The sequence below is a fragment of the Litorilinea aerophila genome (genome assembly GCF_006569185.2).
GTDB classification, from domain to species: Bacteria; Chloroflexota; Anaerolineae; order Caldilineales; family Caldilineaceae; genus Litorilinea; species Litorilinea aerophila.
The window spans coordinates 57,672-115,342 of the sequence record NZ_VIGC02000018.1 but is presented as its reverse complement, the minus strand read 5'-3'; the positions used below and the strand labels follow the sequence as shown (position 1 = coordinate 115,342).

Here is a 57,671-nt window from a genome sequence, read left to right as displayed (position 1 = left end):
CGCGCTGCCCTTTCCGGCCCACGATCTCTTCAAGATCGACCGCTATACCAACCTCCAGCCCCTCACCGACGGCCTGGATCCCCACGCCCGCAGCTTCACCATCCTGACCAGCCGGGGCTGCCCCTACAAGTGCACCTTCTGCTCCAAGCCGGTCACGGGGGATACCTGGCGGGCCCGCTCGGTGGAAAGTGTGGTCCAGGAGTGGAAGTGGCTGGTCAAGGGGCTGGGCGCCACGGAGATCGGCGTCACCGATGACATCTGGAACTTGAAGCTGCCCCGGGCCAAGGAGCTTTGCCGCCGGCTGGTGGAAGAGGGGCTGAACACCGTGCCCTGGGTGACGGTCCACGGCATGAAGGTCAACCACACCGACCTGGAGCTCTTCCAGCTCATGAAGGCCGCCGGCTGCAAGCGGGTTGGCTTCGGCGTGGAAAATGGCGATGAGCACATGCTGCGCAACGTGATCCGCAAGGGGCAGACCATTGACATGGTGCGGGAGGCCTTCGCCAACGCCAAGGCCGCCGGCCTGCAGACCATGGGCTTCTTCATCTTCGGCATGCCCGGCGACAACGAGGAGACCATGGAGAAGACCATCCAGCTGGCCCTGGAGCTGGACCCCAAGCTGGCCAATTTCCTGCTGGCTGCGCCCTTCCCCGGTACGGCCATGTACGACATGATCAAGGAGGGCGGCCAGATCTTCGCCGACAACTGGAGCGACTACGCCATCCACGAGCAGAAGGCCCGTTTCACCATGAACGAGGGCTACGATCCGGAGCTGGTGGTCCGCAAGTGGCGGGAGGCCTACCGCCGCTTCTACCTCTACCGCCCGGAGCGGGTCTTGGAGAAGATGATGTTCAAGGAGAACTGGACCAACCTGCCCAACACCCTGGCCCAGGTGAAGCGCTTCTTCATCGGCAGCAAGGACCAGACGGTCGATGCCATCGGTGCTTCCGAGAAGAAGGTGGTGGTGGGATAACACCCCATGATGTTGGGACTATTGCCGAAGTTGCCCCTCTATTGGGCCTTTCGTGCCTTTGGGTGGCCTAAGGTCAAGCCCTTCTCGGTGGTGATCAGCGTCAGCTTCCGCTGCAACAGCAAGTGCCGCACCTGTGATGTCTGGCGGAAGCCCAACGACGACCTGACCGTCGACGAGTGGGAGCGGGTTTTCGCCCACCTGGGCCGCGCGCCCTTCTACATGACCTTCACCGGCGGCGAGCCCTTCCTGCGCAAGGATCTGGACGAGCTGGTGGTCCGTGCCTACCGACACTGCCGGCCCGAAGTGATCACCATCCCCACCAACGGCATGCTGACCGAGCGGGTGCTCACCATGGTGGACCGCATCTGCCGGGAATGTCCCAAGTCCAGCATCGGCATCAACCTGAGCCTGGACGGCGTGGGCGAGGAGCACGATGACATCCGGGGCGTGGAGGGGAACTGGGAGCTGGCCATGGAAACCTGGCGCCAGCTCAAGGCGCTGCAGCAACAGCACAAAAATCTGGTGCTGACGGTGCACACGGTGATCAGCCGCTTCAACGTCCACCGCTTCAAGGAAATTTACGCGGGGCTTCAGCCGCTGGAGCCCGACAGCTACATCACTGAGGTGGCTGAGGAACGGGTGGAGCTGGACACGGTAGGCTGGGGCATCACCCCCCGGCCGGACGACTACGACGAGATCGCCGATTTTCTGAGCCAGCAGGCCCGGCAGGCGCCGGCCCGGGGTATCGCCCGCTTCACCCAGGCCTTTCGGGCCCAGTACTACCAGCTGGCCAAACGGGTGCTGCGGGAACGGGATCAGGTGATCCCCTGCTACGCAGGCTGGGCCAGCGCCCACATCGCCCCCAACGGCGACCTGTGGAGTTGCTGCATCCGCGCCGAGGCCGTGGGCAACCTGCGGGAACACGACTACGACATCACGCCCATCTGGCGCAGCCAGGCCATGGAAGCGCTGCGGGGGAGCATCAAGCGCAAAGAGTGCGCCTGCCCCATGGCCAATGCCAACTATGCCAACATGCTCCTCCATCCTCCCACGGTGACCAAAGTGCTGGCCGACGTGGTCAAGTAATCAATCCCCATCCAAGTTTCAGGCGGACCTCATGGAGGTCCGCCCGCTTCCTGACCCGTTTCGTGGCCATCCCGTAACCCTGGCGGAATGCGGGACGGATCGGCCACCAGGGCACAGAGCCGGCGCAGGTTCATCACATCCTCCGCCAGATCGTCCCCTTTGGGTGTCTCCAGCAACATGGCGATTCCGTCCCAGCGGGGATCGTTGAGGATGTGGGCGAAGCCCGCCTCGCCGATCTCCCCTTCGCCGATGTGGGTGTGTCGATCCACGTGGCTGCCCAGCTTCCCCTTGCTGTCGTTGAAGTGCCAGCACTTGAGCGCATCCAGCCCCACCTCCTGCTCCATCTCGGCCAGCATGGCCTCGTAGCCCTCGGGCGTGCGCAGGTCGTAGCCGGCCGCAAAGGCATGGCAGGTGTCCACGCAGATTCCCACCCGGCCTGGCTCTGCCAACAGTTCCATGATGGCCCGTAGCTCGGCAAAGGACTTGCCCAGGGTGCTACCCTGCCCGGCCATCAGCTCCAGCAGGGTGAGGGTGTCGGCACATTCAGGCGTCTCCCGGTGGATGCGGTTGAGGGCTGCGGCGATGCGGGCGATGCCTGCTTTCTCGCCGCTGCCGGTGTGGGCGCCGGGATGCAACACCACGTGGGGGATGGCGTAGGCATGGGCCCGCTGAAGTTCGTCCTTGTGGGCCCGCAGGCTCTTCTCCCACAGGGGATCCTTGGGGCTGGCCAGGTTGATTAGATAGCTGGCGTGGCTGACCGCGTATTGGATGCCCTGGGCGGCCATCTGCTCGTGCCAGCGGGCCACGTCTGCCTCGTCCACAGGCGGGCCGTTCCACTGGCGGTTGTTCTTGGTGAAGACCTGGACTGCGTTGCTGCCGATGGAAGCGGCCCGATCCAGCGCCTGGCTGACGCCGCCGGCGATGGACATGTGGGCGCCTAACATGAGTACTGCCATGGCTACTGCCCGGCCGGTACTCGTTGGCCACCGGCAGCCCGCTGACGGTCGCTGCGCATGTGGCAATTCTTGTACTTCTTGCCGCTGCCGCACCAGCAGGGGTCATTGCGGCCCAGCTCTGGCCCAGTCTTGCGCATCGTCTGGGGTTTGCCCGCGCCGTTGCCATCCCGGTTGGTGCGGATGTTGCGGGCGATGGGCGTGGGTGCCACTGGCTGGCGCTGGACCTGGAGGCTGAAGATGGCCTTGACGATGTCGCTGCGGATGTCATCCATCAGCTCGCCGTACATGCGGAAGGCCTCCCGCTTGTAGGCCACCAGCGGGTCGATCTGGGCGAAGGCCTGCAGGCCGATGCCTTCCCGCAGCCGGTCCAGGTCGGTCAGGTGGTGGATCCAGCGGTAGTCCACGGCCTGGAGCATGATCTGCTTCTCGATGCGGCGCATGAGCTCTTCGCCCAGCTCCGCCTCCTTGGCCGCGTAGGCCTCCAGGGCCAAGGCCACTGCCTGCTCTTCGATCTCCTCTGCCCGCAGCCCCTTCCACTGTTCGGCCGAGAAGTCCTGGGGCAGGGGGAAGAGGGCCCGCAGGGCCTGGACCAGCTCCTCCAGTTGCCACTCGTCTTCGTACTCGCTGGCCGTGAAGGTGTCCACCAGCTCGCCCACCTCCTCCTCGATCATGGCCACGATGGAATTCTTCATGGAGGGCTCGGTGAGGATGCGACGGCGCTGGTCGTAGATGCGGTTGCGCTGTTCGTTGACCACCTCGTCGTACTGAAGCACGTGCTTGCGGATGTCGAAGTTATGGCCCTCTACCTTGCTCTGGGCATTTTCGATGGCTTTGCTCACCAGGCCGGCCTCGATGGGCATGTCGTCTTCCACGCCCAGGCGGTTCATCAGATTGGCGATGCGGTCGCCGCCAAAACGGCGCATCAGGTCGTCTTCCAGGCTCAGGTAGAAGCGGCTGCTGCCGGGGTCGCCCAGACGGCCAGAGCGGCCACGGAGCTGGTTGTCGATGCGTCGGGCCTCGTGCCGCTCCGTACCCACCACGTGGAGGCCGCCCAACTGCTTCACCAGCTCCCGGTCCCGGGCCACTTCCTCATACTTCTGCTTGAGGACCTCGGCCCACCGGGTGTTGTAGACCCGCAGGGGATCCTGGCCGTGTTTCAGCATCTCCAGGCAGGCGTTCCAATCCGCCTGGGAGATCTCGTTGAGGTCGAAGCCTTCTTTGCGCAACTGCTCCCGGGCCAGGCCCTCGGGGTTGCCGCCCAGGAGGATGTCCACACCACGGCCGGCCATGTTGGTGGCAATGGTGACCGCGCCAGGGCGGCCGGCCTGGGCGATGATGGTGGCCTCCCGTTCATGGTTCTTGGCATTGAGCACCTCGTGGGGGATGCCCCGGCGCTTGAGCATGGCGCTGACCAGCTCACTGGTTTCGATGGCCACCGTGCCCACCAGCACCGGCTGCCCCCGCTTGTGGGCCTCCTCGATGTCCGCCAACACCGCCTTGAACTTGGCCTCCTGGGTCCGGTAGACCAGGTCGGGCAGGTCCTGGCGGATGATGGGCTTGTAGGTGGGGATCACCACCACATCCAGGTTGTAGATACGCTGGAACTCTTCTTCTTCCGTCTTGGCCGTGCCGGTCATGCCGGCCAGCTTGTTGTACATGCGGAAGAAGTTCTGGAAGGTGATGGTGGCCAGGGTCATGGATTCCTTCTGGACCTTGACCCCTTCCTTGGCCTCGATGGCCTGGTGCAGCCCCTCGCTGTAGCGTCGGCCTTCCATCAGGCGGCCGGTGAACTCGTCCACGATGACGACCTCGTTGTTGCGGACGATGTAGTCCCGGTCCCGCTTGTAGAGGGCGTGGGCCCGCAGCGCGTTGTCCAGGTATGGGATCATCTCGAAGTGTTCCGGGCTGTAGAGATTCTCGATGCCCAGCCGCTGCTCGATGTACGAGATGCCTTCCTCGGTCAGGGTGGCCACCCGCTCCTTCTCGTTGACCACGTAGTGGACCTCGGGACGCAGGTGCTTGACCAGGTTGGCGAACTCCACATAGTAGTTGGAGCTTTCCCGGGCCTCCCCGGAGATGATGAGGGGGGTGCGGGCCTCATCGATGAGGATGTTATCCACCTCGTCCACGATGGCGTAGTGGAGCTCCCGCTGGGTGAGCTGGGAGATATCCTGGACCATGTTGTCCCGCAGGTAGTCGAAGCCGAACTCGTTGTTGGTGCCGTAGGTGATGTCGGCCTGGTATGCTTCCCGCCGGGTGATGGGCCGCAGGGCCTGAAAGCGGTCGTCGGCCGACGGGTACTCGGGATCGTAGAGGAAGCTACCCTTGTCCGGGCTGCCGGCGCTGTTCTGGATCACAGCCGCGCTCAGCCCCAACAGGTGGTAGATGGGCCCCATGAGCTGGAGGCCCACCTTGGAGAGGTAGTCGTTGGGCGTGACCAGGTGAACGCCACGCCCTGCCAGCGCGTTGAGGTAGAGGGGCAGGGTGGCCACCAGGGTCTTACCTTCACCGGTCTTCATCTCTGCGATGGCGCCCGTGTGCAGCACGATCCCGCCCAGGAGTTGCACGTCGTAGTGGCGGAGGCCGATGGTGCGCTTGCTGGCCTCCCGGACGGCGGCGAAGGCCTCGGGCAGAATTTCCGTCAGTACCGAGTCTTCGATCTCCAGAATTTCCTTTTTGAGGCGATCCACTTCCAGGCGGGCAAATTTTTGCTGGTCGGTGCCCACCACGGCCAGGTATTCTTCTTCCGCGCGCGCCAGCTCCTCCTTCAAGGGGCGGACGGCCTCCTGGACCCGTTGGCGGAAGCGCTCGGTCATCTCCCGGAGTTCATCGTCGCTTTTGGCCTCGAAGGACTTTTCCAGCTCGTTGATGCGGTCCACCAGGGGCTGGTGGCGTTTTAAGATCTTCTCATTGGGATCGCCGGCAATGGCGTAATAAAGTTTCTTCAGCATGTCATTCCCTTATCGTTCAAACCAGTGCTTCCTGGCCGTATTTGCGGCAAACTGTTTACATTTTACCACGAGAATGCAAAAGTGGTCATGAAAGTTCCATGAGGGTCATCCCATTTTCCATGGCGCCCCATCCGCCCGGCCAGAAAATCAGGAGCCCTCCAGGTACAACGCCTGGAGGGCTCACGCCAAAGGAGGATGGACTATGGGGCAAAGAAATCGGGTTTGGGTTTACCGGGCCTGCACCTTGATCTGCTTGGGCCGGATGGATTCCGCCTTGGGCACGGTCAAGGTCAACAGGCCATTTTCAAAGGTCGCCTCGATGTGCTCCGCATCCACAGGCAGGTTGAAGCCCAGCCGCCGCTCGAAGGCCCCGTGGAAGAGCTCCTGTTTATAGTACTCGATCCGGTCCCCTTCCTGGCGAGGCGGGAACTGGCCCCGGATGATCAGCTCGTCGTTGTTCCAGGTGATCTCCACGTCCTCCGGCCGGATACCGGGCACGTAGGCCTGGATGTGGAAGGCGTCATCGGTGGCCCAGACATCCAGCGGCAGCCAGACAGTCCGACCCTGAACGGCGCTCTCGCCGGTGCTGCCACCATTGCGCTCGTAGTTGTAGGGCATCATGCGCCACTCGAACAGACGGTTCATGGTGTCAGCCAGGGTCGCGAAGTCACGAACCATGCTGTCGTAGATGGTGCTCCGCATGACTCATCCCTCCTTTCTGTGCCAGCATCTGAGTCAGAAATCAATGTCGGAAATTTGTGTCAGACACTGATGCATATGACAGGTATTTCATTGCATGCGTTTTGCCTAAAACGCTAAGCCGTCAACGTTAGATGGGCGCATGCATTCCGTTATCGTTCAGTCAGAACTGCGCTAAAATTTCGTTAGCGTTCACCCGGCCAGGAGCGGGCAGCCTGGCCGGCTACGCCTGTGGGCGACTGCCCGTTGGTCGGGCGCCCATCGTGGGCGCGGCCAATGCGCAGATGTGGATAGACCGGGCGACGGCCTGCCGCGCGCAGGGCAAGCTGGACAGCCAGGGCTCGTACCCGTTCATCCACAGCCCACCCCTCCAGGGTAATGCTGTCACGGCTGGCCACAATCTGGATCTGGGCCGTGGCGCCTCCCAGCAAGGGGTGGGCCGCCAGGGCGTCCCGCACCCGCCACGCCGTGGCTAAATCGCTTGCGCCATGCCCTACTCGGACCATGGTGGCTACTCCTGTCTTGCTGAAACCCTCGTCTCTGGTGCTACTACTATGGCACAGTGGCGTCAGAAAGGCACTAATGAACTGTTTGTACATTGTTTGAAGTCCATTTGACTCACCCGCCACTTTGTTCCCTCTCTGCCCGATGGTCTATACTAGCCCCTGTCATCCCAACCCGGATGGTGCGGGACTTCCTGCCTGGCGATGGAATCGAGGGTGGGAGAGAGGGAGGGCCGGGCGATGGACGAGCGGGAGACGAAAGGAGCGTGGAAAGACAGTGCGCGTCTTGTTGACGGGGATCGCCGGGTTTGCCGGCAGCCACCTGGCCGAATATTTGCTGCGGGAGCCACAGGCTACGGCGGACGTTCTGCCGCCAGGTGAGGCGCTGGAGATCCATGGCGTCATCCACCGTCACGACCGGCGCATCCAGCATCTGCGCAGCGCCCTGCACCTGCATCGGGGAGATCTGCGCAACGCCCTGTGGGTGAGCGAGCTCATTCAGCAGGTTCAGCCGGATCGGATCCTGCACCTGGCTGCCTGGAGCGACGTGGGGGGGAGCTGGGCCCAGCCGTGGACCACCTACGAGCTGAACATCCACTGCCAGCTCAACCTTCTGGAGGCGGTGCGGCGTTGGGCGCCGGACTGCCGCACCCTCATCGTCACTTCCAATGAAGTCTACGGCCTGGTCCAGCCCGAGGATCTGCCCATCGATGAAGAGACGCCCTTCCGCCCCAATAGCCCCTACGGCGTCAGCAAAGTAGCCCAGGACATGATGGGCCTGCAGTATTGGAACAGCCACCGGATCCCCACCATTCGAGCCAGAAGTTTCAACCATATTGGCCCGGGTCAGTCGGACGATTTTGTGGCCAGCGCCTTCGCCCGGCAGATTGCTGAAATTGAAGCGGGCCTGCGGGAACCGGTGGTGGCGGTGGGCAACCTGGAGGCTCAGCGGGATTTCACCGATGTGCGGGATGTGGTCCGCGCCTACTGGCTGGTCATCAACCGGGGTGAGCCCGGCCAGGTCTACAACATCGGGCGGGGGGAAGCCCGCCCTGTGCGCTGGCTGCTGGATACCCTGCTTCAGTTGACCCCTGCCCAGGTGTCGGTGACCCAGGATCCCACCCGTCTACGCCCCAGCGATGTGCCCATCAGCGTCTGTGATAACCGGCGCCTGGTGGCCGCCACCGGCTGGCAACCCCGGGTCACCTTACAGGATTCGTTGCGGGATCTGCTGGATAGCTGGCGGGAACAGCTACGCCGGGATCCCACGGGCGGGCCCGCGGGCAGGCCTACGTCCATCTCCGCCCGCGATTTTGAGGAATGACTCTGCTGCCAAACGGGCAGCTGTTTTCTGTCGAGACGGGAATGATTCAGAGGAGTGAAGAAAAATGCGTACCGCATTGATTACCGGCGTCACCGGTCAGGATGGTAGCTATCTGGCCGAGTTTCTGCTGGAAAAAGGATACCGGGTCATCGGCATGGTCCGTCGGACCAGCACCATCAACTTTGACCGCATCAAACACATCCAGGACCAGCTCGAGATCGTCCAGGGTGACCTGTTGGACCAGATGAGCCTGATCGGGATCCTCCAGGAGTATCGACCGCAGGAAGTCTACAACCTGGCCGCCCAGAGCTTCGTGCCCACCAGCTTCACCCAGCCGGTGTTGACCGGCGAATTCACGGCCCTGGGCGTCACCCGCATGCTGGAGGCCATCCGCATCGTGGATCCCAAGATCCGCTTCTATCAGGCCAGCAGCAGCGAAATGTTCGGCAAGGTGGTAGAGGTGCCCCAGCGGGAGACCACCCCCTTCCATCCCCGCAGTCCCTACGGCGTGGCCAAGGTCTACGGCCATTGGATCACAGTCAACTACCGGGAGAGCTACGGGATCTTTGGCTGTTCCGGTATCCTGTTCAACCACGAAAGCCCCCGCCGAGGCCTGGAATTCGTCACCCACAAGATCACCCATGGCGTGGCCCGTATCAAGCTGGGCCTGGCCAACGAGCTGCGCCTGGGCAATCTGGAGGCCCGGCGGGATTGGGGTTACGCCGCCGACTATGTGCGGGGCATGTGGCTCATGTTGCAACAGGACGAGCCCGACGACTACGTCCTGGCCACCGGCGAGACCCATAGTGTGCGAGAATTCGTGGAAGAGGCGTTCAGCTACGTGGACCTGGACTGGCGGGAATACGTGGTGCAGGATCCCAAGTTCTATCGCCCGGCTGAGGTGGACCTCCTGGTGGGCGATGCCAGCAAGGCCGGCAAGCGGCTGGGCTGGGAGCCCACCGTGGATTTCAAACAGCTGGTGCGCCTCATGGTGGATGCCGACCTGGCCGCGTTGCAGAAGGCCAACGGCTATCCACCCCAACAGCAGGAGATCCAGCAGCAGGAGATTCAGAAACAGCCGGACGCCCGGTAGGAACGGGCCCATCTGGTCGCGTCAGGACGGCTGGCCCAGCTCGTTCGAGGGGTCGGCCGTCGGTCGGATGTGGGTGCTGGTCTGAATCTGGAGGGCCAGCCCCAGGGCCACCATCCACCACCAGAGGAAATTGGTCTTGGCACCCATGGCCACCGCATCCAACTGGCTGTACAGGGTCTGGGCCAGCAGGCAGCCTAACAGCCCCAGCGCCCACACCCGCTGCTCCGCCGCCTCTTGACCTGCCCGGCGCCAGACTCCCACCAGCCCGGTCACCAGGAGCAAATAGATGGCCAACAGGGCAACCAGCCCGGGTAGGCCGAAGTCCAGGCCGGTCTGGATGAAAAAGTTGTGGGCGTGTCCCAGGTCATAGGTGGGGGAAATGCCCTGCATGGGATAGAGGAGGAAAACCACTTCCCGGAAGGTACCCAGCCCCATGCCAGTGAAGGCAAAGTCGTGGAGGCCCGTGATGGCGGCGCTCCAGACCGTCTGCCGGAAGCCCAGGCTGCTGGTTCCGCCCAGGGCTTCCACGGGGGGCGCATCGCTGATGAGGTCCACCAGGCTGGCGGGCAGGAAAGGGAAGGCCAGCACCAGGGCCACCACTCCTCCGGCCAGCGCCCAGCGCCCCCACCGCCAGGGCAAAAGCGCCATGGTCAACACCCCCACCGTCAGCCCCAGTAGGCCAGAGCGGGACTGGGTGAGCACCAATACCCCCAGCACAATCCCCGTACAGAGGAGAAAAAGCGCCCGCAGCGCCCTGTGACTCCAGGTGCGTTGTCCCCGGTTACCCAGGGCGCCCCACACCTGGGCGACGCTGAGAGCCAGCATCAGCGGCAGGGCGTGGAGCAGCGTGCCGGCTACCTGGTTGGGGTGGAACCCGCTCTCCGCCCCCTGGAAGACGCCCACCAGCGGCCCCGGAATGCGGCTCAGCACAGGCTGAAGCAAGGCGAACTTGTACAGCCAGTTCATGCCCAGGGGCGCCGCCAGGGCGATCCCCGTGGCGGCCAGGAAGAAGCCGGCTGCGACAGCCCGATAGAGACGCATGTCGCGGCTTCCGTGGGCCACCACCGCGGCGAAGAGGCAAAAATTCCAGAGCAAAATGTAGGCCCGGGGAATGGAGTGCGCCATCCGCAAAGGTTCGGGCGCGGCCCACAGGGAGATGGGCAGCATGAGACCCAATAAAAAAAAGAGCGGCCAATCGGCCGGCGTGGAGCGGCACCACAGGCCCAGCCGCCATCGTCGCCAGAGCCATCCCAGAGCCAAGAAAACCAGGCTCAAGGGAATGGTCCACGGTGGAAAGCGGGCCGGAAAGTAGAGGGAAGGCATTGCCAGCCCCAGCAGCAGCAGGTCGACGATGAGGGGAATGTCCCACCAGGCGCGCAAATACCTCATGGCCGCATGGTAGCACAGGCCGCATGGGGCCGCAAAACCGGCCATCCTCCATCAACGTTCCAGCAGGGAGAAGGGATCCACCTTTCGGCGCAGGATGGTGCGCATCATTTTTCGCAGCCACGCCTTCCAGAAGATGGGCTGCAGCGAGTTCCACGCGGCCATCAGCTGGCCATCTTCATCCACGGAAGACCGGAGGCTGCCGGACGTTCCCGGGCTGTGGCTGTTGCGGCTGAAGCGGTAGTGCACGTAGGAATGGATGATGGTGTGGATAGGCTCCCGGGCCACCGGTAGGGCCCGTTCCAGCTGGTGGGCCTGTTCGTAGGGCGTCTGGGTGGGAGGGAGAGACAGGCCCAGCCGCGCCGCCCATTGCTGGAGCCGCCCGAAGAAAATGGGAGGCAGGTCCGGGTCAAAGCGGTTGGGACCGGACAGCCGGGTCCGCCAGACCAGCCAGGCGCCTGCGCTCAGGACGCCCAAAAGCACCAGCGCGCCCAGCCATCGGCTCTGCCCCGCCAGCACTTCCGTGCCGCCCTCCATGGCAAATTCCTCGTTGAGCAGGCTCTCCGCCCCCATGTCCAGGCCAGGCGCAAAGGGATCCTCCTCCATGTAGGGGTCCAGGTTGGTATCCAGGGGGGCGCTGGCCATGTCCGCCGGGATGGGGTCGTTGCCCACGGGACGGTTCAGGGTGCTTTCTCCGGCGGTGGGCTCAAACTCGATCCAGCCCAGGCCCGGGAAGTAAACCTCAACCCAGGTGTGGGCGTCCCGCTCGGTGATGTAGAAGAGCCCCGTCTCTTCGTCGTAGGTGCCTTCGGCGTAGCCACTGACCACCCGGGCCGGGATGCCCAGGCTGCGCAGCATGACGGCCATAGCCGTGGCGTAGTAATCGCAATAGCCTTCCTTGATGTCGTAGAGGAAATATTCCACCGGATCCACATCCGGCGGCGGCGCGCTGATGGCGTCGTTGTAGGTGTAGCCCCGCAGGAAGGTCTCGATGGCCTTGGCTTTGTCGTACAGGGTCTCCTGGCCTGCCACCACGGTGCGGGCTGTCTCGGCCACCCGGGGCGAGAAGTTCTCCGGCAGCTGGAGATATTTTTCCAGGATCTCGGGGGGGAAGTCCGCTTCCACACTGCGCAGGGCACGCTGGGTGACCTCGGTGTAGTAGCTCACCACGGTGTAACTGTCCCCCGCTTCCAGGGGCGTCCGGGCGCGGGCCAGGGCGATCTCCACGGCGGTAGCTGCGGGCTCGCCGTCGGTGCCCGCAGGCCCGAAGAGGGAGGGCGCAGGCAGGGGCTGTACCAGCGCCTCGAAGGGGACGCTGGCCCGCACAATGTCCGGCGCGCCGAAAAGGATATTGCCCGTGGGTGACCGAAGGGTGATGGTCTGGGTCATGGGGCGCCGCAGGGCCCAACCGGCCACCGGAACCGCCTCCTGGGCATCGAAGTTTAGCTCTTCGTCGCTGGTGTTCAGCCACTGGCGGCCGGTGTAGGTGTCGTACACCACGGCTCGCCAGTATCGCCCCTGCGCGGTGTTGACCTGGAAGACGATGCTATTGCCCACGTTGCGCTCACCGCCCAGGGACAGGGTACGCCCAAAGGCCGCGGTGGTGGGCCGGGTCTGTCGGTTGAGCCCCTGGTAGAGCCGGTTCCAGCGTTCTGTGGTCTCCTGCCAGCGCTCATTCAGGGGGGCCATCACGTTGCGCACCTGGAAGCTGTGGCCAAGGCCCGGTGAGAGCCAGGCCAGGGTGATGATCAGCACGCTGAAGAGGAAGCCGTTGCGCAGGAAATCCAACGTGATATCCTGGCTAAAGTGGACTCGCTGTTCTCGCCACCGGATCTGCTGTTCCGCCAGGTGGGTGCGCACGAACAGGATCATGGCCACCAGGCAGAAGAAGATGAGAAAGCCCAGGATGGAGCGGGGCGCATAGTAGGTGTTGATGAGCAGCACCAGGCCCGCGGGGATGACCGCCCGCCAGGTGTAGCCATAGCGGAAGATGGCCCAGACGCCCAGGTAGGTCAGCCACCAGACCAGAAAGCTCATCTCGAAGATGAAAACGTAGTTATCCGCGCTGGCGGCATTGTTGAGGGCTGCGTCCACCCAGTTCAGCCAGCGTAGCAGGATGAAATAGGCTCGGGCCTGGAGCTCGGGGATGCCGTTGTTTTGAAAGGGCGCCAGCTCGGCTTCGCTCACCAGGCCGGTCATCAAATACAGGATCCAGGCCAGGCCGGTGAACATGCTGTGGGACAGGGCAAAGAAGCCGTCGAAACGGCTGTAGGCCATCAAAAAGCCCAGCAGCAGGGCGCCCAGGGTGACGGGCACCAGCAGGGTCATGTCCGAGACATAGCCGGCTGCATCCAGGGAAATGGCCAGGATCAGATAGAGCAGCGAAACGAGTATACCAGTGAAAAGCCGGCCGTCCTGGAAGTAGACGTTTTCACTGTACCGCCGGCCAGGGCGATCGGTTCGGGTGGAATCAAAGGTTCGGGTTGCCATGGTTAACCTCGATTGTCGCGCCAAAGTGCCACAGGCCCTGTGGGCTGACTTACATCTTGCCCCAAGGGTTGGCGACGTCTGGTACAGCCCTCCCGCTATACCTTACAGCAGCCGCCAGAGCATACCCGCCAGCAAGAACAAGCCAAAGAAACCGGCTGTTGCACTGAGGGCGGCTCGCCCCGGGTTCACCATCTGCCCATCGAAGGTGAGCATCTGGGAGGGGGTGGTGGCCGTCACAAGCCAGGATCGGCCCTGGCCGGATGTCCCCAACAAGCTGGAGCCGGCCTGCAATTCCACCAGCACCCAGCTCTCCTGCAGCAGGTCCCGCCACGCCTGGGCCGCGACTCGATAGTTGGCTGCCTGGACATGGGCCTGCAAGGCTGTTTCCAGACGGGCTACATCCTCCCAGACGTCCGGAGCTGCCTGGGCTTCAAATTGGGCTGCCTGCCGTTCCAGGTCTGTGGCCATCATGGCCCACTGATCGCCGGCCCGGCGCAGGTCCAGGGGCTGGCGTAGGCTCACCTGTTGCCACAGCAGATGGGAGCGGCGGGTTGTCTCCGGCCGGATCTGGAGGAGCAGCTCCCGCAGCAGGGCCCAGTCCGCCGTGGCGGGCAATGCCCGGGCCAGGGGAACCCCAGATGCGGTGTCAGGATAGGTGATGGTCAGGGTCAGCGATGTGGGTGTGGTGGCCTGGGGCGGTGTGGCAGCCAGGTTGATATCATAACCGGCTCGACCGTCCTGTGTCAATGCCGTCGACCACTGCTGGAGCAGACCCTCCAGGGCCGCGCGAGCATCAGCCTCCCGGCCAGGGGACGGCTCCCCGGTCAGCTTCAAGGTCGTCCCGGCCAGGCCGGTGGTGACGGTGACCTGCCAGCGGGCGAACAGGGGCTGAAATTGGGGGGGCGGCTGCAGTTGCAGGTCGCTCAGCTCCTCCGCGGCCAGGGCCATGGCGGCATCCCGCTGGCCCTGCTCCAGGAGATCCAACGCCTGTTGCACCCGGACGGTGCGTCGCATCTCGGCCAGGGTTTCCTGCTCCGCAGCCGTGGGGGACAGGCGGGCGATTTCTTCGATGAGCTGAAGGGCCTGGGGCCACTCCCGGCGTTGACGCGCGTCGCTCAGAAGCAGATAAAGCCCTTCCGTCTGCCAGCGCATCACCTCGGCCCGTCGCCGGTCGTCTGCCGGCAGGCCTTCCAGGGCAGCGGCGGCCTGCTCCACCAGGAGCCTGGCATAGGGCAGGGCCGCATTTCCGCCCACATCCGCCGCCCGGTTGCGGTAGAGGTCAGCCAGGCGCAGGTGCAATTCCGTAGCTGCCGCCGGCGGCAGCCCCTGGCGCTCGTGTTCGGTCAGGCCGTCGGTGTAGGCTGCCAGGGCCAGGGCATAGAAGCGGGCCCGGAGGCTCCCCTGGGTGGCCACATCCGCCGCCGCGTAAAGTTGCCGATAGAGGTCGCCAAGCTGCCGGAATGCGTCGGGCGGGGCGCCGCTGACAGCGGCCTGCCGGGCGGCCTGAAGCTGGCCCCAGGTGGACGGGGCCACGAACTGGAAGTGAAAGGGCTGGCGAGGGAGGCCGTTGTCGAACAGCCACTGGATGGCCGTCATCTCTGCTGGCGCTTCCAGCCCGTAGCGCCAGCCGTCCGGCGCGATGCCAAGCCAGCTCTCCGGCGGGATCGCCGGCGGGATCTGGACGGTGACCCGCACGCTGGGCGTACCCGACCAGCCCCGCAAAGGCGCAGGATCATAGCGCAACCCGGCCAGCGGCCCGGCCAGCCCGGTCACGGTGTAGCGCAGGCGGACGGTGCGCTGGGCTTCCGCCGCCAGCGAGAGGCTCAGGCCCAGGGCCTGGTTACCCTGGACCACCAGCGGCTGGAAGCTTAGCGCCTGGCCATCCACCGACGCCGAGAGATCGGGGAAAGCCGCCGCCTGCTCGGGCGCCAGGGGGCCGCTCCTTCCATCCAGGCGGGCGACCAGGTTTACCGTCTCCTGGGAGGGATTCTTCAGGCGAAACAGGAGCTCCACGCCCAGGGATGTGCGGCCGTCCGCCAGGGGCTGAAGCTGGAAAGTCGCCACATGGGTGTGCAGCACCACAACGGTAGCGTCCTGGGGAACCAGGTAGAGGGTGGGGCTGGTCGCCTGCACCCCAGGCGTGCCCTGTCGGGTCGGCGCTGCCAGGGCCTGCCTCGGGGCCAGGGGCCAGGCCGGAAACCAGGCGGCCAAAAGTGGCGGTAGCCACGTTCCCAGGAGGAAAGCCAGACACCCCGCCAGGAGCAGCCGATGCCACCGCTTCCTGGCAGATCCCGGCGGGTATCCACCGATGAGCCTGCCGGAGACTCCACAGATTTCACCGCTGAACACAGATCTTGCCAGAATTCTCTCTGGAAATCGTCTGCGACCCCGGTATCTCGGCGGCGCTGGGGCCCTTGAGCTATCTGGAGAGTACATGCCCAAAGTACGGCAGACGACTACAGTCTGGCGTAAATACCGCGGCAGACATTCCAGGTGCCCTCTGGGCGCGCTACCTCTGGTGGAATCTATCGGCGAATGTCTGCCGGGATTTACTACACCGGTGGGCCAACAGGAAGTTGCAATTCTCGATTCCTTCTGGTATCGTGGCATTATCGGGTGTTGTACACAGGCAAGAAAGGGTTGCGTTCCGGACCTATGATCAGACTTTTGATGCAATGGGATATCAAAATGGGGCGCGAGCAAGATTTCTCTGAATTCGTCGTGCGCGAGTTCGCCCCCCGTCTCATGCAGTTGGGCATCGAGCCCAACGAAGTCCTGTATACCATGTACGGCGAAGGTCCGCAAATGCTCACCATCGGCGCCGTCGAGAGCCCGGAACGGTTGCAGGACATCCTTCAGAGTCCGGGATGGAAGAAGTTGCACGACAAGCTGCTGACCTACGTCACCAACTATAGCCAGAAGGTCGTCCCGGACAACGGACGGAATTTCCAGCTGTAGTTTTTGGTAGTTGGAGTAGGTAGTCGGTAGTGGGGGCAGACGGGAAGGTCTGAAGCCCTGTTCTACAGTCCACCGGATGGCCCGGACGTGGGTGGATGGGCCCTGTCTCTTTGAGATCATGAGAAACCGGAGTAGTCTGCATGAATGATTCCAGCGCGCGCCAGAGCACACGCATCTGGCTCGGCGTGACTGTCCTTGGCCTGGTGACCATCGTGTTGGTGGCCTTCTGGGTGTTGAACAACCGTGCTGCCGCGCCGGAGGCGTCCACGCCGGCCCAATCCGAAGGCGCAGCCCCCGCACCAGAGACGGCCACGGCAGCCCCGGCTCAGACCGAAGCTCCCCAATCCGCCGGGCAGGCCGACAGCCAGGCGACAGGCGAGGAGAACGCGGAAGCGGCGGGCACGGAAAATGGGGAAAATACCCAGGCCAGCAATGCCCCGGCGGCGGAGGTCGCCGCCAGCGCTGCCCCATCTACCGAGACCTACAAGGGCATTCCGGTAGGATTCACCGAAGAGGGCTACCCCTATCGCGGTGCCCTGGATGCCCCCCTGGTGATGATGGAGTACAGCGATTATCAGTGCCCTTTCTGTAACCGCTATTTCGTCCAGACAGAGCCCGCCATCGACGAGTCCTACGTGCGCACCGGGCAGCTGCGGGTGATCTTCCGGGACTTCCCCCTGGCCGAGCTACACCCCAACGCGCCGGCCGCCCATGAGGCCTCCCTCTGCATCGCGGATCAGGGTTCGGCCGCCCTCTACTGGGAGATGCACGCCCAGCTCTTCCGTACGGTGGAGGAGTGGAGCCAGCTACCCGATCCCCAGTCCTTCTTCACCCGCCTGGCGGAAGAGATTGGCAGCGATGTGGAGGCTTTCCAGGCCTGTATGGAAGCTGGCACCCATGCACCAGAGGTGCAGGCCGGTGTGGCGGAGGCTCGACAGAAGGGCTTCTCGGGCACGCCCAGCTTCGAGTTCCTGCGGGTGGCCGACGGCGTCACCCATAAGCTGGTGGGCGCACAGCCTTTCGACCAGTTCGCCGGGGTGATCGAGGCGCTGTTGGCCGGTGAAACCCCTGCGCCCCCCGAGCAACAGGCCCAACAGCAGGGCGACGACCAGGGCATCCCCTACTGGGCCACGGCCGAAGGGCTCCAACCGGATCCAGAGCGGCCTGGCTACGACCTGGCCGGCGACCAGTACCGGGGCGACCCCAACGCCGCCGTCAAGGTCATCGAATTTTCCGACTTCCAGTGCCCCTACTGCCGTCGCCATGTCCAGCAGACCCAGCCCACCCTGGACGAGCAGTATGTGGAGACGGGCAAGGTGCAGTGGGTCTTCAAACACTTCCCCCTCAGCATCCATCCCCAGGCCCCGGCTGCCGGCGTGGCTTCTGAATGTGCCGCCGAGCAGGGGAAGTTCTGGGAAATGCACGACCTGATCTTCCAGAACGTAGAGGCATGGTCCATCAACGAGCCTAACCCGGTCTTCATCGATCTGGCCACCCAGCTAGAGCTGGATCCCGATGCCTTCGCCGCCTGTCTGGAGGATGAAGAGATGCATGCCCGGGTCCAGAGCGATATGAACGACGGCGCACCTTACGTTCGGGGCACGCCCACGTTTATCGTCCTGTACGGCAACCAGGGCACAGTCATCCCCGGCGCCCTGCCCGTGGAATCCTTTACCGAGATCCTGGATGAGGCCCTGTCCAACGCCCAGGCCAACTGAGATTTCTGCCATCCAGTCCCCATCCCATCCACGCATCGCACCCCAGGGACGGCCGTCAGGTCGTCCCTTTGTCTACTACACGGCAGTGCAAATCGGCCCGGCAGGGGCCGGAGCTGTGGCAGGGTGGGTGAATTTAACACTGCCTGCTCCTGCTGACCCCGGGCATGGGCATGGGAACCGGGTGGTCCCGGTGGACGTTTCAAGAGGTACGTTCTGTTGTGGGTCGTTCCGGCCTGGCGCTGTGCGTAGGGCGAGGTTCAAGCCGCCCTGGGGAAGCAGCGGCCACTTTTGCGGTGGCCTGCGGTCAGGTCGCGTTGGTCTTTTGGCTGTATAAAGCGAATGAATCGATTGAATACCCACGTACCAGCAGGTTGGCGTGTGGCCCTGATCGCCGCGCTGCTCTGGCTGGCCGGCGCAACAGGCGCCGATGCCGCCCCGGCTGCCGTCTCGTCTGCCCAGATCGCCCGTCCGCCGGCGGACACCCAGGGCCCGACCCAACCCATCGACGTGGTGGTGCTCCTGGACGATTCCGGCAGCATGGCCACCTGTTGGCCCTGGCCTCGGGAGGAGCCCCCCTTCTTCCCCCCCTGCCGTGCCCCCAGCTTTAACCCGCCCAGCGATCCCGAGGAGCTGCGCTACAGCGCCGCCCGCCTCCTCTTGGAACTGGCCGACCCGGACGACCGGTTGGCCGTGGTGCGCTTTGACAGCGGCGTGGAAGGCGTGGGCGCACTGGCCAGCCTGCAGCCCGTGGGTGATGGCACCAACCGGCGCCAGCTCAGCGGGACCCTGCAGCCGCCCAACGACTACTACCGGCGAGGCTACACCCGCATCGACCTGGGGCTGGAACGGACCATCGAGCTCTTGCAGCAGGCCCAGGAGCCGGGCCGCAATCAGTACGTGCTCCTGCTGACCGACGGTGAACCCAGCCAGCCCGACGGGGTGGGCAGCCAGCGGGACCGGATCCTGGCCCAGCTCCAGACCCTGCGGGACGGGGGCATCTTCGTGTTTCCCGTGGTGCTCTGCAATCCCAGCGCCGGCTGCGCGGGAGAATTCCTGCGGGAGCAATTTGCCGCCTATGGCGTCCGAGAGGCGGCCACCCCCCAGGATCTGCTCCAGGTCTTCGGCGCCATTTTCGCAGAGATGAAGCCGGATCGCTCCATCATCGCCCCCCGGGACGGCAGCACCATTCGCCTGACCACCCGGGATAGCCACGGCGTCCAACGGATCACCTTCGTGACTCCCCGCAACGGCCTGGGCGCCGTTCAGCGGGACGAGCAGCCCGTCCTGCCCCAGAACGTCCTCAACGATCCCAACATCGACGTCAACCAGGTGAGTACGGAGAATCTGGCCCCGGGGACATGGCGCGCCGAGATCGCGGGGGGAGGCGGCTTTGCCGTGGTCCAGGCAGCCAGCTACGTCCAGCTCCTCAACCCGCCGCCCAGCGTGGCCGACAGCCCGGCCTCGGTTCGCTACTACCCGGCGGGCCATCCGCCGCTGCTCATGGCACGCAGCGTCGGCCCTGGTGCCCAGGAGCCCATCATCTACAACGGCCAGGTTCCGCTGGAATCCTTTGGCCAGGGCAATACCCGGGCCCTGCTGCTCGACGAGGAGCCCGATCTGGTGCGCCTGCAGTTGGGCGAGGACACCCAGCCCCTGCAACTGGTGCGTACCTTCCGCCTGGAAGCCCGGCCGGATCTACCCCGGGCCCAGGTCCTCACGCCCGAGGGCGGCGCCGTGGTGGAAGGGGGCCCGGGCGGTGCCCGAGCCCGGTTGCAGGTGGGCTTCACCGGCGGCAACGTCCGGCAGCTGGCTGCCACGGCCTACGTCTTCACCCAGGATCAGGCCGGCAACAGCCAGCTGGTGCACCAGGTGGAAATGGACTGCACCGAGCGCCTCTGTACGGACGAATCCTTCCGGCCGGTGGATGGCCACAGCTACCGGATCTTCTACGTGATCCAGGGCCAGCTAGATGGTCTGCGCTTCAGCGATTGGGCCGAATCTCAACTGGTGCTGGAGCCGGCCGTGGTGGTGCAGGGGCTGCCCCTCACGGCCGACGGCAGCCTGGACCTGGGCCAGATGCCGCTGGATGGATGGCCGGTGGAGGTGAGCTCCAGCACCCTGGAGGAAATCGGCGGACTCTCTGCCGTGCTTCGGCTCACCGATGCCGAGAGCGGCGAACCCGTTCCTGGCGTGGGCCTGAACTTTCTGGTAGATGTGCCGGAGACTGGCTCCCAGCCGGCCCGGCTACAGGTGCAGGGGTTGGAGACCTTGCGCCCAGGCCAGTATGCCGGGGAGATTACCTGGCAGACCACGGACCCGGCCGGCCGCCCCATGGACGTGCGCATTCGCCCTGCGGCCACCCTGCCCGTCACCTACACTGTCCCCCGCCCCCTGGCCCGGGTCGAGGCCCAGACCCTGGACTTCGGCGAGGTGCTCTTTGACACCTCGCCCAATTTCCGGCTGGATCAGACGGTGGAGGTGCCCGTCCAGTTTGCTGACAAAGCCTTTCCGCTGGTCGTTACTCTGGAGGAGAGCACCTGTGCCCAGGTGGCCGTAGCCGCCGGCGACCTGATCCAGCGGGAGGGGCGAACGTTCCTCCCCCTGCGCCTGACCAGCCTGCAGCCGGTGCCGCCGGGAAGCTGCACCGGTACCCTCCGGCTGGCGGGGCCCGATGGCGACTACGACGTGGTGCCGGCCCAGGTGACCTGGCGGGCCCGGGTGGCCAACGTGGAGTGGTCGGTGGTCAGCGGGGAGCTTCCCCTGGGCGACTGGCAGGACGCGGGTAGCCGGGTCAACGCCACCCTGTTGATCCGCTTCACCGGCAAGCTGCCCTTTATCCTGCAGGTGGAGGATCTGACCGCCACCAGCAGCGAGGCGGGCGGCGCGTCCGAGGGCCAGCCCACCACCCTGAGTCTGGCCCAGATCGATGTGCCCCAGGTGGTGGTAGATGGCCCGCCCCAGGAGGATGGCCTCTACCAGGTACCCCTGACCCTGGTGGCCCGTCAGGCCATCCCCCATGATCCCTGGCGGGGCACCTTCTACAGCGGCCGGTTGACCCTGGGCATCGTGGGCCTGCCCGAACGGCAACAGGTCAGTTTCAACTTTCGCAGCCCCAGCCTGCCCCAGCGTTACCTGGCGCCCTATCTGGTGCCGGTTTACAGCATGCCGTGGGTGCTCTGCACCGGCCCCCTGACGGCGCTCCTGCTGCTGGTGGCTGTGGCCCGTATCCGGGGCCGGGGCATCGATGAGGAAGAGCTGGAGCAGGCCGCCATGGCCGCCACCCTGCAGATGCCCTTGGCGCCACCGGCCGCCGCGGATGCGTACCCGGAGCCGGTCGCGGAGGGCGCATCCGGGGCCTGGGACGACGCGGCGTGGGAGCAGGGCGAGTGGGGCAGCGTTTGGGACACCGGCCAGCCGGCCGGGGCGCGCACGCCGCAGGTGCCGCCCGCCAACGGCGCGGCTGCCGAGGATCCCTGGCGCTCCTCCTGGTGACATCTTTGGAATCGATGGACAGGGCATGAATCAATCAAACTGGACGCAACGATACGATAAACCGACCATCTATCCCACCCTGGTGGTGGGCGTGGGCGGCATGGGCACCAACACGGTGCGGGCGGTCAAACGCCGTTTCCGCAACGTGTGGGGCGGGGACCAGTTGCCGGGCATGATCCAGCTCCTGGCGCTGGACACCGAGCCCCTGGTCAACCGCCTGGACCAGGAGCCCCTCTTTGCCGATGAATTTGCCTACATGGGCAAGTTCGACGCCACCCGCCTGGTGGCCAACCTGGACCAACACCCCGAGATCGCGCGCTGGTGGCACTACCCCTCCATCCCCCTGGGCTACATCCACAACGGCGCCAAACAGCTCCGGCCCATCGGCCGCCTCTGCTTCTTCCGCAACTACGTCACCTTCAAGCAGTTGCTGGAGACCAAGCTGGCCAACCTGGATAAAATCCGGGATATGGAGGTGGCTCAAAATCGAGGGTTTCCGGTGGTGGGCAACTATCAGCTCATCTACGTGGTGAGCAGCCTTTGCGGCGGCACCGGAGCCGGCATGTTCCTGGACGTGGTCCACCGCATCCGGGCCCAGGTGCGCAACAACGCCCGCATCGTGGGCATCTTCTTCCTGCCCGATGTGCTGGAGGCGGAAATTTCCAGCGACCTGCAGCGTCGCCGCATTCGGGCCAACGCCTACGCGGCCCTCAAGGAACTCAACTACTTCCAGGAAACCCAGCAGTTCAAGGCCCTCTACCCCAGCGAACAGCGGGAACTGCCGGATACGCCCTACGCCCCCTTTGACTTCGTCTTTCTCCTGGGTCGGACCAACCGGGATGGCCGCAGCCTGGCCCGCAAGTCCGACGCAGAGAACATGGCCGCCCACTTGATTCAACTGACCGCCATCAGCCACCTGAGCAGCGAGATCCTGGGCCTGGAGGTCAACGTGGTGCGGGAGCGCATGTTCGACCTGGGCGACGGCGCTGGCGGGAGCTCCCGGGGGCCAGCCGGGGAGGTGACCGGGGAGCGGCGGGTGAAGCGGGGACACTTCCTGGTCTACAGCAGTTTCGCCACCTCTGCCCTGGTGGTTCCCCACGAATCCCTGGTGGACTTCTGGCAGCGGGCCTTCGTGGCCGACCTGATCCGCCGGTTTGCCGCCGGCCCCAGCCTCAGCGACCCGCGCGGCCCCCTGCCGCCGGCCGACCGCCAGCGCATCCTGAACCTGTGGCAGAACCTGCTCAACCGCCTGGCCAGCCGCTACGCCGCCCTGGCCAACGACCGCCTGGATGAAGTGCTGGAAGAGATCCAGGAAGGCCGGGGCGCCTGGGCCGGCTTCTGGGAGCCGGTGCAGCAGGCCATGGAGCAGGCGCTGATGGACGCGGGCATCCGGGGCGCGCTGGCCCTCTGTGATCTGCTGGCACCTGCTAACATCGCCACTGCCCCGCCCGAATCCCTGCCCCGCCAGCGCCTCTTTCTGGTGGACGGCCGCCCCGTCAGCGAGGACGACCGCCAGCGATGGCGCAAACTCCTGGCCCAACAGGGCGGCTGGGCTGAACAGCTTCAGCAACTGGCCGGCAGCCTGGGCGAGCTGCTGATGATGGCCTTCAGCCCCCGCCAGGCCCGGGAACGAGCCCGAGAGCTGGCTGCCCGCAAAGCCCGGGCCCGCCTCTACCAGAAGCGGGACGCGGTGGAAGTGGCCCTGGTGGATCAGATGGCCAAACAGGCCGCCGCGCTGCGGGAGACCCTGCGCAGCCAGATCGACGCCTGTGCCATGGCCCTGGCCCGGGCCAACCAGGAGGCCAGCCGCATGGCCGACCGCATCGACCCTCGCATCCCCGACGGCCGCCCCAGCACCAGCACCTACTACGAGCTGGAAACCGGCGCCGTGGGCCGGGACTACCTGCAGCATTTTTACCGCCGGGCCGGGGCCATGGTCATGGACGAGGACTGGCGCCAGGCGCTGGCCCCCCTCTTTGCCCGCCTGGTGCAGAGCGGCGGCGCGGGGAGCCCCGATGAACTCCTCGCCCGGCTCAACGCCGCCGTGGCCGCCAACAGCAGCCTCCTCGGCCGGGTGCGCCAGACGGTGGACATCAACCACATCATCACCGTCCAACATAGCGAAGAAGTGCAACAGACCCGCCAGCGGCCAGACAACCGCATCCACCAGTGGCTGGACCGCCTCAACCCCTACATCCGCTGGGACGCGGACCGCTTCAGCTTCCACGAGTCCAACCTGGAGCACATTCGGCTGGCCGCGGTGCCCACCAGCCGCCAGGATGACCCCAACCTGATGGCGGCCACCGTGGGCCAGGAAGACATCAAGTGGGTGCCCACCGGCGATCCCATGCGCATGGACGCCGTCTGGATCGTCCATGGGCTGCCCATCACCCTGCTGGAACGGTTGGACGAATTCCGGGCTCAGTACGAGAACAGCCTGGACTTCCCGGTGCGGGAGGAATTCCACCTGGATCCCCGCTGGGCCCAGTTGCCGGAAATCACGCCGGACAGCCGGACGCCGGGACCGTCCCGTGGCGAACGCCCGGCTGTCATCCCCCGTGTGGACAGGACGTTCAGGGCTGAATCGTGATTGCCAACTATTCCCAAAGCCGGGCTGCGATCCTCTGTTTTGGGGGCTGGGGCCTGCAGGTGATGCTACACCTGGCGCCCCGGCTTCAGGCTGCCCAGGAACAGCGGGCCGCACTGGACACGTCCGGTGGATTCCCGGATCTCAACCGCATCGTCCGCTACGGGGCCGTCCTGCCTGAGCCCCTGCTAGACGGCAGCGGCCAGGCCCGTTTTCACCTCCACACCCTGCGGATGGGAGAAGCCGGCACCGGGGCGCTGCCCCCGTTCTATGTTGAGCGGACTCTGGCCAGGGCCCCGGAGGCTGGACCGGGCAGCAGCCGGCGTTCCCTGCTCACCGCGGCGGAGCGCCGGGCTGCCTGGCTGCTGGAAGCCACGGCGGAGGCCCTGGCGCCCCTGACCTTTGGGGACGCGCCGGGCAGCCACGTCTTTTCAGCGCCGGGCACCGGCCTCGCATCCCTGGGAACGGCCGGCAGCCCAGCAGAGCCCGGTACCCGGCGGGCCACCCGGCTGGATCTCTTCCACGCCGCGCTGGCCCACGCCGATACCGTGGCCCGGCTGCTGGAGATCCACCTCTTTGATCCCATTCGCCAGGACCGGCTGGCCCCCGATGACCCCTTCGTCCAGACGACCCTCTATGTGGTGGCGCCCCTCTTCGAGCCTCTGGTGCCGGCGTTGATCTGGCCCCTGGTGGCCCAAACCCTGGCCCGCCTGGGCCGCCGCCACATCACCCAGGTGGTGGCCCTCTTTGCCACCGGCAGCTACGCCGACGACGTCACCCGCCAGATGGAGGATGCCAGTTGCTACGCGGCCCTGCGAGAGTTGGAGCTGCTGACCGGCCTGGCTGCCGATGACCAGGCCCAGGCCGCACTGGCCGAGTTGGTCCGCCGGGCGCCGGGTGTGGCTGCCGCCTCCCTGGCCCGGGAAGTGGGCCGCCCTCTCTTCGACCACATCTACCTCTTGGATCGGGAGAAGAGCAACCAGGGGCTGGCCCAGGACAGCCACGAGCTGGCCATCCTGGCAGGCAATGCGCTGGAAGCTTTTATCACCGGCAGCGGCGACCTGTACGTCCAGGAGCAAACCAACTTCTTCCCCCACGGCGCGGAGCCCCGGGCGGGCGCTGCCCAGTGGCGGCCATACAGCCTCCTGGGTGCAGCCGGGGACTACGTTCCCCTGCAGGCGGTCTTTCACGCGGTGAATCGGCAGGAGGAAAGCCGACTGGTGCGAGAGTGGGTGCTGCGCAACACGCCGGACGACGAACCCGCTCCACCCCGGGGCAGCCTGGCAGCCCGGCTGGCCGCGGCCCAGTCCTGGCCCACCCTGGCCGATCTAGGCTTTTCGCCGGCCCGGGCCCTGGCCCAGCTTCCCCTGCGCCTGCCCGACCTCTTCGCCCACCCGGAGCCCAAGGATCTGGCCCATCTCCAGGCCAGCCAGTCGTTCATTCTGCCGCCGGCCGCGGCCGAACGGCTGCGCCGGGTGCCGAGCTTCCCGGCCAGCCGCTGGATCCAGGCCTTTGAGACGCACCTGGACGAGGTCCGCGCCTACGTGGAGCTGGCCGCCGGCCCGGCCGCCATCGACGAGGCCTGGGGGCTGGATGTGGTCCCAGCCACAGAGGGGGTCGACCAGGAGGCCCACGCGCCCGGCTGGTTTTCCGACGTGCTGGAGAGCGATGACCGTCTCTTCCCCCGGACGTTGACCCGCATGCAGCAGCGGCTGTTGGATCTGCTGGCTGCTTCACCCACCGGGCTGCCCCGGGCGCGCCAACAGACCCGGCGCTGGCTTCAAGAGTGTGAAGAGACGCTGCACCAGCTGGAAGTGGCTTCCACACCCAGCACCCGCCAGCTCACCCAGGTTCGCCAGCGGCTGGCGCTCCAGGAGTGGCAGGTCCGCTACAGACGGGTGGTGGAGCGCCTGCCTTCCCTGGGTGGCGTGCTGGCGCGCGCCGGGCTGGCTACCCTGGCCGTGGGCCTGCTGGCCTGGGGATACCTCTGGCTGGTGCAACGGCCCTGGCAACCCATGGAGGATGGGCTGGCCCTGCTGGGCTTTGGCCTGGGCGCTTTGCTGGCCGGCGTCAGCACCTATCGCTTTGGCATTTCCCGGCGAAGTCGCCTGCGACGGGCCCGGGTCGCCCTGGCCCAGGCCGAGATCACAGCCCGGCTGCAGGAGGAGGCCCACGCCGGCCTGATGCGGGCCTACAGTCGGCTGGTCAGGGTCCTGCGGGCGTGGGAACAGCTGCTGGCCGAGGCCATGGCCGAGCTCCACGCGCTCAGCACCCCGCCGACCATGACCGCCGTGCCGCCGCCGGAAGTGCCCACCACTTACCTTTACCAGCCCCACCTCAACCAGGCCCTGTGGGATCGCTGCCTGGAATATCTGCGCAGTCACCTGGACAGTTTCGGCAAGCGGAGTGAAGAGCGGCTGGACATCCTGTGGGGAACCGCGGCCTGGCGGCAGGAGCTACGACGGATTTTGCGTGGAGAAGCCGGCAGCGCGGCGTCGAGTTCGGGGAGGGGGCGCCCGGGCCCGGCCCGGACCATCGCCGGCTTCATCCGCCAGACGGTGCGGGAGTCGGTGGCGCCGGTGGGCATCCAGGAGCCGAACCCGGTGCGGGCTGCCCTCATCCGCACCCTGGCGCCCCACTTCAACCTGGAGGAACTCCTGTGGCGGCAGCCGGCAGAGGCCGCGGCCCGGGCCCAGCGAGAACATCCGGGACGAAACGGCCAGGAAAACGGCGCGGCCGGCCAGGCCTTCTCCCGGCGGCGCTACCTGGAGGGACTCTGGAACCGGGCCAAACCCACGGCCAACTACGATGTGGTGGACCGGCTGGCCGTCCACGGTATCTCGGTCGATTTTGCCGCCGCCTGGGGCACGTCGGAGAGCGAACTCTCCTGGACCCTGCAGGAGGAGTTCAAGGTGGCCCTGCTGCCCACGGGGAACCCGTTCACCGCCCTCCTGGTGCGCACTGTCCATGGCCTGGCTCTGGAGGATCTGGCGTGCATGCGGCGCTATCAGACCGAGTTGAGCCAATTGTCCCCAGAGGCCCGCACCCTGGTCCAGCTGGACAACAGCCCCACGAGCCCGGCCTATCCGGCCACGTCGTCATCCTCCCCCGCCAACGGCGTGGCCACGCCGCCCTCCCGGGAGGAGCAGCAGGCGTAAAAGCCGCTTCTGGCCCTTTAGCTTCCCTGCCAGTTCCGTCCCCACTCCAGGGTAGGTTACAATGGAGAAGATGCCGGTTTCCCGCCCGCCGGGAGGCTGGTTCGTTCTTGTCAACCCACAGCGATCCACACGACAGAGGCAGGTACTATCATGAGCGAGCAGATTCGTTGGGGTATTCTGGGCACAGGCAACATCGCCCGGAAGTTCGCCCAGGGGCTTCAGGCGTTGGAGGACGCGGCCCTGGTGGCCGTGGGCTCCCGCAGCCAGGAGAGCGCCGACCGCTTTGGCGACCAGTTCCAGGTGCCCCGCCGCCATGCCAGCTACGAGGAGCTGGTGGCCGATCCCGAGGTGGATGTCATCTACATCGCCACGCCCCATTCCCTCCACAAAGAAAACATGCGCCTGTGCCTGGAAGCGGGCAAGGCAGTCCTCTGCGAGAAGCCCTTCACCATCAACGCCCGGGAAGCCCGGGAGGCCATCGAGCTGGCCCGAACCCGAGGCCTGTTTTTGATGGAGGCCATGTGGACCCGCTACATTCCCCTCATGGTCGAGCTGCGCCGCATGCTGGCCGACGGGGTGATCGGACCTGTGCGCATGATCACCGCGGACTTTGGCTACCGGGCCCGCTTCAATCCCCAGAGCCGCGCCTTTGACCCCGCGCTGGGCGGCGGCGGCCTGCTGGACGTGGGCGTCTACCCCATCTCCCTGGCCTCCATGATCCTGGGCACCCCCGACCGCATCGCCAGCCTGGCGGAAATCGGCCAGACGGGTGTGGACGAACAGGCCGGCATGGTCCTGGGGTATCCCGGCGGCGAGCTGGCTGTCCTGCACACCGCGGTGCGTACCACCACACCCCAGGAGGCCACCATCATGGGGACGGACGGCTGGATCCGCATTCACCCCCGCTGGTGGATTCCGGACACCATGACCATCCATCCGGCCGGCGGGGAGCCCCAAACCATCCAGGTGCCCTTCACCGGCAACGGCTACAACTACGAGGCCGCCGAGGTCCACCGTTGCCTGCGGGCAGGTCTCCTGGAAAGCGAGATCATGCCCCTGGATGAAACCCTGGCCATCATGGAGACCATGGACCGCATCCGGGCCCAGTGGGGCATGAAGTATCCCATGGAGTGAAGGGCAGAAAGCGGGAACAGTCTGCAGCGGATGTCGGATGAAGTGAACAGGCTGTCGGTTTTACAGCCGTGAGGAAGGGCTGCGCCCAGACAGATGGGCCGGCCCTTCCTCGCGTTTGGGGCGGGCGATGGATGGCGCTCGGGGGCGGGCTCAGCCCACGTCCAGCACGTCTTCGGCGTTGGCGCTGCGTACCAGGACGATGGAACCCACCTGCTGGACCAGGGAGTCCAGTGTTTCGCTGTAGGCGCTGTCCTGGGGTGGTTCTGGGAGCTGCAGCCCCAGGAAGGTCAGATCGGTCTCCCGGCTTTGCTCGGCCAGGATCTCGGCGATGGGCTGGCTTGGGCAGGTGCGCACGATCACCACGGGCTCGGCCACCACTCGCACCTCTTCCAGGATTTGGGTCATGTGGAGTTGGGTCTGGGTCCGGCCTTCTTCTCCGTCGATGACCCGCAACAGGCGGATGCGGGCGTTGGCCCAGGCTCGATGTTGGGTGATGAGGTGGGCGAAGAGGAGCATCAGATCCGCGTTGCCGCCGCGCCCGCGCCACCAGACGTCGATAACGGCCCGGCGTCCAAAGTCGTGGCCGTCCCGACAGTGGAGGAAGAGGACGGACTTGCCCAGGCTGGCCAGATCCCGGAGCAGTTTCATCTGGGCCATGCGTCCTTCTGCTGTGCGGCTCCAGCCCAGCAGGACGGTGTTGGGCTCCAGGCCGCCCACGCCGTGGGCCTGGGCCACGGCCAGCGCGCCACTGAGAAAGTCCTGAACGATATCCGCTTCCGCAAAAGCGGTCATGCGTCGGGATTGGATGTACTCTCGGATGTGCTTCTGTGCGGCTTCCCGCAGGTTGGCCTGGCTGAGCTTGTGCACGTCGCCCACCAGCAGCTGGGTGAAGGTCACGATCCCCCGGCCGGAGGTCAACCACTCAGCCATACGCACCAGGTTCTCCCGGTTGTGGGGCTGGCCTGTGAAGACCAGGATGTTGGGGCGCCAGTTCTTCACATGCCAGGGCACATTTTCCAGGTGAAGGAGCGCGTAGCGGGCCAGGGTAAACCAGAACCCGCTGCGGAGGTCTCCCCAGGTGCGGGTGAGGGAGCGCTGCTCCAGCAGGAAAAAGATGCCGTAGCTGATGACGATGGCGATCAGCGTGGCCGGCGCGTGGATCAGGAACATGGCTCCGTAGCAGCCCAGCGCCCCCAACAGAGAGGCCGCCCAGTGGATGTTGAAGCGGGGCCGATAGCTGGGGTTCCCCACCAGTTTCTCGATGCCCGCGGCCAGGTTTGTCATGCCGTAGGTGTTCAGGAAGAACATGCTGATGACCGGCGCCACGAAGTCCAGGTCGCCGGACCAGACCACCGCCACGGCGATGGCCGTGGTCAGGATCACGGCCATGCGGGGCTCGGTGGGGCTGCCCAGTTGGGCGCCCATCCAGGCGGGCACCACCCGGTCCAGGGCCAGGGCCTGGAGCACCCGGGGCGCGGCCATGACGCTGCCCAGCGCGGAGGAGAGGGTGGCCGCCCAGACGCCCAGGAAGATGAGGGCCGGCCAACGGGCGATGCGCTGCATGATCAGGGTGTCGTGGAGGAGTTCATCGGGCGTCCCGTGGACGGCCAGCCAGATGACCACGGCCACGTAGATGATGGCGGTGACCAGGATGGAGGCCAGGGTACCCTGGGGAATGCTCTTGCCCGGGTCCCGCAGGTCGCCGGACATGCTGGCGCCCACGGTGATGCCGGTCACCGCGGGGAAGAAGACGGCGAAGGCCACCCAGAAGTTGACGCCGGGCTGGTAGTTGGGGCCCAGGGCCGGCGGCGAGATGCTGTCCCACCCGCCCGCGAAGAAGGAGATCAGCGCGCCTGTGAGGGCGGCCAGTACCACAAACTGAATTTTTAAGGCGAAGTCGGCGCCGATATAGGCGATGAAACCGAAGAGCAGGACCAAAACCGTGGAGATCAGGCGGGGATCGTAGTCCGCGAAAAAGGGGATGGCCTGCAAAGATTCGGTAAACCCGATGATGTAGAATGCCACGGAGATGGCCTGGGAGAGATAGAGGGGAATGCCGATGGCGCCGCCGATTTCCAGCCCCAGGGAGCGGGAGATCAGGTAGTAGTTGCCTCCGGTGCGCACCTGCATGCTGGTGGCGATGGCCGACAGGGAGAGGCCGGTCAACAGCGTGATGCTGTTGGCCAGCAACACGATGATCAGCGCCTGGATCAGGCCGGCCTGGCCCACCACCCAGCCTGTCCGCAAGAAGAGGATCAGCCCCAGGATGGTGAGGACGTTGGGGGTGAAGACGCCGGCAAAGGTGCCGAAACGTCCCTTGCCGGTACGGGTAGGAAGCTGGACAGGGCTCGCGTCAGCGGTCATAGGCTCCGATGGGTATGGGTCGAGTCAATGTCAAAATCCACGTCAGGCATCGATGGAGGGCATCCGTGTCGGGATCGGCCCATCCATTAAGGCAGGCCCAGGTAGCGCCGCACATTTTCCGCGTGCTCTTCAAAGGTGTTGGCGAAGACATGGCGTCCGCTCCCGTCCGGCAGGGCGACGAAATAGAGGTAGTCATGCGCTTCCGGGTAGAGCACGGCCCGAACGCTGTCCAGGCCAGGGCTGGCAATGGGGCCGGGCGGCAGCCCCTCGTAGAGATAGGTATTGTAGGGGCTGTCCACGCCGGCGTATTCCTCCAGGAAGACCGGCGTTTTCCACCACTGGCCGGTCTCCGGCTGGTAGCCCATGGCGTATTGCACCGTGGGGTCGGCCTCCAGCTTCATCCCCGCGGCCAGCCGGTTGAGGTAGACCCCGGCGATGGCCGGGCGTTCCGCGGGCACCACCGCTTCCCGTTCCACAATGCTGGCCAGGGTCAGCACCTCGTAGAGAGCCAGGTCCGTGGCGCCGGCTGCCACTGCCTCTTCGTAGGCCGGGACCACCTGGGCAGCGAAGGTATCCAGTTGCCGGATGAGCAGGTCCTCCGCCCGGCCGTCCACAGCCGGGATCTCGTAGGTGTTGGGGAAGAGATACCCCTCCAGGCTGGCGCCGGCCGGCCGCCCCTGTAGGAAAGGGTAGCGGCTGGCGTCGAGGGTGGAGAGATCGCCGGTCGCGGCCAGCTGGCGGTAGCGTTCTGCCTCCTGGATGTTGTCGCCGAACAGTTGGGCTGCGGCCAGGTAGTCGGCCACCTGTTCCAGGCGCCACCCCTCCGGAATGGTGATGGTGACGCTGGCAGCTTCGGCGTGCTGCAGGATGGCCACGATCTCCTCCAGGGTCATGGAGGGCGCCAGGATGAAGGTGCCCGCCTCCAACTGATCGGCCAGGCCGTTCACCCGCACGTAGGCCTCGAAGAGCAGCTCGTCGCCGATCAGGCCTGCCTCTCGCAGGTTCTGGCCGATGACCCGGGCCGGTGTGCCCGGCTCCACCACGAAGCGGACAGGCCGGGAGTCCACGCTGTAGGGCTGGGAAACCTGGCTTTGGTTGGCGCGGAGGTAGGCGCGCAACATGGCCTCGCCCCCGCGGCTACACCCGGCGAGGACGGTCACCGCCAGAAGAAGCCAGGACAGACGGGCGATGGGGCGCAACAGGGCAGACAGGTTCATGACGACTGACCCGGATCGACCAGGGGCCGGGATGGCGAGGAGGGCTGAGGTGCAGGGCGGTGGCCAGGGCGGAAGAGGGGATCCTCCTCCAGCAGGCGACGCAGGCCCTGTCGCAGCCCCGTCCGGGGCCGGTATTTGAGCAACTGCCGGGCCTTGCTGACGTCGGCCACCAGCCTGGCTATGCCGCCGGACCCCTCCCGGTTGTACAGCACATTGGCCCGGGCACCTGTGATCTCGCTGATGTAGTCCACCAGCTGGTTGATGGAGGTCTCCTCCCCACTGCCCACGTTGATGATCTGGCGGTCCACGTGGGGGGCCTGGGCTGCGCTGATGAGCGCCTCCACCACATCGTCAATGTAGACAAAGTCCCGAGTCTGGGTGCCGTCTCCGAAGATGACCACCGAGCCCCGCCCCAGAATCTGGTGCATGAACTGGGGAATGACCGGCGGATGGGTGGGCGGAAGGGGCTGGCCCGGGCCGTAGGCGTTGAAGATGCGCAGGGCCACCGTTTCAAAGCCGCTGAGCTGGCCGATGGCGAAGAGGTAGTGCTCGGCCGCCACCTTGCTCACCGCGTAGGGCACAGCCGGCCGGGTCCCCATGGATTCAGTCACCGGCTGCACCTCGTGGTCGCCGTAGACCGTGGCGCTGCTGGCCAGGATCACCCGCCGGATGGAGCCCACGTCGCGGCAGGCCTCCAGCAGAGAGACGGTACCGCCCACGTTGACGTCGTTATATTCCCGGGGGTAGAGGACGGACGCGGGCACGCTGACCCGGGCGGCCAGGTGGTAGACCACGTCTACGCCCTGGAGCAGGGACCAGAGCTTGGGAATGTCCCGGACATCGCCCCGGTTAAAGTTGATGCCGGGCAGCAGGCGGGCCGGGTCGCCGCTGCTCAGGTCGTCCAACACCCGCACGTAGTGGCCCCGGCGATGGAGCTGGTTGGCCAGATGGGAGCCGATGAAACCGGCACCGCCGGTGATTAGAACTCGCATAGTTTCTCTACTTTTCCGCAAAATGCCGCCCCAAACCATTGAGCACCTCGACCCACACCTGGAGCCGGTCCGTCAGCACGAGCTGGCAGCTTGATGGGTGCACTTGACGGGTGAAATCGTCACGAGCGGAAGATGTCCCCATAATCGGTGGAGGGGTTGGTGGATGTGTCGGAGGAGTCCGACGGCGTGTTGAAGGGGCGCGGCCTTTCCCGGCTGGCCATCGGCCTGTCGTCCTGGGCCATCAGCGCGTTGTAGCTGCGGCAGGCCTCGATCAAATGTGCCGCGGAGAGGTGCCCCATGGTCCACCAGCGCAGGGGTGATTCGCCGTTGAAGAGGGCCGTGACCATTTCCGGTACGGTCATGCCGGCGGCGTCCAGCCGGGCGACGGCCCGGGTGAGTTGGAGCAGCAGGCCGATCTTTTCGTGTAGTTCCGGCAGCGGTGTCCGGCGTACATTGCCGCTGGCCGGGAAGAGCCGTTCTGGCCGCAGGCTGGCCAGGGTACGCAGGCTGCTGAGCACGGCGAACAGATCCGAGTCGGCCGGCCAGTGGCGTTCAGGCCCGCCGACGAAGGCATCGCCGCTGAAGATCCAGCGCTGGGTGGGTTCATACAGGCTGATGTGATCCCGGCTGTGGCCCGGCGTCTCCACCACCCGGAAGCAGTAGCTGGGTGTCCGCAGCACCTCATCCACTTCGTCCAGGCTGATCACATCCGGGACCGGTTTGGGGCGCCCCCACAACAGGCGACGGTAGAGCTGTATTGCCAGACGTGACGGCTCCCGAAGCAGGGGCACCGTGCGCCGGCTGGCATAGATGGGCACGTGGGGGTATCGGGCCCGCAGTGCCGGCAGGCCCCCCATGTGATCCTCGTGGGCGTGGGTGACGACAATGCTGTCGATGTGGAGTGGGTTCAACACCCGGAGCAACTGGCGCGCCGTACAGGGTGGACCGGCGTCGATCAGGAGCCCATCCACCCAGTAGGCGGTTGTCCAGTCGATGGGGCGGCCCAGGAACCCTCGCGCCATCCGAATGGCAATGACCGGGCCGTGATGTTCAACGTGAATCATGTTCGGTCAACCCACTACATCGTCACGCCTCTACCTTAGTAAATCCCGGCAGTAAATCCCGGCAGAAATTCGCCGATGGTTTCCACCAGAGGTAGTGCCGCCGAATTTCTGCCGTGGTATTTACGGCAGACTGTATTAGTATTGTAGCGTGGGGCCATGGATTTGTACAGAGCCAGATGGCGGCCTCATTCTTCCTGCCGGGCCAGGGCCGCCAGGCGCTGGGCGCCAGCCTGCAGACGTTCCACCACCTGGGGCGGAATTTTGGCCATGCGCCCGTCCAGGTCCACGCAAATGTGTTCGCTGCTGCCCGTGGCCAGCAGGGTCTCGTCCGCCGTGTTGTGGATGGCGTATTCGAAGCGGACAAAGCGGCTGCGCAGGCCGGCCAGCCAGGTGGTCACCCGGACAGTGTCGCCAAAGTGGGCGGCGGCCCGATACTCCGCGTGGATGCCGGTGACGGCGAAATGGTGGCCTGTGGCCGCGATCTCCGTGTAGGGCATGCCGGCGGCCTCCATCCAGGCCACCCGACCTGCCTCGAACCAGACGATGTAGGCCGCGTGGTGCACGACCCCCATCAGGTCCGTCTCTGCAAAGCGTACCGGAATCTCCAGGCTGGCCTTCGCCTGCTGCCAGCGTGGGTCGGTCTGTTTGTCCATGTTGTGGCTACCCATAAGATGTGGCTCCCCGTGATTCCATCGGGCCGGTCCATCCGCCAGGGCGCACACCATCGGGGCAGGCCCGGGGCGTGCGCCCTGGAACCGGCTCACATGTGAATGGGGTGGCCTTCTACCGCGTGAGCCGCCTCCATGATCACCTCGCTCAGGGTGGGGTGGGCATGGACGGTTCGGGCGATCTCCGCGGGGGTGATCTCCATGAACTGGGCCAGGCTCAGCTCAGGCAACAGCTCGGTCACGTCCGGCCCCACCAGGTGTGCGCCCAGGATCTCGCCGTATTTGGCGTCGGCGATGATCTTGACAAAGCCCACCTTGGCTTCCAGGGCCCGGGCCTTGCCGTTGGGCATGAAGGGGAACTTGCCCACCTTGATCTGGTACCCGGCTTCCTTGGCCTGGGCCTCGGTCATGCCCAGGCTGGCCACCTGGGGCTGGCAGTAGGTGCAGCGGGGCATGAAGATGTACTTTTCATGGGGGATGGGCAGCGTTTCCACCCCCGCGATGGTTTCGGCCGCGACGATGCCCTGGGCACTGGCCACGTGGGCCAGGGCCAGCTTGCCCGTGCAGTCGCCGATGGCGTAGATGTGGGGGACGTTGGTGCGCATCACCTCGTCGATCTGGATGTAGCCCCGCTGATCCAGCTCGACACCGGCGGCATCCAGGCCAGCCTTGTCCGTGTTGGGCTGGATGCCGATTGCCATGAGCACCTTGTCGGCGTTTAGTTCCTGGACCTCGTCGTTCTTGAGGTTGCGGACGGTCACCTTCACTCCCTGGTCGGTGATCTCTACCCCTTCGGTGCGGGTGCTCACCAGGGTTTTGATGCCCTTGCGGCGAAATTCCTTCTGGACCTCGGCAGAGACCTCCGGGTCTTCCAGGGGCAGGAGCTGATCCAGCATCTCCACCACGGTGACGTCCACGCCGTAGGTGTTGTAGAGGTAGCTGAACTCCATGCCGATGGCGCCGGAGCCCACCACCACCAGCTTCTCGGGCAGGTTCTCCATGACCAGCGCGTCCCGGTATTGGATGATGCGCTCGCCGTCGATTTCGATGCCCGGCAGCCCTCGGGCCCGGGCGCCCACGGCGACGATGAAGTGGGCGGCGGTCACATCCCGTTCACCGGCCTCGGGCTTGAACTCCGACGGCTCCACGTGGAGGGTGTGGGGATCCACAAAACGGCCGTGCCCTTCGATGACGTCGATTTTGTTCTTGCGCATGAGGAAGTTGACGCCCTTGGCCTGGCGGTCGGCGATGTCCCGGCTGCGTTTCACCGCGCTGGAAAAGTCTACCGTCAGGTTCTCGAAGGTAAAGCCAAAATCCTTGGCGCTGTGGAGGGTCTCCAGCACTTCGGCGTTGTGGATCAGGGCTTTGGTGGGGATGCAGCCCCAGTTGAGGCAGACGCCACCCAGGTTTTCCCGCTCCACCAGCGCGGTCTTCAGGCCCAGCTGGGCAGCCCGGATGGCCGCGACGTAGCCGCCGGGGCCGCTACCCAATACGATGACATCATAATCGTAGTTGTGATTGCTCATGCTCTCTCCTCAGCGGTGATAAGACCCTTCTTGCCGTAGAGTCATCTGCGGTTCATTCCCTGTTATGGTACATGAAATCGGCCCGTTTCCAGAATTTGGGACGGCCCACCACGCGGTCCAAGTCGTGGACATGGGGTTGGTTATGCCAGTTCCAGGGGCCACTCCTCCAGCGTCTCCTTGATGATCGCCACAAACCGGTCCGCCTGGGCGCCGTCCAGGATCCGATGATCGAAGGTGAAGCTGAGGTAACACATGGGGCGGATGACGATGGCATCGTCGGCGCTGGGCAGCAGCGAATCGTTGCCGCTGCGCACCACGGGTCGCTTGACAATGGCGCCGATGCCCAGGATGCCGGCCTGGGGCTGGTTGATGATGGGCGTGCCGATGAGGCTGCCGGAAACCCCATGGTTGGTGATGGTGAAGGTGCCGCCTCGGGTGGCGTCCGGTGGGAGGGTCCCCGCGCGGGCCTGGTCGGCCAGCTCGGCCACCGCCCGGGCCAACCCTTGCAGGCTTTTTTCATCCGCGTCTCGAATGACGGGAACGATGAGGCCATCGTCCAGGGCCACCGCCACGCCAATGTGGACCCGACGGCACAGGATGATGCCGCCCGGGTCGCCCTCCTGGAAGCGGGCGTTCACCTCGGGCACGGCCTTCAGCGCCCGGGCGGCGGCGGCCACAAAATAGGGCGTGAAGGTCAAACGCAGGCCTCTGGCCGCATACTGGGCCCGATGGGCCTCCCGGTGGCGCACCACCGCGGTCATATCGGCTTCGAAGATGGTGGTCACATGGGGGCTGGTCTGCTTGCTCTGCACCATGTGGCGGGCGATGGCGCGTCGCATGGCCGTGAGGGGCATGAGTACTTCGTCGGCCTGGGGCGGAAGGGGCGAAGGCCCCGCGGGCATGGCCGGCGACACAGGCGCGGCGGCCCGCCGCGCCGCCAGGAAACGCAGGACGTCCTGCTTGGTGATGCGCCCCCCCAGGCCGGAACCGGGGATCTCGGCCAGGTCCAGCCCATGTTCGTCGGCCATACGGGCCACCACCGGGCTGATGAAGGCCCGGCCACTGGGCTTCTCCGCCGGTCGCCCGGGTGGGGCGTCGCCGGGGGAGCTGGCCACTTCGACCGACGCCGACGGTTCCGGGCGGGCGGGATCCCCGGCTGCCTGCTCTGGCACTTTCTCGTCGGGCGCGCCGATATAGCCCAGGATGGTGCCGGCGGCTACGGTCTGGCCGGCCGGCACCTGGACCGCCAGGAGGACCCCTTCCGCCGGGGCTGGCACCTCCGTGTCGATCTTATCGGTGGTAATCTCCAACAGGGGTTCCAGCCGGGCCACCGGCTCGCCGGGGGCTTTCAGCCAGCGGGCGACTGTGCCTTCCACGACGCTTTCCCCCAGTTGGGGCATCTTGACGGGTGTTGGCATGGTTCTACTCACTCCACTCAACCGTTTATGGCTGCCCCGGTCAAGGGGCATGGGGCAGCAGGATGCGTTCAGCCAGTTGGGGTTCGTCCATGTCGGCGGCCATGAAGAGGTACTGCTTGCCCGGCACCGTGCTGAAGCCTGCATGTTCGCCGGTGGGCGTCATGGCCACGATGTTCATGTACTGGCCGGCGGCCTCAGGCAGGTAGGCCAGGTCGCGCAGGGCTTCCAGGCCGGCTTCTTGCAGGGAGAGGCCCATTTTCAGGTAGAGGACCACGCTACGGGCCGAGGAGACCCGGATGGCCAGTTCGCCCAGCCCGGTGCAGGCGGCCGCGCCGTAGCGGTTGTCGCAGTAGTTGCCCGCGCCGATGATGGGGCTGTCGCCCACTCGCCCCGGATATTTCCAGGCCATGCCGCTGGTGCTCACCCCAGAGGCCAGGTTGCCTTCCTGGTCCAGGGCCAGAAAGTTGACCGTGCCCAGGGTGTCGGGCTTGCCGGCGTGTTGGACCTGGGCCTGCAGGTTGAGGGGGCGGGTCAGGCGCGTGGCCAGGGCCCGCAGGGACCAGGTTGGCCGGTCCTCGTTCGGGGGAAGGGGGAGGCCATGTTCGGCAAACCGGGCCCGCCAGCGACTCATCCCCGCCGGGGTGCGCTGGTCGGCGGGGGGCTGGCCCAGCTCTGCGGCCAGGCGCTCTGCGCCATGCCCCACCAGCAACACGTGGGGCAACTCTTCCATCACCCGGCGAGCCAGGGTAATGGGATGGCCATACCCCCGGACGGCGGCCACGGCACCGATGCGCAGGGTGCGGCCATCCATGATGCTGGCATCCAGCTCAACCTCTCCCAGAACATTGGGAATGCCGCCGTAGCCGACGCTGTGGTCATTGGGGTCGTCCTCTGTTACCCGACAGGCCAGCTCCACGGCGTCCAGGGCAGAGCCGCCGCGACGCAGTAGCTCCATGGCGGCCAGGGCCCCGGCCCGGCCATTTTCGCTGGCAACGATGAGGGGCATTCGATGAGCAGACATAGCGTGACCTCTGGTAGTGCGGTGGTGGGCGGGCGATCATGGCCAGGAACCGCCGCCCGGCTGAGTCAATGGGTGAAGAATGCCACAATCCGCTGGCGGGCGGCTTCGGCCAGCGGCTCCCAGGGAACCTCCGGCCGCTTGTTGATGGTGATGAAGTCCCGGGCCATCAGGACGTTGTAGACGCCTTCCAGGGCGAACAGTTGGGCCGCCAGGGGATGCGCCTGGGCCGCTTCCGGGCTGCCGAAGTTCATGGACTGCTCGAAGCGGGGCTCGGGCAGTACGAATTTGCGGGCGTTGGGGTTCGGTGTCTGCTGGATCTGGACGTCCATGGGAGCTGTCAACCATTCGCTGATGAGTCCACTGTGAAAACCACAGATTTCACAGATTGGGCACAGATTATGCCAGAACTGCACCCCGTTGGATTCCTGGGGGATTTACGCCGTCCGGGTGTAGTATAGCAGCCGGCCCCATGCCCATCAAGAAGTGTGCGGGTTCGACATGTCGGCCCGGGGCGAGGACGTGGTTTCGGCCTCTGCACGATATTGGATTGCTAGCGGTTCATGGGGCGCTTCCCAGGGAGGCCAGGGCTGCCTCTGCCCGGCGGATCAGCTCGGGGTCGTCGGTTAACGCCAGGACCTGACGAAAGTCGGCAATGGCGGCTTCCACCTGGCCCAGGGCCTGATAGACGGAGCCCCGGCTGTCGTACGCGTAGGCGTCGGTGGGATCCAGGGCCAGGGACTGGTTGCAGTCAGCCAGGGCTTCCTGGTGGCGACCCAGCTCGTGGAGGGCGTAGCAGCGGTTGTTGTAGGTGCGGGCGTCGTTGGGGTCCAGTTCCAGGGCCCGGCTGTAGTCCGCCACCGCGGCGGGCAGGTCACCCAGATCGTAGAAGGTGTCCCCCCGCTCTCGATAGGCGACCACATCCCGCGGGTCCCGGGCGATGGCTGCGCTAAAGTCGGCGATGGCCTGCCGGTACTGCTGCTGGCTGCGATAGACGATGGCCCGGTTGAAGTAGTGAATCGGGTTGGCTGGCTCCAGTTGGATGGCACGGGTGTAGTCGGCCAGGGCGGCATCCGCCTGACCCAGGGCGAAGTAGGCGTTGCCCCGGTCGTTGTACAGAGTGGGGTTGTCGGCATCCAGTTTCAGGGCCCGGCTGTAGTCTGCTACCGCGGCGCTGTAATCTTCCAGGCGGTAGTAGAGCTCTGCCCGGGCCTGGTACACGTCCGGGTCGTTAGGGCTCAGGTCAACGGCCTGATCAAAATCGGCCAGGGCGGCGGGCCAATGTTGGAGGGCCACATGCACCTTCGCCCGTTGGAGGTAGGCATCCCCATTGGGCGGATCGAGCTGGATGGCCCTATCGAAATCGGCCAGCGCCTCCTCCAGTTGGCCCTGCTGGTAGTAGGCCAGCCCCCGGTTGTAGAGGATCACCGGGTCGTCGGGTTGGAGCACCAGCGCGGCCGAATAGTCGGCGATGGCGTCCGGGTAGCGGTCCAGGGTGTAGGCCGCTCGCCCCCGGTTGTGGAGGGCTGTGGCATCGGTCGGATCCAGATCCAGGGCCGCACTGAAGTCGGCGATGGCGGCGGGATAATCTTTCAGCTCCAGGTGGGCGAGGCCCCGGTTGGTCAGAAAAACCGACGTCTCGGGCAAGAGCTCAACCGCCCGGGTGAAGGCGTCCAGGGCAGCGGTGTAATCGCCCCGGTCAAAAAAGATCAGACCGCGGCCGTTGTGGGCTTCTGCGTTCGTCGGGTCGAGCTGCAGGGTTTTGTCGTAGTCGGCCAGGGCGGCGGTTTCCTGGCCCTGGGCCCGGAAGGCATCGCCCCGGCTGAGGTAGATGATGGGATCGGCGGGCATCATGGTCAGCGCCCGGTCAAAGTCGGCGATGGCCTTGTCATATTCGGCCAGGTCGATGTAGGCGAGGCCCCGGTTCAGATAGGCCAGGGCGTAGTCGGGATCCAATTCGATGGCCCGGGTGTAGTCCTCCACGGCGGCCAGTAGTTCGCCCAGATCGACCTGCAGGTTGCCTCGATTGTTGTAGGCGGCCGCATCATTGGGGTCCAAAGCCAGGGCCTGGTCATAGTCCGCCCGGGCGGCCTGGCCATCGCCCATCCGCCGGTGGATGATGCCCCGGTTGTTGTAGGCGGCTGCATCGTCCGGCACCAGTTCGATGGCCCGGGTGTAATCGTCCACGGCGGCGGCCAGATCCCCCAGTTCGTAATTGACGTAGGCCCGGTAAAAGTAGAGGTTGTATCCCTCGGCGGCCAGATCGAAGCCGGCGCCGGGGACACGGCCGTCGGCCTGTATCTGTTCCAGGGAGCGGAGGGCTTCCGATAGAAGCGGATGGGCCGCCAGGTAGTTGGCTTCTGTGTAGTAGATAAGGCCGATGGCGAATTGGGTCAAAAAGGTCAACTGGGCTGGCAGGTCCCGGTTGATGTAGAGGGCGAAGTCAGCCGGGGGCGAGGAGAGGCTGGCCAGATAATCCGCGGGGCCGGGCGGCACGTAGATCATGGACGCTTCCCGCAGGATGGTGAAGCGGGGATACATGCCGGCATCGTCGTAGTGGCCCCAGATCACGATGGCGGCGTTGTAGCGTTGTCCCAGGCTACGGACCTCTTCCAGCTCCCGACGCTGGAAGGAATCCGGGATGGCGGCCAGGCGCAGGTTGGGCAGGTCGTAGGCGGCCAGCGCCTGGCGCAGGGCCAGCTCGATGCTGCCGGCCGCATCGTAGTTGGCCTGCTGGCTCTCGTCGCGGAACTGGGCCAGGAGCACCAAAATTTCATGGGCGGCGGCCGTGGCAACCGGCAGTGGCGTGGGCGTGGGGGACGGCGTGGGTGCGGGGGTGGCCGTTGGGGTCGGGGTTGCCGTGGCCGTGGGCGTGGGGGTGCCCAACAGGGCAACCGCGATGAAGGCGCGGCTGGGGCGATTCCAGAAGGCGCTGCTCAGAACGAGCAGAAGGACGATCCCGGCGCCCATGGCCCAAAAGCGTAAGCGACCAAAGCGATATTCCGGCGGCGCCCCTTCCTGGTTTCCAGGCGTCCGGCTCAGGATGACGTACAGGCAGATGTAGAGCAGGGTCGCCAGGAGCAGAAAAGCGACCACGACCACCGCCAGGTGAAAGTTCTCCCGAAAGGAGATGATAAAGGCGATGATGGCCCCGATAAAGCCGATGGTGGCTTTGGTCCATCCAGGCAGGTTTTTAAACCACTCAAGTTGGTTGGATGGCTGTTGATCCATGGCGACCTGGGCAGTGCCTCCCCGGGAGCACCCATGGAAGGAGGATGCCCCATGGTGGTGCCGTCCGCAATTGGTTTCTGTGGCCGATTTGTCTGAGTATACATCTGTTTCGGGCGAAGATTCAACTGTTCTTCCATGGGCCCCATGGGTTTCCAGGAACCGCTGTCGCCCAGCCGTTCAACGGGTGTTCGTTCGAACCTGCAGGGAGCGCAGCCGGTTGAGGGCCGCGGCCAGCTCAAAGGGACGAAAGGCCGCCAGGTCACCCACCCGTCGGCTGTCCAGGATGTCCAGCCCTTCCCGGGCGATGTCCTCCAGGGTTCGCTGGATTGCCTGGGCCAGGGAACAGCGTCCGTCCAGGTAGCGAGCGCGGGCATACCAGAGCGCTGCTGCGATGGCCCGAGTCTGTCCCCGGGCCACCAGCTGTTCGACGGCCGTCAGGTCAATGGTTTCTGTGCCGAACAGGATGGTATGCAGGCCCTGGGTTTTGATGTGGACGTCCCGCCGACCGCGGGATGGATCGATGGAACGGGGGATGGGGATTCGCTCGTGTTGGAGGTGGAGCGGCCCGACGGCTTCGGGCTGACGGCCGGTGGGAAACTGCTTTGCCACGGCTCGGGCCCGTTCAGTGACATCGGCCGGCCGGAAGGCATCCATGGTGATCACCGTGTCGGCCACGTCCAGATAATCCCCGCTGCCGCCGATGACGAGAATGGAGCTGACGCCGTGCTCGCTGTAGAGCTGGCGGACCCGGTCGATGAAGGGGGTGATGGGTTCCCGCTCCTTGGGCACCAGCGCCTGCATGCGGCTGTCCCGGATCATGAAGTTGGTGGCTGCGGTGTCTTCGTCGATGAGCAGGCCCGTGGCACCCACTTCCAACGCCTCCATGATGGACGCAGCCTGGCTGGTGGAGCCGCTGGCGTTGGCTGTCTGGAAGGCGCGGGTGGATTGGCCCAGGGGCAAGTTGTCGATGAAGGGGGAAATGTCCACGCCGGCGACTGAGCGGCCATCCTCCGCCCGAATCTTGACCAGGCCCGCCTGGCTGACCACCCGTTCCCGTCCATCGCCCGGGCGGTGGTTGTAGACGCCTCGCTCAATGGCTCGCAACAGGGTGCTCTTGCCGTGGTAGCCTCCTCCCACAATCAAGGTAACCCCCGCGGGGATGCCCATGCCACTCACCTGGCCGGCATGGGGCAACTCTATTTGGACCCGCAGGGATGGCGGAGACTGGAAGGGGACGACCGTGTCATCCTGGAGGGGGCGGTCGTCGACTCCGGAGCGCCTGGGCAGGATGGCGCCGTCGGCCACGAAGGCCACCAGTCCCCTGTCTGCCAGGGCGTCCCGGAGAGCGTCGGCATCTTCGTTGGTGGCCACATGTTTCCAGACCAGGTCCGGGTCGTGGGCGGCTGCGAGCAGGCTTTCGTTGACCACAGCGGGCACATTTTCCAACAACAGGCGAGCCGCCTCATGGCCCAGGACGCGGCGTCCCTGGGCCGGCAACCCTACAGTGAACCGGGCCTCCACATTCCCCTCTGGGTCAATCTGGACCGCGGTCTGGGGTAACACTTCTTGCCCGGGGGCTTCCATGTGAATTTCGCCGCTCTTGCCGGTTCCCCGGCGTCGGCTATGGCGCCGGGCGGCAGCTGCAAAGGCTCGGGCCAGAAAAGCGGTCAGGCCCACGGCACGGCTGGTGTTGGCGTAGGTGGCCTGGGGAAAGGCGGCCACCGAGGCCGGGAGGGTGATGCGCACCCGGCTTGGCGAGGCGAAGGGATCGCCCTGCACGTGATCTACCCACAGGGTGAAGTTGGGGAAGGTCCACGCCCCCTGAATTTCCCGGTACGCGGGGTACCCACGTCCATCGATTCGGCGCAGGATATCTGCCAGTTTTTGTCGGTCCGATGCCATGATCCCGTTCTTTCCCTGATCGTCGGATAGTGTCTCGCACTTGAGGGCACACGGCAGCAGGCAGGGGAGATGCCGGTGGCTCTCCAGCTGTCCGCACTTCTGACCCTTTCAGGGTGCCATAGTGTAGCGAATTCCGTCCAATGATGCCAGTTTTGCCTTCCGGGCATCCGTTTGGGGACCAGGGCGCCAGGCAGTATAATTGAGTGGGCTGTTTTGCCCCCTCTGAGCCATAGGGTCGGACCTGGCGGTCTCCCAGACTACCGCCGGGCTCCGTAAGCCGTAACTGAAATCGCCATAGAAACGTATGATCAAAGAACATCCTCCATAAAGCAACAGCCGCTCCAGCCATGTATGTTGGAGAGGCAGCGTAACAGAACAGCCCATATCCACAGATTGACTGAGATAGATCCCTGACAGACACACCCATTCTGGTTGAATCGCTAAAATCGCAGTGCAAGAGCTTGGGGTTACCGGCGCCGCCACCCTCGACCGTTTTCCTTGTCGCCCGTGAGGCCGGTGTCCCACTCTGCTAACGTGCTTAACGATTGAACCAATCATCCGAGGATGACTATGTTCAAACGCTTTAGCACCAGTTAGACGATTTCATTTCCCTGCCAGACTGGGGACATCATCGCCCGACTGGCAGGCGTTTTCGCTTTTTGAAAAAAGCCCTGGTCCAGTGGCTATGCGATCACCGCGGGAACCACGGGTATGCTATAATGCCCGTTGTAGCCATATGCCGATCTTACCAGGATGGTGATGCCCTGCCTGGGCGGTCAACTTTAGCGGCCAGGGACTCCCCTCGAACACCCTGACCCATGGCGCGTTCGTCAGAATGACATTCACCGTTGAAGATTTTGCCGACCGGTATCGGCGGTTAGTCATGTAATTCACTCCATTCAACAGGAAAGAAGATGCCCATTCACTTTGGCACCGACGGCTGGCGTGCCGTCATTAGCGATGAATTTACCTTTGCCAACGTTCGCAAGGTGGCCCAGGCCATCGCTCAGGAAGTCCTGAGCACCGGTTCCACATCCCCCGCGATGGTCGTTGGCTTCGATACCCGCTTTCTCAGCGACCGCTATGCCATCGCCGTGGCGGAGGTCTTGGCCGCCCACGGCATCCGGGTCTGGCTGGCCCAGGCCGATGCTCCCACACCCATGATCAGCTATGCCATCGTGGAAAAGGGCGCGGACGGCGGCGTCATGATCACTGCCAGCCACAACCCGCCCCGCTACAACGGCATCAAGTTCAAGGCGGCCTATGGCGGCTCTGCCAGCCCTGAGGCAGCCCGCTCGGTGGAAAGACGCATCCGCCTCAATGAGGAAGCGGGCATCACGCCGCCCACCTTGCCCCTCCACGAAGCCCAGGTGCAGGGCCTGATCACCCGCTTCGATCCTTTTCCTGCCTACGAAAGCCACGTCCGCCAGCTGGTCAACTTCACCGTCATCCAGCAGCGTCCCCTGCCGGTGGCCGTGGACGCCATGTACGGGGCCGGCCGCATCTACCTGCGCCGTCTGCTGGAGGATGCGGGCTGCACCGTCACCGAGCTCCGCAGCGAAATGAACCCGGGCTTCAACGGCATCCACCCGGAGCCCATTGCCCGTCACCTCCACCCCCTGATCGAACTCATGCGGCGAGGCGAGCACCGGGTGGGGCTGGCCACCGACGGCGACGCCGACCGCATCGGCGCGGTGGATCCCAGCGGCCGCTTCATCGATCCCCACGGCATCATGGCCCTGCTGGTGGAACATCTGGTCCACGACCGGGGCCTGCGGGGTAGCGTGGTCAAGACAGTCAGCACCACCCAGATGCTCAATCGGCTGGCCCGGCGCTATGAGCTGCCCCTCCACGAAACGCCGGTGGGCTTTAACCACATCAGCGACTGGATGTTGCGGGAGAATGTGCTGCTGGGAGGCGAAGAGAGTGGCGGCATTAGCATGGCCGGCCACATCCCAGAGGGGGATGGCATCTTGATGGGGCTGTTGCTGGTGGAGATGGTGGCCAGCCGGGGGCGCACGCTGGCCGAGCTGCTGGATGAGCTCATGGCGGCGCCCGACATGGGCCGCTTCCACTACGCCCGCCTGGACCAGCCGGTGCGCCCTTTCGACAAGCGAGAATTACTCGCCGCCCTGCTGGCAGGCGCTCCAGACACCCTGGCAGGGGTGCCGGTGGCCCAGGTCAGTGACCGGGACGGGGTGAAGTTTATCCTGGCCGATGAAAGCTGGCTCCTGATCCGCCCCAGCGGCACGGAACCGGTGCTCCGTATCTATGCCGAGGGCCATAGCGACGAACAGGTCCAGGCTCTGCTGGCAGCGGGCATGGAGATGGCCCACGCCATGATCGCCGATCGAATCCAGGAATGACGTTATGACTCCCCTGCAAAAAGGGCATTTTTCAACGCAAAGGCGCAGAGGGCGCAAAGCCGCAAAGAAACGCAGGAGAGAATTGTTCTAATCAGCGTTTATCTGCGTGGGGCAGCGTCCAATTTGACCTTTTTGCAGTAGAGTCACGTTATAAATGGCGTTATAGTCAAGTCACCTGTTAGAACAGGATGCGCAGCAAGGAGAGGGCCAGGGCGGAGAGGCTGAGGAGGCCAGCCAGGAGGACCACAGCCGTGGGCACCAGCACGGCCACAATCACCTGGCCCAGGTGAAATCCAGTGAGCGCCCGGATGGCCTGCACGTAGAGGACCAGCGCCCACAGGTAGCCCACGGTGCGGGCGAGGCCGCCCAGACAGGGGATCGGGCTGAAGAAGGTCAGAACCAGCGGCACTGCAGCGTAGCTGGTGATGGCATAAAACCGTTGCAGGGTGGTCGTGGCCCCCTGGAGCTTGAGCACGACCAACACGCCCAGGCCATAGACAATCCAGAGGGTCAACCAGTGGAGCGGCTGGCTGAGCCAGAGGCCGAGGGCGCTCAGGCCGGCCGCCAGCCAGCCCGGGAAGAAGGCCGGCTCTAACCCCGCGATACGTTGCAGGGTTTCCGCCAGGACTCCCGTCCCCTGGCCTTCTGCAGCAGCCTGGGCCAGCCGCCACAGCGGAACCGTGGTGCCCGCCCGGGCAGCCGCGATCCAGTGCACCAGGAAGGGCAGGCTGCCCGCCACCAGGCCGGCGACGATCACCAGGCCCAATCCCTGGCGCATGCTGATGGCCGGCGCGCTGTCGGCCAGGTCCGCCGTTTCCCCCGTTCCCTCTTCAAAGCGGAGCTGGATGGCATTGCTCACCTGCTGGGGCGATGGCAGCCAATCGCGCCAGGCCACAGCAGATGTGCGGCTGTCGAGCACTTCCCCTGGCCACAGTCCATCGGCCTTCATCGTCCACCTCCCAAGATCAGGAAGAGGCCCAGCAGCGTACCTGCCACACCCGCCAGGAATATCACGGCGATCACTGGCGCCAGGGCTGCCACCACCGCCCGCTGCCAGGGCAGCTCGTGGGCCACCGCCACAGCTCGATAGAGGACCAGCAGGGCCCAGGTAGTCAGCAGCAGGTTGCTGACCGTGGTAAAGGGGACGATGTGTACCAGGCGGAGCACTTGGGGGGCTACCATCAAGGCGCTGGCCCCTAACATCTGGTTGAGGCTGCCCCGGCCATCCAGAGCCAGGGCCACCCCATGGCTCACCAGCCCGGCGAACACCCACTGGATCAGCAGGCCCAGGGGGACCGTGAGCAGGGCCAACAGGCGGAACCACCCGCTGCCGTACCCGGTCACCAGTGTTAACCAGCCCCAGGCTTCCTGCAGCCAGGCTTCCCCCACAGCCGGCTCCAGGTTCAGTTGACGCCACGCCTGCACCAGCTCCTGGAAGACGGCCTGGGCAGGTGGCAGGCTGGCCGCTGCCAGCAGACCGCCCACCAGGTGGGCTGCCCCTACTGCAACGCCCACCACAACGATCATGAAGAGACCCTCTACCCATGGGTTGTCATCGTCCACCATGACGATGAACGGATCCGCTTCCAGCATCAGGGCTTTGCCGATGAGTTCAGGATACGACCGAGGCTGCAGCATAAAAACTCCAATGGATGGTAGGCCATACAGGATGCGACGGCCCGGGGCACAGCACCGCCAGTCTTGCCGGCTGTCTTTAGATGGCATAATCATAGCATAGCGCCCTGGAGGGTGCAACGACCCCGAGCACGTAACTCAAAGCGATATTATTTGTCCACTTTATTTGACGAGAGCCCCAAAAGGTCTTAAGATGTGGCGCGTTTGTCGACGTATTTTCTTACCGTAGCGCCCACCGATGGACGGCGGGCCGGTCCGCACCGATGCAGGACCCGGCTGCCATCCAGCTGGATTCGTGGGGAGCCTACAGCCATTTAACGAAGGACCGGTCAGCAAAATGCGACTTATTCCACGCAAAATGTTCTTCACCCGTGGGGTCGGCGTCCACAAGGAGAAGCTCACCAGTTTTGAAATGGCCCTCCGGGAAGCCGGCATTGCTCACTTCAACCTGGTCCGCGTCTCCTCCATCTTCCCGCCCCGCTGCAAGATCGTCCCCAAGGAGGAGGGGCTGCCACTGCTCCAGGCAGGGGAGATCGTCTTCGCCGTCCTGGCGGAGATGTCCACCAACGAACCGGGGCGCCGCATCGCCGCCTCCATCGGCGTGGCCCGGCCTGCCGACCACGACAAGTACGGCTACCTGTCCGAGCACCACGCCTTTGGACAGACCGAAGCCGAGGCCGGCGACTACGCCGAAGATCTGGCGGCCACCATGCTGGCGACCACCCTGGGCATCCCCTTCGACGCCGACAAGGACTACAACGAGCGCAAGGAACAGTACCTGATGGGCGGCGAAATCGTGGAGACCACCAGCATCACCATGGCCGTGACGGCTGAACCGGGCGGTGTCTGGACCACTGTGGTGGCGGCGGCGATCCTGGTCTGATGATGACGCCCGATAACTTCCTCGGTCTGCCCGAGCCCTACGCCGGGGCATCCCATGCCCGGGTAGCGGTGCTTCCTATTCCCTTCGAGGCCACAGTGAGCTATGGCCACGGCACCGCCCACGGCCCCCAGGCCATCATCACCGCCTCCCAACAGGTGGAGCTCTACGACCGGGAGTTCGACCGGGAGCCGGCCCTGGAATACGGGATCCACACCCTGGCTCCCCTGGCCCTGGCCGATGAGCCCGAAGCTGCCGTGGCCCAGATCGCCGAGGCGGTGGCCCAGGTGGCCGGGCGAGTTCCCCTGGTGGTGGGCCTGGGAGGTGAACACACCGTGAGCCTGGGCTTCGGCCGGGGCCTGTTGGCTGCGTTGGACGGTCCCCTCACCGTGGTGCAGCTCGACGCCCACGCTGACCTGCGAGACAGCTACGACGATACGCCCTTCAGCCACGCCTGTGTGGCCCGTCGCCTGCTGGAGGAAGACGGCATCGAGCAGGTGTTGCAGCTGGGGATCCGCTCCATCTGCACCGAGGAGGTGGCCTTTGCCCGGGCCCATCCGGACCGGGTGCGCATCTGGTACCGGGAAGAGCTGCGGGGCGGCAACTGGCAGGAAGAATTACGGGAACGGCTGCAGGGGCGCCGGGTCTACCTTACCCTGGACGTGGATGGCCTGGACCCGGCCATTGTCCCGGCTACGGGCACGCCCGAGCCGGACGGCCTCACCTGGCCAGAGACGCTGGAGATACTGCGCACGGTGGCCGGAGCGGCCCCCATAGTCGCCCTGGACTGTGTCGAGCTGGCGCCTGTGGCCGGCCTGCACGCAGCCGATTTTGCGGTGGCCAAGTTGCTCTACAAGGCCATCACCTACGCCATGGAGTCACAGAACCATGCATGAAGCCAAAGCCATCAAGTCCTTCATCCGCCATCACTACCGCCATTTCAATGCCGGCGCCCTGGCGGATGCGGCCGAGGGGTACAGCCAGTTTCTCAAAAAAGGCGGCAAGATGTTCCTGGCCATGGCCGGCGCCATGAGCACCGCGGAGCTGGGCCTCTCCCTGGCCGAAATGATCCGCCGGGACAAGATCCACGCCATCAGCTGCACCGGCGCCAACCTGGAAGAGGACGTCTACAACCTGGTCGCCCACGACCACTACGTGCGCATTCCCAACTACCGGGACCTGACGCCCGAGGACGAACACGAGCTCCTCTCCCGGCACCTCAACCGGGTGACCGACACCTGCATCCCCGAAGAGGAAGCCATCCGCCGCATCGAACACGCCATCCTGGACGAGTGGGTCCAGGCCGACCGCAACGGCGAGCGCTACTTTCCCCACGAATTCCTCTATCGGATCCTGCGCAGCGGCCGCCTGGAACAGTACTACCAGATCGATCCCAAAGACAGCTGGCTCATGGCCGCGGCGGAGAAGAACCTCCCTATCTTCGTGCCGGGCTGGGAGGACTCCACCACCGGCAACATCTACGCGGCCCACTGCCTGCAGGGGGACATTCGCAACGTCCACACCGTGCGCACCGGCATTGAGTACATGATGGTTCTGGCGGAATGGTACCAGCAGGAATCGGCCCGGCAGCCCATCGGCTTCTTCCAGATCGGCGGCGGCATCGCCGGGGACTTCCCTATCTGTGTGGTGCCCATGCTGCGCCAGGACCTGGAGCGGGAGGACATTCCCCTCTGGGCCTACTTCTGCCAGATCAGTGATTCCACCACCAGCTACGGCTCCTACTCGGGCGCGGTGCCCAACGAGAAGATCACCTGGGAAAAGCTGGCCATCGACACGCCCAAGTACATGATCGAGTCCGACGCCACCATCGTCGCGCCCCTGATCTTTGCCTACGTCCTGGCCGACGACGAGGATTGAGCCTGAAGCGCCGCCCAGACCCGCTCCGGCGTGTAGGGCAGCCGGTCGATCCAGACGCCAATCGCGTCGTGGATGGCTGCGCCGATGGCCGGCGCAGTGGGGATGAAAGGCATCTCGGCCATGCCCCGCGCGCCCAGGGGCCCCTGGGGATCGGGTACTTCCAGAATGACGGGCTCGACAATTGTGGGCACGTCCAGCACGCCCGGGATGAGGTAGGTGCTCAGGTGCCGGGTGACGGTGCGACCCTTTTCCTGGATGAATTCCTCCATCAGGGTCCAGCCGATGGACTGGGCCACGGCGCCCTCGATCTGCCCTTCCACTTGTTGCGGGTTGATGGCCCTGCCCACATCATTGACACTCACCAGACGGGTCACCGTCACGTGGCCCGTCTCCAGATCCACTTCCACTTCCGCCACCTGGGCGCAGTAACCGTAGGTGATGTTGGGATCCGCCTCGCCGGTCTCCGGCGCGTAGGGCGTGGTGGGTCGGGGCCGGAAGATGTACTCTCCCCGGGCCGGCCGCTCTTCGCCCTGCCACTCCTCCAGGGCCCGCAGGGCCGCCCCGCGGATGGCGTTGCCGGCCATGAAGGTCATGCGGCTGGCTGACGCGCTGCCGCTGGAGGGGGCCACGTCGCTGTCGGCCACCTGCAGCTCCACCAGCGCCGGGTCGATCCCCAACACTTCCGCGGCCATCTGCATGAAGACCGTGTGCGCGCCCTGGCCCACGTCCGCGCCCACACAGCCGACGATGGCCCGCTCGATATGGGCGCCGCCGTGGAGCTCCACCCAGGCGGCACAGCTTTCGGGCGCCCCCAGACTGAACCCCACGTTCTTAAAACAGACGGCGATACCTTTGCCCCGGGCTACCCGGGAACGGGAGGCATCCAAAGAGGTGGCAAAGGGCCGTTCAGGACCTGACCCCGCCGTCGGCTGGTCCGCCCGGTGCCAGTGGCCGTCCTGGTCCTGGCGCCAGCCTCCCCGCCGTGCCGCCTCCTCCAACACCTGGGCTGCACTACAGCCGGCCGGCACCACGCTGCGGGTGGGCAGGATGGCGCCATCCCGCCAGATGTTGCGCAGGCGCAGCTCCACGGGATCCATGCCCAGGGCTTCGGCCAGCTTGTTCACCTGCATCTCCGCGGCGAAGTGCCCCTGCGGCCCGCCGAAGCCCCGAAACGCGCCGCTGGGGCAGTTGTTGGTGTAGACGGTACGGGATTCCACCAGCACGTTGGGGATCTGGTACGGGCCCAGGCAGGCCATGGTGGCGTTGCCCAGGACCTTGGTGCTGGTGTAGGCGTAGGCGCCGGCGTCGCTGGTGACATCCACCTGCGCGGCTACGATGCGGCCATCTCGGGTGGCGCCCCATTTGGCCCGGAAGATGAAGGGGTGGCGCTTGTGGTGGCCGATGATGCTCTCTTCTCGGCTCCAGACGATCTTCACCGGCCGGCCGGTCTTCCAGGTGGCCAGGGCCAATGCGATCTGGACGGAGAGATCCTCCCGGCCGCCAAAGGCGCCGCCGATGGCCGGGTAGCGCACCACGATCTGCTCCTCCGGCAGGCCCAGGGCATGGGCGATCTGGCGGCGGTCTTCGTGCATCCACTGGCCGGCACAGATCACCTCGATGCGGCCGTCGGGCCGGGTGAAGGCCAGCCCCGCTTCTGGCTGCAGATAGGCGTGCTCCTGGGCATGGGTGCGGTAGGTGCCTTCCACGATCACATCGGCCTGGGCAAAGCCGGCGTCCACGTCCCCCCGCTGGATGCGGTAGGAAAGCAGGACGTTGGAATCCAGCGGGCGCTGGCCGTAGGGGTAGCCGTTGAATTCGTGGGGGTGGAGGATGGGCGCACCCGGCTTCATGGCTTCCAGCGGGTCGGTCACCACCGGGAGCGGCTCATAGTCCACCTGGACCAGCCTGGCCGCGGCGGCTGCCTGGGCCGGCGTCTCGGCCACTACCAGGGCCACGTGGTCTGCTTCCCAGCGGACCCGCTCTGCCTGGGGGGTGCTGCCCAGGCCGCAGAGCACCGGCTGGTCGGCCATGATCAGGCCGTACTCGTTGACCGGGACATCGGCGGCGGTCAGCACGGCCAGCACGCCCGGCGCGGCCCGGGCTGCGCTCACATCCATCCGGCGGATGCGGGCGTGGGGAACGCCGGCAAAGACGATTTTGAGCCACGCCTGCCCCGGCAGATCCAGGTCACCGGGGTAAGCCGCCAGGCCGGTCACCTTTTCCACGGCATCGACCCGGGGCAGGCTGCTACCGACTGCACGCATGGTTGCTCCTTCACCAAACTCCTTCACCAAACGCTTTGACCAGGAGGGGTTCATGGGGCGCCGGGCTTTAGCGGGCCAGCATGGGGCCCAGGGGGCGACCGCCGATGAGGTGCATGTGCAGGTGGTAGACCTCCTGCCCGCCGTGGCGGCCGCAGTTCACCAACAGGCGATAGCCATCGTCCGCGATCCCCTCCTGGCGGGCCAGTTTGGCTGCCACGGTGAACATCCGGCCCAGCGCTGGCTCATCTTCCGGCGTCACGTCGTTGGCTGTGGGGATGGGACGATTGGGCACGATGAGGATGTGGGTGGGCGCCTGGGGGCGGATGTCCCGAAAGGCGGTCACCAGTTCGTCCTGGTAGAGGATGTCCGCCGGCGCCTCGCCCCGAATGATCTTGCTGAAAATGGTTTCTTCGGCCATGGTTTCCTGTGCTCTGATGGGTTGAATGGAACGGCTCGGTTTTTCATGGCAGACTATAGCGCGGCCAGGGCCGATTGACAAATCTCCCAATCGAAATCCGCCCATCGGAGAACGAGCCATTTTCATGCCTCATCCATCTGGCCGATGGATGTGCCACGGTTGAACGGGGTCCTGCCTCGAAGATCGATGCAAGAGGTGCTGCTTACTGCGCCCCGTCGATTGACTTCTGGCCGCGGCGGTGTTAGGATTCGCCCCAGATTGACCTGCAATCCCATTGAACCCCGGTTTTTCCGGCTGAATCCAACCAACGTGTGAGTTGCCCCATGCGAGCCATTTTGGTCGACACCCAACAGGAAGGACGTCCCCTCGTCTGGCAAGAGACCGAGGACCCGGTCTGTGGGCCGGACGAGGTGCTGGTGGAGGTTTACGCCACGGCCCTGAACCGGGCCGATCTGGCCCAGCGGGCCGGCAACTATCCGCCGCCGCCGGGTGCATCGGAGATCCTGGGCCTGGAGATGGCCGGCCGCATCGTCCAGCTGGGCGCCAACGTCCGGGGCTGGCGAGTGGGCGACAGGGTCTGCGCGTTGCTGGCTGGCGGGGGCTATGCTGAGCGGGTGGCCGTTCCGGCCGCCATGCTCATGCCCATCCCCCGGGGCTGGAGCTTTGAAGAGGCGTCGGCCTTCCCGGAGGTCTTCTTCACCGCCTTCGTGAACCTGTACATGGAGGCAGGCCTGCAGCCCGGGGAGGTGGTGCTGGTCCACGGGGGAGCCAGCGGCGTGGGCACGGCGGCCATCCAGCTGGCCCGGGCCACGGCAAACCCCATCCTGGTCACCGCCGGCACGCCGGAGAAGGTGGCCCGTTGTCGAGAGCTGGGCGCCAACCTGGCCATCCACTATCGGGAGGAAGACTTTGTCGCCCGGGTGCGGGAATACACGGGCGGCGAAGGCGTGGATGTGATCCTGGACATGGTGGGCGCCGCCTATTGGACCCGTAACCTGGATCTCCTGCGCCTGAAAGGGCGGCTGGTGATCATCGCCACCCTGGGCGGCACGGAGGCCACCGTCCACCTGGGCACCCTCATGCGCAAGCGGCTGCGGGTGATCGGCTCGGTGCTGCGCAGTCGCAGCCTGGCGGAGAAGGTGGAGATCAAACAGCGCTTCATGGAACGCTTCTGGCCCCTGCTGGAGGCCGGCCTCATCAAGCCGGTCATCGACTCGGTCTACCCCATCCAGGAGGCCAACGCGGCCCACCAGCGCATGGCTGCCAATCAAAACATCGGCAAAATCGTACTCCAGGTTCGCAAGGAAGGCGACGGTTAACCATGGTCGACCCACGCGTTGAAAAGCTGGCCCAAATCCTGGTCCATTACTCCACCCAGGTACGCCCGGGAGACTGGGTGCTGATCCAGGCCCATGTGCTGGCGATGCCCCTGGTGGAAGCGCTGGTGCGACAGGTGACCCGGGCCGGCGCTCACCCGAGCATCCTCCTGGAGAGCGATGAGCTCAAAGAGATTTACCTGCGGGAAGCCAGCGAGGAGCAGCTGCGCTGGCTTTCGCCCCTGGACGAGCTCATGGCCGAGCGTCTGGACGTCCGCATTGTGGTCCGGGCAGCCAGTAACACCCGCACCCTGACGGGCATCGACCCGCGCCAGCAACAACTGCAACAGGCGGCCCGGCGACCGGTCTTCCGGCGGTATATGGAACGCAGTGCCCGGGGAACCCACCGCTGGGTTGGCACCCTCTACCCCTGCCCAGCCTACGCCCAGGAGGCGGACATGAGCCTGCGGGAGTACGAGGACTTTGTCTACGCGGCCACCTATGCCGACCAGCCCGACCCGGTCCAGTGCTGGCAGGCCGTCCACGACCGGCAGCAGCGGCTGGTGGACTGGCTGCGGGGCAAAGATCGGGTGGAGGTGCGCGGCCCCAACATCGATCTGCGCCTCTCCATCGCCGGACGCACCTTCATCAACAGCGACGGCCGGCGCAACATGCCCAGCGGCGAGATCTTCACCGGGCCGGTAGAGGACTCGGTCAACGGCTGGGTGCGTTTTACCTTTCCCGCCATCCGGGATGGCCGGGAAGTGGAGGGGGTGGAGATGGAGTTCCGGGATGGCCGGGTGGTGCGTGCCAGCGCCCAGAAGAACGAAGCCTACCTCCTCAGCCAGTTGGACAGCGATCCCGGCGCCCGCTACCTGGGCGAGTTCGCCATCGGCACCAACTACCAGATCCAGCGCTTCACCAAGAGCATCCTCTACGACGAGAAGATCGGCGGCACCCTGCACGTGGCCGTGGGCGCCGGCTATCCGGAGACAGGCAGCCGCAACCAGTCCAGCATTCACTGGGATTTCATCTGTGACATTCGCCGCGACAGCGAGATCTGGGTGGACGGCGAGCTCTTTTTCAAAGACGGCCAGTTCCAGATCTAGCTGGATAACGCAGCCTGATGTCATCAGCCAAGGAAGCAGACCATGCAAGTACGCGAAATCATGAGCAGCCCTGCCATTACCGTCCGGCCTGAGACACCCATCCAGGAGGTGGCCCGCATCATGCGGGAGAACCAGATCAGCGGCGTGCCGGTGGTGGATGAACAGGGCAGGCTGTTGGGCGCGGTGACCGAGCTGGATCTCATCGCCCGCCACGCGCCCCTGAAGGAGCCCCGCTACATCGCCGTGCTCTCGGCCTACATTCCCGTGGGGCTGGAGGAATACCGGCAGTACAAAGAGCAGCTCCGCCAGGCCCTGGCCATCAACGCCGCCCAGCTCATGAGCGAGGACATCCACACCGTGACCCCCGACACGGAGCTGGAGGAGGCGCTGGAGCTGATGCTGGACCCGGAGTGTACCCTGCTGCCGGTGGTGGAGAATGGTCGGGTGGTGGGGGTGGTGACCCGCACCGACATCGTCCAGCTCATCGAAGCGCTGGAGATGGGGCCGGAAGAGGAAGAGAAAAGATAATTCACGCCGCAGGTTTTGCAACGGGTAAAGATGCCAGGGCTCAGGCGAACAGGATGTCGCCGTCTTCTTCCCGCTGAACGCGGCGGGCCGCGGGCAGGGCCGTGTCCTGCCGGGCAGCGGCGCCATCCCGTTCGAACCAGGCGTGCCATTCGGCCGGCGCATCGATGCTTTCGCCGCCGTGGCGGGTCAGCCGCTGGCGCACCCGCAGCAGCACCGGCGTATTGACGCTGGCGCCGCTCACGATCACCTGCCCCTTGCTCAGGCTGGGCAGCTCCCGCAGCAGATCCCGCCCCACGCTCTCCACCGACTCGGCGATGCGGTTCTGGTCGATGGGGTTGGTGATGCGCATGATGCACTGGGTCATGCATTGGCTGAGGACGTCGCTGTCCAGCTTGCCCGGCCGCTGGCTGATGAGGCCGATGCTGACGCCGAACTTGCGCCCCTCGCTCAGGATCTGTTTGAGCACGTCGGTGCTCACCGCGTCCGCGCTGGCCGGCGCGTAGTGGTGGGCCTCCTCCAGCAGGCAGAAAACCGGGAATGGGATGTAGTTTTTGTCCCCGCGGCCCACCTTCTTTTTGGTGGTGTCGATGCGTGCCTGGTAGATACGGCGCAGCAATGTGGCCACGATGACCTGCTGTTCCCGCTGGTCCACCTCGTTCAACTGGATGACCGTGCACAGGCCCGGCGCACAGAGCTCATCCAGCTCCAGATTTTCGAAGTCGTTGAAGATGCGGCTGTTGCCCAGCACCGAGTTGAGCCGCCAGACCAGGCCGCCGGTGGTGGGATCGTCCTCGTCGTCAAAACCGGCCTCGTCCTCGCCCTTTTTGTTGTCGCTGGTCTGCCGTACCGCGTAGAGGAGCTGCTCCAGGGTGTATCCTCCCTTGAAGCTGCGCTGGGCAAAGCGGTAGGCCCGGCTCAGTTGGTATTGCATCTTCTCCGACAGGTTGGGCAGCAGGTAGCGCAGGTCCGGCAGGGTGAGGGTATCAATGCGTACCCGGACGGCGTCCGGCTGGAAGATGCGCACCCGGGGCTTGTAGTTGCCCTCCCGAAAGGCGGGCAGGTTCTGCATCTCCTGCAGGGTGTTGTATTCCCCGTGGGGGTCGACGATGAGGACGGAGGCCCGGTTGTAGGGCATCATCAGTTCTTCCAGCAGCACGCCGGCCAGGTAGCTTTTGCCGCTGCCGGTGCTGGCGATGATGGCCAGGTGGGTGCTGGTGAAGCCCCGCACATCCAGCGCCACAGGGACGGCGTCCGGCGCGCGGCTGAGGAGGCTGCCCAGGTGGGCACTGCCGATCTCCCCCCGCTGCCGTTTGCTCAGGATCTGGGCCAGCCAGGCGTCGTCGGCGATGTAGACCGGCGAGCCGCCAGC

General features: G+C 65.5%; 40 protein-coding genes (2 of these 40 cut by a window edge). 17 read left to right on the top strand and 23 right to left on the bottom strand.

All coding sequences use genetic code 11. The features are described 5' to 3' along the window. Positions 1 to 973: the 3' portion of a B12-binding domain-containing radical SAM protein gene (locus FKZ61_RS14555; RefSeq protein ID WP_141610856.1), read on the top strand. Its footprint begins 500 nt before the window's first position; only the last 973 of its 1,473 coding nucleotides appear in the window; its start codon lies off the left edge, out of view; it ends in the stop codon at positions 971 to 973. Between the two features lie 6 nt (positions 974 to 979). Further along, positions 980 to 2,059: a radical SAM protein gene (locus tag FKZ61_RS14550; RefSeq protein WP_229964266.1), complete on the top strand. Its 1,080-nt coding sequence runs from the start codon at positions 980 to 982 to the stop codon at positions 2,057 to 2,059. A 29-nt stretch (positions 2,060 to 2,088) separates the two neighbouring features. On the opposite strand, the gene FKZ61_RS14545 is transcribed toward FKZ61_RS14550, so the two are convergent. The 4 genes from FKZ61_RS14545 to FKZ61_RS14530 form a co-directional block, all read right to left on the bottom strand. Continuing rightward, positions 2,089 to 3,015, bottom strand: coding sequence for a deoxyribonuclease IV (locus FKZ61_RS14545; RefSeq protein ID WP_141610855.1), 927 nt, complete (start codon positions 3,013 to 3,015; stop codon positions 2,089 to 2,091). A gap of 2 nt (positions 3,016 to 3,017) precedes the next feature. Further along, positions 3,018 to 5,966: a preprotein translocase subunit SecA gene (gene secA / locus FKZ61_RS14540; RefSeq protein ID WP_141610854.1), complete on the bottom strand. Its 2,949-nt coding sequence runs from the start codon at positions 5,964 to 5,966 to the stop codon at positions 3,018 to 3,020. A gap of 228 nt (positions 5,967 to 6,194) precedes the next feature. After that, entirely contained in the window at positions 6,195 to 6,668 is a 474-nt protein-coding gene (locus FKZ61_RS14535; protein ID WP_141610853.1) for an Hsp20/alpha crystallin family protein, read from the bottom strand. Between the two features lie 182 nt (positions 6,669 to 6,850). Then, positions 6,851 to 7,171 carry a BON domain-containing protein gene (locus tag FKZ61_RS14530; RefSeq protein ID WP_170199760.1) on the bottom strand — a complete coding sequence of 107 codons (321 nt, stop codon included), beginning with the start codon at positions 7,169 to 7,171 and terminating at the stop codon, positions 6,851 to 6,853. A 274-nt stretch (positions 7,172 to 7,445) separates the two neighbouring features. Here FKZ61_RS14530 and FKZ61_RS14525 point away from each other — a divergent pair, with 274 nt between their 5' ends. After that, positions 7,446 to 8,492, top strand: coding sequence for a GDP-mannose 4,6-dehydratase (locus tag FKZ61_RS14525; protein ID WP_141610851.1), 1,047 nt, complete (start codon positions 7,446 to 7,448; stop codon positions 8,490 to 8,492). Positions 8,493 to 8,556: 64 nt separating this feature from the next. After that, on the top strand, positions 8,557 to 9,585 hold the full coding sequence (gmd, locus tag FKZ61_RS14520; RefSeq protein WP_141610850.1) for a GDP-mannose 4,6-dehydratase: 1,029 nt from the start codon (positions 8,557 to 8,559) through the stop codon (positions 9,583 to 9,585). Positions 9,586 to 9,606: 21 nt separating this feature from the next. Here the strand turns inward: gmd and FKZ61_RS14515 are convergent, their stop codons facing one another. The 3 genes from FKZ61_RS14515 to FKZ61_RS14505 all read right to left on the bottom strand — a co-directional run bounded on the left by FKZ61_RS14515 (position 9,607) and on the right by FKZ61_RS14505 (position 15,672). Continuing rightward, positions 9,607 to 10,974 carry an O-antigen ligase family protein gene (locus tag FKZ61_RS14515; protein WP_170199758.1) on the bottom strand — a complete coding sequence of 456 codons (1,368 nt, stop codon included), beginning with the start codon at positions 10,972 to 10,974 and terminating at the stop codon, positions 9,607 to 9,609. 51 nt (positions 10,975 to 11,025) lie between these two features. Then, positions 11,026 to 13,461, bottom strand: a complete 2,436-nt coding sequence (locus FKZ61_RS14510; protein ID WP_141610848.1) for a transglutaminase TgpA family protein — start codon at positions 13,459 to 13,461, stop codon at positions 11,026 to 11,028. A 102-nt stretch (positions 13,462 to 13,563) separates the two neighbouring features. Continuing rightward, positions 13,564 to 15,672: a hypothetical protein gene (locus FKZ61_RS14505; RefSeq protein ID WP_141610847.1), complete on the bottom strand. Its 2,109-nt coding sequence runs from the start codon at positions 15,670 to 15,672 to the stop codon at positions 13,564 to 13,566. A gap of 459 nt (positions 15,673 to 16,131) precedes the next feature. Between FKZ61_RS14505 and FKZ61_RS14500 the strand changes: the two genes are divergently transcribed. From FKZ61_RS14500 to FKZ61_RS14475, 6 genes are all read left to right on the top strand, one after another. Continuing rightward, positions 16,132 to 16,419, top strand: coding sequence for a hypothetical protein (locus FKZ61_RS14500; RefSeq protein WP_141610846.1), 288 nt, complete (start codon positions 16,132 to 16,134; stop codon positions 16,417 to 16,419). A 140-nt stretch (positions 16,420 to 16,559) separates the two neighbouring features. Then, positions 16,560 to 18,137 (top strand): DsbA family protein, encoded by a 1,578-nt coding sequence (locus FKZ61_RS14495; RefSeq protein WP_141610845.1) that lies wholly within the window; start codon positions 16,560 to 16,562, stop codon positions 18,135 to 18,137. 378 nt (positions 18,138 to 18,515) lie between these two features. Then, complete coding sequence (locus tag FKZ61_RS14490; RefSeq protein ID WP_170199756.1) at positions 18,516 to 21,629, top strand: VWA domain-containing protein; 3,114 nt, start codon at positions 18,516 to 18,518, stop codon at positions 21,627 to 21,629. 25 nt (positions 21,630 to 21,654) lie between these two features. Next, positions 21,655 to 24,219 carry a tubulin-like doman-containing protein gene (locus FKZ61_RS14485; RefSeq protein WP_170199754.1) on the top strand — a complete coding sequence of 855 codons (2,565 nt, stop codon included), beginning with the start codon at positions 21,655 to 21,657 and terminating at the stop codon, positions 24,217 to 24,219. Next, complete coding sequence (locus FKZ61_RS14480; protein WP_141610842.1) at positions 24,216 to 27,374, top strand: hypothetical protein; 3,159 nt, start codon at positions 24,216 to 24,218, stop codon at positions 27,372 to 27,374. The genes FKZ61_RS14485 and FKZ61_RS14480 overlap by 4 nt, the downstream gene beginning before the upstream one ends. A 150-nt stretch (positions 27,375 to 27,524) precedes the next feature. Then, complete coding sequence (locus FKZ61_RS14475) at positions 27,525 to 28,508, top strand: Gfo/Idh/MocA family protein (protein ID WP_141610841.1); 984 nt, start codon at positions 27,525 to 27,527, stop codon at positions 28,506 to 28,508. Between the two features lie 150 nt (positions 28,509 to 28,658). Here the strand turns inward: FKZ61_RS14475 and FKZ61_RS14470 are convergent, their stop codons facing one another. The 11 genes from FKZ61_RS14470 to FKZ61_RS14420 all read right to left on the bottom strand — a co-directional run bounded on the left by FKZ61_RS14470 (position 28,659) and on the right by FKZ61_RS14420 (position 43,908). Continuing rightward, entirely contained in the window at positions 28,659 to 30,872 is a 2,214-nt protein-coding gene (locus tag FKZ61_RS14470; RefSeq protein ID WP_141610840.1) for an APC family permease, read from the bottom strand. 86 nt (positions 30,873 to 30,958) lie between these two features. Beyond that, positions 30,959 to 32,089 carry an endolytic transglycosylase MltG gene (gene mltG / locus FKZ61_RS14465; RefSeq protein WP_141610839.1) on the bottom strand — a complete coding sequence of 377 codons (1,131 nt, stop codon included), beginning with the start codon at positions 32,087 to 32,089 and terminating at the stop codon, positions 30,959 to 30,961. Continuing rightward, positions 32,086 to 33,081, bottom strand: coding sequence for an NAD-dependent epimerase/dehydratase family protein (locus tag FKZ61_RS14460; protein WP_141610838.1), 996 nt, complete (start codon positions 33,079 to 33,081; stop codon positions 32,086 to 32,088). Before FKZ61_RS14460 ends, mltG begins: the two co-directional genes overlap by 4 nt. Positions 33,082 to 33,200: 119 nt before the next feature. Then, positions 33,201 to 34,145: an MBL fold metallo-hydrolase gene (locus FKZ61_RS14455; protein ID WP_141610837.1), complete on the bottom strand. Its 945-nt coding sequence runs from the start codon at positions 34,143 to 34,145 to the stop codon at positions 33,201 to 33,203. Positions 34,146 to 34,330: 185 nt separating this feature from the next. After that, positions 34,331 to 34,798: an acyl-CoA thioesterase gene (locus FKZ61_RS14450; RefSeq protein ID WP_229964265.1), complete on the bottom strand. Its 468-nt coding sequence runs from the start codon at positions 34,796 to 34,798 to the stop codon at positions 34,331 to 34,333. A 107-nt stretch (positions 34,799 to 34,905) separates the two neighbouring features. Then, positions 34,906 to 36,339 (bottom strand): dihydrolipoyl dehydrogenase, encoded by a 1,434-nt coding sequence (gene lpdA / locus FKZ61_RS14445; protein ID WP_141610835.1) that lies wholly within the window; start codon positions 36,337 to 36,339, stop codon positions 34,906 to 34,908. Between the two features lie 140 nt (positions 36,340 to 36,479). After that, positions 36,480 to 37,757 carry a dihydrolipoamide acetyltransferase family protein gene (locus FKZ61_RS14440; protein WP_141610834.1) on the bottom strand — a complete coding sequence of 426 codons (1,278 nt, stop codon included), beginning with the start codon at positions 37,755 to 37,757 and terminating at the stop codon, positions 36,480 to 36,482. A gap of 40 nt (positions 37,758 to 37,797) precedes the next feature. After that, positions 37,798 to 38,778 (bottom strand): N(4)-(beta-N-acetylglucosaminyl)-L-asparaginase, encoded by a 981-nt coding sequence (locus FKZ61_RS14435; RefSeq protein WP_229964264.1) that lies wholly within the window; start codon positions 38,776 to 38,778, stop codon positions 37,798 to 37,800. A 65-nt stretch (positions 38,779 to 38,843) separates the two neighbouring features. Further along, positions 38,844 to 39,107: a NifU N-terminal domain-containing protein gene (locus FKZ61_RS14430; protein ID WP_141610833.1), complete on the bottom strand. Its 264-nt coding sequence runs from the start codon at positions 39,105 to 39,107 to the stop codon at positions 38,844 to 38,846. Between the two features lie 229 nt (positions 39,108 to 39,336). Next, a complete protein-coding gene (locus FKZ61_RS14425) occupies positions 39,337 to 42,006 on the bottom strand; it encodes a tetratricopeptide repeat protein (RefSeq protein ID WP_141610832.1) in 2,670 nt (889 codons plus the stop codon). Between the two features lie 177 nt (positions 42,007 to 42,183). After that, a complete protein-coding gene (locus FKZ61_RS14420; RefSeq protein ID WP_141610831.1) occupies positions 42,184 to 43,908 on the bottom strand; it encodes an ABC-ATPase domain-containing protein in 1,725 nt (574 codons plus the stop codon). 914 nt (positions 43,909 to 44,822) lie between these two features. On the opposite strand from FKZ61_RS14420, the gene FKZ61_RS14415 reads away from it, so the two are divergent. Next, positions 44,823 to 46,274, top strand: a complete 1,452-nt coding sequence (locus FKZ61_RS14415) for a phosphoglucomutase/phosphomannomutase family protein (RefSeq protein ID WP_141610830.1) — start codon at positions 44,823 to 44,825, stop codon at positions 46,272 to 46,274. Positions 46,275 to 46,452: 178 nt separating this feature from the next. Here the strand turns inward: FKZ61_RS14415 and FKZ61_RS14410 are convergent, their stop codons facing one another. Together FKZ61_RS14410 and FKZ61_RS14405 are read right to left on the bottom strand one after the other, a co-directional pair. Continuing rightward, on the bottom strand, positions 46,453 to 47,223 hold the full coding sequence (locus FKZ61_RS14410) for a hypothetical protein (RefSeq protein ID WP_141610829.1): 771 nt from the start codon (positions 47,221 to 47,223) through the stop codon (positions 46,453 to 46,455). Next, entirely contained in the window at positions 47,220 to 47,912 is a 693-nt protein-coding gene (locus FKZ61_RS14405) for a YIP1 family protein (protein WP_170199750.1), read from the bottom strand. The genes FKZ61_RS14410 and FKZ61_RS14405 overlap by 4 nt, the downstream gene beginning before the upstream one ends. Positions 47,913 to 48,246: 334 nt before the next feature. Between FKZ61_RS14405 and FKZ61_RS14400 the strand changes: the two genes are divergently transcribed. From FKZ61_RS14400 to FKZ61_RS14390, 3 genes are read left to right on the top strand one after another with little or no spacing between them, the layout of a single operon-like run. Next, on the top strand, positions 48,247 to 48,792 hold the full coding sequence (locus FKZ61_RS14400) for a pyruvoyl-dependent arginine decarboxylase (RefSeq protein WP_141610827.1): 546 nt from the start codon (positions 48,247 to 48,249) through the stop codon (positions 48,790 to 48,792). Continuing rightward, positions 48,792 to 49,685, top strand: coding sequence for an agmatinase (gene speB / locus FKZ61_RS14395; protein ID WP_141610826.1), 894 nt, complete (start codon positions 48,792 to 48,794; stop codon positions 49,683 to 49,685). Before FKZ61_RS14400 ends, speB begins: the two co-directional genes overlap by 1 nt. Continuing rightward, positions 49,678 to 50,667 (top strand): deoxyhypusine synthase family protein, encoded by a 990-nt coding sequence (locus FKZ61_RS14390; protein WP_141610825.1) that lies wholly within the window; start codon positions 49,678 to 49,680, stop codon positions 50,665 to 50,667. Before speB ends, FKZ61_RS14390 begins: the two co-directional genes overlap by 8 nt. Here the strand turns inward: FKZ61_RS14390 and FKZ61_RS14385 are convergent. Further along, positions 50,640 to 52,931, bottom strand: coding sequence for a xanthine dehydrogenase family protein molybdopterin-binding subunit (locus tag FKZ61_RS14385; protein ID WP_141610824.1), 2,292 nt, complete (start codon positions 52,929 to 52,931; stop codon positions 50,640 to 50,642). The two genes, FKZ61_RS14390 and FKZ61_RS14385, sit on opposite strands and share 28 nt — an antisense overlap. Before the next feature lie 67 nt (positions 52,932 to 52,998). Continuing rightward, the gene (hinT, locus tag FKZ61_RS14380; RefSeq protein ID WP_141610823.1) at positions 52,999 to 53,349 is read right to left on the bottom strand and encodes a purine nucleoside phosphoramidase; all 351 of its coding nucleotides are present in this window, start codon (positions 53,347 to 53,349) and stop codon (positions 52,999 to 53,001) included. Between the two features lie 323 nt (positions 53,350 to 53,672). On the opposite strand from hinT, the gene FKZ61_RS14375 reads away from it, so the two are divergent. Genes FKZ61_RS14375 through FKZ61_RS14365 form a run of 3 tightly spaced genes read left to right on the top strand, consistent with a single transcriptional unit; the run spans position 53,673 to position 56,302 of the window. Beyond that, positions 53,673 to 54,668 carry an NAD(P)H-quinone oxidoreductase gene (locus FKZ61_RS14375; RefSeq protein ID WP_141610822.1) on the top strand — a complete coding sequence of 332 codons (996 nt, stop codon included), beginning with the start codon at positions 53,673 to 53,675 and terminating at the stop codon, positions 54,666 to 54,668. Between the two features lie 2 nt (positions 54,669 to 54,670). Beyond that, the gene (locus tag FKZ61_RS14370; RefSeq protein WP_141610821.1) at positions 54,671 to 55,774 is read left to right on the top strand and encodes an aminopeptidase; all 1,104 of its coding nucleotides are present in this window, start codon (positions 54,671 to 54,673) and stop codon (positions 55,772 to 55,774) included. 42 nt (positions 55,775 to 55,816) lie between these two features. After that, positions 55,817 to 56,302, top strand: coding sequence for a CBS domain-containing protein (locus tag FKZ61_RS14365; protein ID WP_141610820.1), 486 nt, complete (start codon positions 55,817 to 55,819; stop codon positions 56,300 to 56,302). Between the two features lie 40 nt (positions 56,303 to 56,342). Here FKZ61_RS14365 and FKZ61_RS14360 read toward each other — a convergent pair whose 3' ends face one another. Then, positions 56,343 to 57,671: the 3' portion of a helicase HerA domain-containing protein gene (locus FKZ61_RS14360; protein ID WP_141610819.1), read on the bottom strand. 363 nt of this gene lie beyond the right edge of the window; 1,329 of the gene's 1,692 nt are visible here — the last part of the coding sequence; the start codon falls outside the window, past its right edge; it ends in the stop codon at positions 56,343 to 56,345.

Excerpts from the sequence above, each read along its gene's own strand:
- FKZ61_RS14375 (WP_141610822.1), top strand. The coding sequence starts at position 53,673 with ATGCGAGCCATTTTGGTCGACACCCAACAGGAAGGACGTCCCCTCGTC.
- FKZ61_RS14550 (WP_229964266.1), top strand. The coding sequence starts at position 980 with ATGATGTTGGGACTATTGCCGAAGTTGCCCCTCTATTGGGCCTTTCGT.
- FKZ61_RS14450 (WP_229964265.1), bottom strand. The coding sequence starts at position 34,798 with ATGGACAAACAGACCGACCCACGCTGGCAGCAGGCGAAGGCCAGCCTG.
- FKZ61_RS14530 (WP_170199760.1), bottom strand. The coding sequence starts at position 7,171 with ATGGTCCGAGTAGGGCATGGCGCAAGCGATTTAGCCACGGCGTGGCGG.
- FKZ61_RS14385 (WP_141610824.1), bottom strand. The coding sequence starts at position 52,931 with ATGCGTGCAGTCGGTAGCAGCCTGCCCCGGGTCGATGCCGTGGAAAAG.
- FKZ61_RS14485 (WP_170199754.1), top strand. The coding sequence starts at position 21,655 with ATGAATCAATCAAACTGGACGCAACGATACGATAAACCGACCATCTAT.
- FKZ61_RS14390 (WP_141610825.1), top strand. The coding sequence starts at position 49,678 with ATGCATGAAGCCAAAGCCATCAAGTCCTTCATCCGCCATCACTACCGC.
- FKZ61_RS14420 (WP_141610831.1), bottom strand. The coding sequence starts at position 43,908 with ATGGCATCGGACCGACAAAAACTGGCAGATATCCTGCGCCGAATCGAT.
- FKZ61_RS14405 (WP_170199750.1), bottom strand. The coding sequence starts at position 47,912 with ATGCTGCAGCCTCGGTCGTATCCTGAACTCATCGGCAAAGCCCTGATG.
- speB (WP_141610826.1), top strand. The coding sequence starts at position 48,792 with ATGATGACGCCCGATAACTTCCTCGGTCTGCCCGAGCCCTACGCCGGG.
- FKZ61_RS14430 (WP_141610833.1), bottom strand. The coding sequence starts at position 39,107 with ATGGACGTCCAGATCCAGCAGACACCGAACCCCAACGCCCGCAAATTC.
- lpdA (WP_141610835.1), bottom strand. The coding sequence starts at position 36,339 with ATGAGCAATCACAACTACGATTATGATGTCATCGTATTGGGTAGCGGC.
- FKZ61_RS14475 (WP_141610841.1), top strand. The coding sequence starts at position 27,525 with ATGAGCGAGCAGATTCGTTGGGGTATTCTGGGCACAGGCAACATCGCC.
- FKZ61_RS14470 (WP_141610840.1), bottom strand. The coding sequence starts at position 30,872 with ATGACCGCTGACGCGAGCCCTGTCCAGCTTCCTACCCGTACCGGCAAG.
- FKZ61_RS14440 (WP_141610834.1), bottom strand. The coding sequence starts at position 37,757 with ATGCCAACACCCGTCAAGATGCCCCAACTGGGGGAAAGCGTCGTGGAA.
- FKZ61_RS14510 (WP_141610848.1), bottom strand. The coding sequence starts at position 13,461 with ATGGCAACCCGAACCTTTGATTCCACCCGAACCGATCGCCCTGGCCGG.
- FKZ61_RS14400 (WP_141610827.1), top strand. The coding sequence starts at position 48,247 with ATGCGACTTATTCCACGCAAAATGTTCTTCACCCGTGGGGTCGGCGTC.
- hinT (WP_141610823.1), bottom strand. The coding sequence starts at position 53,349 with ATGGCCGAAGAAACCATTTTCAGCAAGATCATTCGGGGCGAGGCGCCG.
- FKZ61_RS14410 (WP_141610829.1), bottom strand. The coding sequence starts at position 47,223 with ATGAAGGCCGATGGACTGTGGCCAGGGGAAGTGCTCGACAGCCGCACA.
- FKZ61_RS14500 (WP_141610846.1), top strand. The coding sequence starts at position 16,132 with ATGCAATGGGATATCAAAATGGGGCGCGAGCAAGATTTCTCTGAATTC.
- FKZ61_RS14535 (WP_141610853.1), bottom strand. The coding sequence starts at position 6,668 with ATGCGGAGCACCATCTACGACAGCATGGTTCGTGACTTCGCGACCCTG.
- FKZ61_RS14460 (WP_141610838.1), bottom strand. The coding sequence starts at position 33,081 with ATGCGAGTTCTAATCACCGGCGGTGCCGGTTTCATCGGCTCCCATCTG.
- FKZ61_RS14370 (WP_141610821.1), top strand. The coding sequence starts at position 54,671 with ATGGTCGACCCACGCGTTGAAAAGCTGGCCCAAATCCTGGTCCATTAC.
- FKZ61_RS14545 (WP_141610855.1), bottom strand. The coding sequence starts at position 3,015 with ATGGCAGTACTCATGTTAGGCGCCCACATGTCCATCGCCGGCGGCGTC.
- secA (WP_141610854.1), bottom strand. The coding sequence starts at position 5,966 with ATGCTGAAGAAACTTTATTACGCCATTGCCGGCGATCCCAATGAGAAG.
- FKZ61_RS14435 (WP_229964264.1), bottom strand. The coding sequence starts at position 38,778 with ATGTCTGCTCATCGAATGCCCCTCATCGTTGCCAGCGAAAATGGCCGG.
- FKZ61_RS14425 (WP_141610832.1), bottom strand. The coding sequence starts at position 42,006 with ATGGATCAACAGCCATCCAACCAACTTGAGTGGTTTAAAAACCTGCCT.
- FKZ61_RS14415 (WP_141610830.1), top strand. The coding sequence starts at position 44,823 with ATGCCCATTCACTTTGGCACCGACGGCTGGCGTGCCGTCATTAGCGAT.
- FKZ61_RS14495 (WP_141610845.1), top strand. The coding sequence starts at position 16,560 with ATGAATGATTCCAGCGCGCGCCAGAGCACACGCATCTGGCTCGGCGTG.
- FKZ61_RS14455 (WP_141610837.1), bottom strand. The coding sequence starts at position 34,145 with ATGATTCACGTTGAACATCACGGCCCGGTCATTGCCATTCGGATGGCG.
- FKZ61_RS14515 (WP_170199758.1), bottom strand. The coding sequence starts at position 10,974 with ATGAGGTATTTGCGCGCCTGGTGGGACATTCCCCTCATCGTCGACCTG.
- mltG (WP_141610839.1), bottom strand. The coding sequence starts at position 32,089 with ATGAACCTGTCTGCCCTGTTGCGCCCCATCGCCCGTCTGTCCTGGCTT.
- gmd (WP_141610850.1), top strand. The coding sequence starts at position 8,557 with ATGCGTACCGCATTGATTACCGGCGTCACCGGTCAGGATGGTAGCTAT.
- FKZ61_RS14365 (WP_141610820.1), top strand. The coding sequence starts at position 55,817 with ATGCAAGTACGCGAAATCATGAGCAGCCCTGCCATTACCGTCCGGCCT.